This is a genomic window from Kaistia defluvii (assembly GCF_040548815.1).
In the GTDB taxonomy this organism is placed as follows: Bacteria; Pseudomonadota; Alphaproteobacteria; order Rhizobiales; family Kaistiaceae; genus Kaistia; species Kaistia defluvii_A.
Genome location: NZ_JBEPSM010000005.1, coordinates 1 through 52,298, shown reverse-complemented (window position 1 = coordinate 52,298; position 52,298 = coordinate 1). Strand labels below are relative to the sequence as shown.

Sequence of the window (52,298 nt, the reverse complement as noted above, 5' to 3'; positions counted from 1 at the left end):
GCGGGCCCGCGTCAATGTCCGGATCGGACAGATTTCTGTTCACGCTGGCCAGATAAGTGTTCAGCTGTCATTCAGCACTGATAGGCTGCAATAGCGCATGTCGAGGGGATCGAGAGAGAATGAAATGACGCGGGACAAGGCGGATATTGGACGACGACAACTGTTCCGGCTGGGCGCGGCCGGGCTCGGATCGAGCGTCGCGGTATCGCTGGCCTCCCCCGTTCTCGCCGAGACGCCGCTCGCCGCGCCCTCGGTCGCGCGCAGCCCCGAAAGCTTTGTCTGGAAGATGGCGACGGCCTGGCCGAAGGATACGCCGGGTGTCGGCGTCAGCGCCCAGCGCCTGGCCGAGCGGATCGGCACGCTTTCCGACGGCCGGCTCAGGGTCCAGGTGTTCGACGCCGGCGACCTCGTGGCGCCGGGCCAGGTGTTCGATGCGGTTTCGACCGGCAAGGCCGAGATGGGCCATGGCTCGCCCTATTACTGGGCCGCCAAGGACCCGGCCTTCCACTATTTCTCCGGCGTGCCCTTCGGCCTGACGGCGAACGAGCACATTGCCTGGCTGGCCTTTGGCGGCGGGCAGATCCTGTGGGAAAAGGCCTATGAGCCGTTCGGCGTGCTGCCCTTCTATGTCGGCTCGACCGGACCGCAGGCGGCTGGCTGGTTCAAGCGCGAGATCCGGACGCCGGAAGACTTCAAGGGCCTGACCATCCGCATCACCGGCCTCGGCGGCGACGTGCTGAAGCGGCTCGGCGCCAGCCCGGTCCTGCTGCCGCAGGGCGACATCGCCGCAGCGCTCGAATCCGGCACGATCGACGCGGCCGAATGGGTCGGCCCGTGGAACGATCTGGCGCTCAACCTGCCGCGCGCCGCGCCCTTCTGCTACATGCCGGCCTTCCATGAGCTGGCCACCGCGCTGGAGCTGATGGTCGGCAAGACCGCGTTCGAGACGCTGCCAGACGACCTGCGCGCCGTCGTGCGCTCGGCCGCGCTGGCCTCGGCGACGGAAGTCTCGGCCGATTTCTCCGCCAACAACATCGCCGCCTTGCCGATGCTGGTCGAGCGCGGCACGGTGGTGAAGAGCTTCCCGAACCCGGTGATCGACGCACTGGCCAAGACCTCGGCCGAGGTACTCACCGAGGTCGGTGAATCGAGCCCGGTGGCCAAGGAAGTGCACCCGGCCTTCATCGCCTTCCGCAAGAAGGCGGTCGCCTATGCCGCCGTCGCCGAAGGCGCCGCGCTCGCCATGCGCGCCCGGGCGCTGGCGATCTAGGGGGCATAGCCCCTTCGACTTGCCCAGTCCCACCCTCGCCGGCCCCACCCTCGCCGTCATCCCGGGCAGAGACCCGGCATCCATTCAGCCGGGTTGACTGTCGCGTGAAGCGCCCGATGGCACGGCGGCATGGATCCCCTAAGTTCACAAACGAAGTGCAACACCAGCTTAAGGTGTTGCGATGGGACGAGAGTACAGCCAGCTCGGGCTTGAGGAGCGGATCGAGATTGCCCGTCTATCAGACGAAGGCGCCTCGATCCGGAAGATCGCTGCAGCTTTGGGTCGCGCGCCATCGTCCATTGCCAGGGAACTGAAGCGCAACACCGGCAGCCAGGTGGGCTATCAACCGCTCTATGCCGACGCCCAGACGCAGGCGCGGCGCTGGAATGGCAGCCGGCTCGATCGCGATGCCGCCCTGCGCGAGCGGGTGCTCGGCCAGTTGAAGACCGGCTGGTCGCCCGAGCAGATCGCCGGCCGGCTCCGGCGCGACGGCCCGATGCGCCTCAGCCATGAGAGCATCTATCGCTTCGTCTATGCCCAGATCCGCCGTCACAACGACTTCACCTGGCGCAACTACCTGCCCCGGGCCAAGTCGCGGCGCGGCTGGCGCGCCCGCAAGGGCGGCAGTCCGGCCCTGCATATGCGCCATCGGGTGCCGCTGGCCGAGCGGCCTCGCGACGTGCTGGACCGCCAGACGCCCGGCCATTGGGAGGCCGACCTGATGGCCTTTGCTCGCTATGGCCAGAACCTCTTGTTTCTGCACGACCGCATGAGCCGGGTGCTGATCGGCAGCCCGCTGCCGTCGAAGCGGGCCGAGCCGGTCGCCGGTGCGCTGACCGCGGCCTTGCAGACCCTGCCGCCGGCCTGCCGCAAGACCGTCACCTTCGACAACGGCACCGAGTTCGCCCGCCACTATGAACTCGGCGCCATCGGCATCGACACCTATTTCTGTGATCCGCACGCGCCGTGGCAGAAGGGCGGCATCGAGAACGCCATCGGCCGCATGCGTCGCTTCCTGCCGCGCAAGACCGATCTCGCCACCCTCGACAGCGGCACGCTGCTGGGCATGATGGCCGCCTACAACAACACGCCGCGCAAATGCCTCGGCTTCCAAACCCCGGCCGAGGCCTTCTCACAACAAGTGTTGCACTTCAAATGTGAATCCACCTCCTCGCCTGCGCGAGGATGACGGAGTTCTGCCTGTCGACGTCCAGTCCGAGTGTCCCTACGCGCCCTGGCGATTTAATCCAGCGTCTTCTGCAGGAACACCAGGTCGAGATAGCGGCCGAACTTGAAGCCGAGCTCCGGCATGCGCGCCGTCTCGATGAAGCCCTGCTTCGCGTGCAGGCGCAGCGAGACGTCGTTGCCGGCCTCGATGCCGGCGACCATCATGTGCTTGCCCTGCGCCCGCGCCGCGTCGACCAGCGCCGCCAGCAGCGCCGAGCCGGCTCCCTTGCCGCGCGCATCGCCGGCGACGTAGATCGAGTTCTCGACCGTCAAGCGATAGCCCTGGAAAGCGCGAAAGTCGCCATAGCTGGCATAGCCGAGCACACGGTCGCCCTCGACCGCCACCAGCACCGGAAAACCCTGCCCCGTGCGGGTGCGGAACCAGGCGACGCGGTTGTCGAGATCGACGATGTCGTCGTTCCAGATCGCCGCCGTGTTGACCACCGCATCGTTGTAGATGGCGAGGATGGCGGAAAGGTCGGCCTCGGTGGCCGGGCGGATCGTCGTCATGGTCCAACCTGCTTGTAGAAGAATGTCGCCGAGGCAAGCGTGCCGTCCGGTGTGAAGGAATGGCCGGGCATCACGCCATATTCGATCCAGCCATGCGCCCGGTACAGCGCCTCGCCGGCCGAGCCGGTCTGCGTATCGAGATGCGCCAGCGTCCGGCCCGAGGCGCGCACGGCAGCCTCCGCCGCCTGCAGCAGCGCGCTGCCGATGCCCTGCCGGCGGGCGCCCGAATGCACCAGCATCTTACCGATCTCGGCCCGGTGCGGCCCGTTGGGCTGCGGCGCGAAGGTCACCACCACCGTGCCGACGATTTTGCCCCCGGTCTCGGCCACCAGCAGCTCGCGGCCGCCGGCCTCGATCGCCTCCATCTGGACCTGCCAGAATCGCTCGGCCTCGGCCTGCGAAAAGCCGGCCATGAAATTGACCGAGGCGCCATGCGCCACCGCGTCGACGAGGATGTCGGCAAGCTGCGGGATCGCCGCCCGCGCGGCGGCAGCGTCCAGTTTCAGGATCGAGGCCATCATGGCTCCAGGGTTCTTTCTCTCCCCCAAAAACAGGCTTTGGCATCGCTTCTGTCAATGATAAACTACGATAATAGGAAATATTGAAGCATCACATAAAAAATACTTATGGATATCGACCAGCTCCGCAGTTTCGACCGGATCGTGCGCGACGGCAGCTTCACCAAAGCGGCCGCCCGGCTCAACGTCACCCAGGCGACGATCTCGATGCGCATCCGCGCGCTGGAAGCCCATGTCGGCGGCGCGCTGTTCACGCGAGGCCGCAAGGTGGAGCTGACCGAGCGCGGTGCCACCTTCCTGCCCTATGCCCGCCGGGTGCTCGCGACCCTGCTCGAAAGCGAGGACGCGATGCGCAGCGTCGATCGCGGCCGCATCGCCTTCGCCTCGCTGCGCAGCCTGATCGAGCCGCTGGCGACGCCGGCCGTGGTCGAGTTCATGCGCGCCCATCCGCGCGTCGAGTTGCAGTTCGAGGAAGGCCGCCACCGCGACATCGCCGAATGGCTGCATGACCGGCGCATCGACCTCGCCATCATCGGCTGGCCGAATTTCGATCCGCTGCTCGAGGCGCTGGAACCGGTCGCGCTGCTGCGCGAAAAGGCGGTGCTGGCCGCCTCGCCCATGCTGGCCCGAGAGATCGGGCCGCAGCCAACCCTCGACCGCATCTTCGCGGTGGCGCCGCATTTCCTGTCCTTCTTCTGGTGGCAGGTGACGCCGGATGCGATCCAGTCGCTGCGCCACCGGGCCCGCACCAGCTCGCAGGTTCTTTTCTCCTCCGGCCGCGCGCTGATCGAGCATGGCGCGGCGATCGGCCATCTGCTCGAAGCCTCGATCACGGAGGACCTCGCGAGCGGCCGGCTGGTCGACCTGGCGCCGATCGACATGCCCGTCATCTGGCGCGATTCCGCCCTTGTCGCGGGCACGCCGGACGCGCTTTCGCGCCCGCTGGTGGCGGAACTGGCCGACCGGATCGTCGCCCGCGCGGCCACGCTCGGCGTGCTTCATGCGGACCGGCGTTGAAAAGGCCCGTTTCAGCGCTTTGCGGCCAACAACCTTGATGCTATTGAGCGCGCCATGAGCACCGTGCCGCAAGACAACATCCGCAATTTCTCCATCGTCGCCCATATCGATCACGGCAAGTCGACGCTTGCCGACCGATTGATCCAGGCCACCGGCGGCTTGACCGACCGCGAGATGAAGGAGCAGGTGCTCGACTCGATGGATATCGAGCGCGAGCGCGGCATCACCATCAAGGCCCAGACCGTCCGGCTCGACTACAAGGCCAAGGATGGCAAGACCTACATCCTGAACCTGATGGACACGCCCGGCCACGTCGACTTCGCCTATGAAGTGTCGCGATCGCTCGCCGCCTGCGAAGGCGCGCTGCTGGTCGTCGACGCGTCGCAGGGCGTCGAGGCGCAGACGCTGGCGAACGTCTACCAGGCGATCGACAACGATCTCGAGATCGTGCCGATCCTGAACAAGATCGACCTGCCGGCGGCCGAACCCGACCGCATCAAGGCGCAGATCGAGGAAGTGATCGGCATCGACGCGTCCGACGCCGTGCTGATCTCGGCCAAGACCGGCATCGGCATTCCCGATGTGCTCGAAGCCGTCGTCACCCGCCTGCCGCCGCCCAAGGGCGACCCGGACGCGCCGCTGAAGGCGCTGCTGGTCGACAGCTGGTACGACGCCTATCTCGGCGTCATCGTGCTGGTCCGCATCATCGACGGCCGCCTGAAGAAGGGCGCCCGCATCCGCATGATGCGCGCCGATGCCGTCTACGAAGTCGAGCGCGTCGGCTATTTCACGCCGAAGCTCGTTCCCGTCGACGACCTCGGCCCCGGCGAGATCGGCTTCTTCACCGGCTCGATCAAGGAAGTGGCGGATACCCGCGTCGGCGACACCATCACTGACGACAAGAAGCCGACGGCAGAGCCGCTGCCCGGCTTCCGCCCGGCGCAGCCGGTGGTGTTCTGCGGCCTGTTCCCGGCCGATGCCGCCCAGTTCGAGGAACTGCGCGCCGCGATGGGGCGCCTGCGCCTCAACGATGCGTCGTTCTCGTTCGAGATGGAATCCTCGGCCGCGCTCGGCTTCGGCTTCCGCTGCGGCTTCCTCGGCCTGCTGCATCTGGAAATCATCCAGGAGCGGCTGGAGCGCGAGTTCAACCTCGACCTGATCGCGACCGCGCCATCCGTCATCTACAAGATCACCCTGACCGATGGCAGCGAGGTCGAATTGCACAATCCGGCCGATATGCCGGACGTGATGAAGATCCGCGAAATCTCGGAGCCCTGGATCCGCGCGACCATCCTGACGCCGGACGAATATCTCGGCGCGATCCTGAAGCTTTGCCAGGAGCGGCGCGGCATCCAGTCCGACCTCTCCTATGTCGGCTCGCGCGCCATGGTCACCTACGACCTGCCGCTCAATGAAGTCGTGTTCGATTTCTACGACCGGCTGAAGTCGATCTCGAAGGGCTATGCCTCGTTCGATTACCACCTGACCGACCACAAGCCGGGCGACCTGGTGAAGCTGCAGATCCTGGTCAATGCCGAGCCGGTCGACGCGCTGTCGATGCTGGTTCACCGCACCCAGGCCGAGCGCCGTGGCCGCGCCATGTGCGAGAAGCTGAAGGACCTGATCCCGCAGCATCTGTTCGTGATCCCGATCCAGGCCGCCATCGGCGGCAAGATCATCGCCCGCGAGACCGTGCGCGCCATGCGCAAGGACGTGACGGCGAAGTGCTATGGCGGCGACATCACGCGCAAGCGCAAGCTTCTGGACAAGCAGAAGGAAGGCAAGCGCAAGATGCGCCAGTTCGGCAAGGTCGACATCCCGCAGGAAGCCTTCATCGCCGCCCTGAAGATGGACGATTGAGCCGCCCAGCCCTTTTTGCAGGTTCCACGGCCGTTCCGATCCCCTCGGGACGGCCGTTTTTCTTTGAGGATTCCTCCTCTCTGGGAGAAACCACCCTCATCCTGCTGAGGTTGCCCGGAGGACCGGCTCGAAGCACGCAGAGCGGCGCCATCAGGATTTGCTGTCAGGCGGTGCGTCCTTCGAGGCTTCGCTGCGCGAAGCGCCTCAGGATCTTGGAGAGCGGAGCGCTGCAGAACGGCATCCTGGATTGCCCTCACCTCTCGCCGAGCCGCCCTTCACCTCTCCCCTGGGGAGAGGTCGGACCGCAGGTCCGGGTGAGGGGTTGAGGCCATTCCGGAAAATTCCCTACGCCCTCACCCGCCGGTTCCGCCGTCGAGCTCTGCCCACGGGAGAGGTGAAGGAGAGTGCACTCCGACGATCACGCGTGGGCTGCACCCGTGGCGTCTATCACCCTGGCTCCCATGCATCCCCACCCTCCGGCGTCATCTCGGGCGAAGACCCGGGATCCATGCAGCCGGGTTCTGGGGCGGTGTTCGCAACAGGAAAAGGCAGGCATGCCAAGCCCCATCGCAGCGAAGCGCCACGCATCCCGACCAGACATGCCTCGGATGAATGGATCCCGGGTCAAGCCCGGGATGACGGCGAGGGTGGGGCTGACGCAGAGCGACAGCCTGCCAAGAGAGTCGCAATTGTATCAGCCGAGCCACCCCTCACCTCTCCCATGGGGAGAGGTCGGACCGCAGGTCCGGGTGAGGGGTTGAGGCCTTTCCGGGGGGGTCCCTACGCCCTCGCCCGCCGGCTTCGCCGTCGACCTCTCCCGACGGGAGAGGTGAAGTGAAGTGAACTCCGACGACTACGCGTCGGCTGCACTCGCGGCGTCTATCACCCTGGCTCCCATGCATCCCACCCTCCGGCGTCATCCCGGGCGAAGACCCGGGATCCATGCAGCCGGGTTCTGGGGAGGTGTTTGCAACAAGGGAGAGGCAGCCATGCGAAGCCTCATCGCAGCGAAGCGCGAAGCGCCATGCATCCTGACGAAACACGCCTCGGCTGGATGGATCCCGGGTCAAGCCCGGGATGACGGCGAGAGTGGGGCTAACGCCGAGCCACAGCCTGCCAAGGGGAGTAGCAATCGCTTCAACCGAGTCACCCCTAACCTCTCCCTGGGGAGAGGTCGGACCGCAGGTCCGGGTGAGGGGTTGAGGCCTCTCCGGAGAATTCCCTACGCCCTCGCCCGCCGGCTTCGCCGTCCACCTTTCCCCACTGGAGAGGCGGAGCCCAAAAACCTACCCGCGCAGCATGTCGAGAACGGCCTTCAGCGCCGCAGCCGGCTCGATCGACTTCATGTCGCGTCGGCCGTCGATCTCGGGAGCCTGGACGATGGTGTTGCGGACCGCCTGCGGCGCCCAGCGTTCCGGCTGTCCGGGGCCGAACAGGCTCACCATCGGCACCAGCGAGATGCCCATCAGATGGCCGAGCCCGGTATCCGGCGCGACGCCGATTTCCATACGTCGCGCGCTCGCCGCCGTCAGTTCCAGCCGATAGACGCTCTCGGCCTCGCCGTCATAGCGCGCCGGCGTGAACAGCGCCTCCGGCACGCCGGCGCGGATCGCCGCGATCTCCTCGCGCTCGGACGGGCCGGAGAAGAAGACCGGCGTCAGCCCCTCGGCGAGCAGCAGCTTCGCGAAGGCGATGTTGTGCGGCACCGGCCAGCCCTTGCCGCCCTTGGTCGTCACGGCAATGCCGACATGGCGGCGGCCTGCCGGAAACAATTCCGCCGCCAGCGCCAGCGCCTGTGGCGGCAGATGGAAGCCGTCGCGCGCGGACACCGTCCAGTCGAGCTTCTGGCCGGCGTCCGCCTCGATCGTCGACCAGCTGCGATCGACGATCAGCGAGGGCCGGTGGAATTTGCCGATCGGAATGCTGCTCTGGAACCCGCCGGATTTCAGAAACAGCCGCGCCAGCAGCACGTCGCCGACGCGCGAGCGCACGTCGAACACCCGGTGGAAGCGCGGCAGCTTCAGCAGCGCCGAGATGACCGGCACCGGCCAGTAGCGCGCCCGCGGAAAGTGCACGAAATTCGGCGCGATGTCGGCGACCAGTTCATGCACCGGCCGGGTCAGCCGGTCCGGGCAGGACGAGATCCACCAGATCGGGTGGCCGGGATAGCGCTGCGCCACGGCCCAGATCAGCGGACAGACCATGAGCGCGTCGCCAAGACCGGCGCGGTCGCTGAGGACGGCGATCGGCGCGAACGCGCCAGCAGGGGTGGATGTCATGAGGCAGGCCGGTTGATCTGACGGAGGGGCTGCTTCCCTTAGCGGTTTTTTGCGCGCCGCCATAGCCACGCCGGATTGCACCTGGAGCGAAATTTTTCGGCGGAGGCCCGCCCGCGAGGGCCTTCTTCGAGCCACCCGCCAGAACGGATGTGGACGGAGCGGACCCCGCGCCCTACCATCGCGGCATGAGCAGAGCTTTCGTCAAGGAAGATGACGCCGACCATGGCGATGACGGCTTGCCGGAACGCCCGGTCTCGCCGCACCCCAATCTGGTGACCTGGGAAGGGCTGGCGGCGATCGAGGCGGAACTGGCCCGCCTGGCCGAGGCGATTGCCGTCGCCCGGGCCGAGGACGACCGGATGGCCCTGGCCGCCCTGGGTCGCGACCAGCGCTATTGGGAGCAACGCCGGATCAGCGCGGAACCAATCCCGCCTCCGGACGACCCGGACACGGTCCAGTTCGGCGCCACGGTGACGATCCTGCGCGAGGACGGACGGCGGCAGACCTACCGCATCGTCGGCGAGGACGAGGCCGATCCCAACCAGGGAACCGTGTCGCATGTCTCGCCCCTGGCGCAGGCGGTGCTTGGAAAAGGCGTCGGCGACGAGGTCGTCATCGCCGGCCAGGACGCCGAGATCGAGGCGATTTCCTGAGGACTGGCGTGGCGGACCTTCGTTCGGCCTGTCGAGTATTTTGAGAGCATGGCAGGCCACCCTCTCCCATCATCCTGAGGCGCCCGGCGAAGCCGGGCCTCGAAGGAGGGTCCAGGGAATGCCAGGACAGGACGGCTGGACTCCCCTCGACTTCGTATTCAGTCTCGGTGCCACACTGAACCCTCCTTCGAGGCTTCGCTGACGCGAAGCACCTCAGGATGATGGCCCGTATTCCCTGATCGAAGAGGGGAGGCAGTTTTGAACCTCCTCACTAACCTGGTCTGAAATGCCCTTCCTTCACCTCTCTCTGAGGGAGAGGTCGATGGCCGCAGGCCGGCGGGTGAGGGTTTACGGGCTCTCGGACAAGTTTCCTAAACCCTCACCCGGAGCTTCGCTCCGACCTCTCCCTCAGGGAGAGGTAAGGGCAACGCGGCTCGAATGGAGAAATCGGCATCGCTTGTCGAATTACGGGCCAGACACTCAGGATGATGGTGGAGGATGTCGATCGGACAGCACGGCTCGGACAGGGGGCGGCCCGAAACCGCCGCAAACAAAAAGGGCGCCGGCCGGAGCCGACGCCCTTTCGAAACAGACCCGGTGATCAGACGGATTCGCCGACCTTGGGCTGTGGCACGACGCGCAGATAGGGCTTCAGCGTCTTCCAGCCGCCCGGGAACTTCTCCTTGGCCGCTTCGTCGGAGACCGAGGGGACGATGATCACGTCCTCGCCCTGCTTCCAGTCGACCGGCGTCGCCACCGAGAACTTCGAGGTCAGCTGCAGGCTGTCGATGACGCGCAGGATCTCGTCAAAATTCCGCCCGGTCGATGCCGGATAGGTCAGCGTCAGCTTGAGCTTCTTGTCGGGACCGATGACGAAGACCGAGCGGACCGTCGTGGTGTCGGAGGCGTTCGGATGGATCATGCCGTAGAGGTTGGCGACGTTCTTGTCGTGGTCGGCGATCAGCGGAAAGTTGAGCGTCGCGCCGGTGGCGTCGCGGATGTCGTCGATCCACTGGCCGTGATTGGAAAGCTGGTCGACGGAAAGGCCGATGACCTTGACGCCGCGCCGTTCGAAACCCGGCTTCAGCTTGGCGACCGCGCCGAGCTCGGTGGTACAGACCGGGGTGAAGTTCTTCGGATGCGAGAACAGAACGCCCCAGTCATTGCCGAGCCACTCGTGGAACGAGATCTTGCCCTCGGTCGTGTCGGCGGTGAAATCGGGGACCACGTCCCCCAGATTGAGTGCCATTTTGGTTGCGCCCTCGATGCATGGGGCCGACCGCGGAGGGGCCGGCTCTTTTATCCAGCGCGAGTATCGCATGGCCGCGCAACCGGTCAATCGCGGAATCCGGCGGGTTCGGAGAACGAAGTCGCTCCATTCGCGCCATTCCCGCCATATCATTCCGCTATTGTCCTCCCTCCCCTGCCAAACTGGAATATTCGTCCAAAGCGAGCCGCTGGCGTCCGACCTGGAATGGTTGACGGATCGTCAAGATTGATCGGCGATACTGCGCCCCGGGGAGCGCTGACCAGGAAGGTGTCATCATGCTGAAAAAGCCGATCCGCGCGCTGGCGCTTTCGATCCTGCTGCCGGTTTTCGCCGTCGCGCCCGCCATGGCGGAATCGATCGACACGACACCGGCCAAGATCCTGTTCAGCGACGTCAAGACGCCGATCCCGCTCGAGGCGCGCGCCATCGGCTCCTATGCCAAGGGCTGCCTCGCGGGCGCCGTCGCCCTGCCTGTCAACGGCAAGGACTGGCAGGCCATGCGCCTGTCGCGCAACCGCAACTGGGGCACGCCGGAGCTGATCGCCTTCACGGAAAAGCTCGCCCATGACGCCAAGCGCCAGGATGGCTGGCCGGGTCTTCTGGTCGGTGACATGGGCCAGCCGCGCGGCGGCCCGGCGCTGACAGGCCATGCCAGCCACCAGATCGGCCTCGATGTCGACCTCTGGCTGACGCCGATGCCCAACCGCCTGCTTTCGCGCGAGGAGCGCGAGAAGATGTCGGCGACCTCAATGGTCAACGAGAAGGCCCGTGTGATCGACCGCTCGGTCTGGACGCAGGGCCAGGTCAAGCTGATCCGCCGCGCCGCGCTCGATCCCAGGGTGGCGCGCATCTTCGTCAACGCGGCGATCAAGAAGGCGCTTTGCGAGGATACACGCGGTGATCGCGGCTGGCTCAACAAGGTCCGCCCCTGGTGGGGCCACACCTACCACTTCCACGTCCGGCTGGATTGCCCGCCCGGCATGGCGAGCTGCGTGCCGCAGAAGGCGCCGCCTCCGGGCGATGGCTGCGGACCGGAGCTCGACGCCTGGCTGCAGCCGCCCAAGCCGCCGAAGACCCCGACCAAGCCGACCAAGCCCGCCGTCAAGCCGCGGCCGATGCTGCTGGCCGACCTGCCGGCAGCATGCCGCCAGGTGCTGATCGGCGCGCCTCCCGGCATGACGCCGGAGCCGGCCACCGTGCCCATGGCCTATGACGCCGCCCCGCCGGCCGACATCGAGAACCCCGCCGACGCGCCGGTGACCGGAACGCTGCACTAGGGTTAACGGGGTGCTAACAGGAAACGGCCGCTTCGATCCCCTCGAAGCGGCCGTTTTCGTCTTGGCGCCCTACGCGTCGTCCGGCTCGGCGACCCAGTGCTTCATGGTCGTCAGGCTGCGCTGATATTGCGGCGGGGCATAGGCCTCCGCGCCCAGCTCATAGGCGGCGCGCCAGGGCCAGCGCGGATCGGCGAGGATGGCGCGGGCGAGCGCCACCATGTCGGCCCGGCCGTCGCGCAGAAGCCCTTCCGCCTCGGCCGGGGTGGTGATCAGCCCGACGGCGCGGGTGACGATATCGGCGCCAGCGCGGATTTTTTCCGCGAATTCAACCTGATAGAGCGGCCCGATCGGGATCTTCGCGTCATGGGCGTTGCCGCCGGTCGAGGCGCAGATATAGACGACGCCCACCGCCTTCAGCGCCTTGGCGACCTCGACCGCCTCGTCGACATGGAAGCTGTCGCGCTCGACCCATTCCGAGGCCGAAAGGCGCACGCCGACGAACATCCGCTGCGGCAGCGCCGCGCGCACCGCCTTCGCCACCGTCACGATCAACCGCATCCGGTTTTCCAGGCTGCCGCCCCAGCGATCGCTGCGCTGGTTGGAGATCGGCGACAGGAATTCATGCAGCAGATAGCCATGCGCGCCATGCAGTTCGACGAAGTCGAGCCCTGCCCGCTCCGCCCGCTTGGCCGCGTCGACGAAAGCCGTGACGATCTGCTCGATGCCGGCCTCGTCCAGGGCGATGGGCGTCGGCCAGCCGGGGCCGAAGGGAATGGCGGAAGGGCCAACCGTCTGCCAGGCATCCTGCTGGGGGGTCAGCGCCCCGCCACCCAGCCAGGGAAGCTGCGACGACGCCTTGCGACCGGCGTGGCCAAGCTGCACGCCAAAGACGGCGCCAGGGACCGCCACCCGCCGGGCCGCCGCCAGCGCCCGCGCCATCGCCGCCTCGTTGTGATCGGAATAGAGCCCGAGGCAACCATGCGAGATACGCCCGCGCCGCTCGACGCCGGTCGCCTCGAAGGTGATCATGCCGGCCCCGGAAATGGCCAGATTCATCCAGTGCTGGATATGCCAGTCGCTGGCCGAGCCGTCATCGGCGGAATACATGCACATCGGCGCGACGGCGATGCGGTTTGGCAGGGTGAATTCGCCGAGCGTGATGGGGGAGAAGAGCGCACTGGTCATCGATCGATCCATTCGAAATGCGAAGGCATGGGGCAGACCGGAAGCATACGAGCGCTCGCGCGCCCGAAACGCCGTCCTGCGGATTGGCTTGGGAGAAGGATGGCGGTCGGGCGTCGGTCCGACCGCCTTGGCAATTCAGCGCGACGTGTCGAGCCGCTGTCCGGAGGAAGCATTGACGCGCCACCAACCGGCTATGGCATGGCGCGGCCGATGCGAAGGCAGAACCTCATGCGGGATTTCTTCCGACATCATCAGCACGACCCGGCCGGCCTGCGGCACCACCTCGACCGTCGCCGCGTCCGCTTCCGTCGATTTCCAGAGCCGCAGCGTGCCGCCATAATCGGCCTGCCAGCCGGCATCGAGATAGACGATCATCGAGACGACGCGGTTGCGAGCACCGGTCAGGCTGTCGAGATGCCGGCCATAGAAGCCGCCGCTCGGATAGGCGATGAAATTGCACTCGAAATCGAACAGGCCGAGAAAGAGACGGCGGTTGATCGCGATGCGCAGCCGCTCGGCCATATCGAGAAAGCGGCGCTCCGCACCCGTGCCGCCATCGAACCAGCGGATCGCGGCGCGCCGGATCTCGGCTGCCTGCCGGCGTCCCGCCTCACGGCCGACTCCCGCATGGGTCAGGGCGCCGGAGGCCTCCATCGCCGCCAGTTCGTCGGCCAGCGCCTCGACCAGTCCGTTGTTGAAGAACGCGTCGACGACGACATAACCATCCTGGGCCAAAGCCTCGATGGCTGCGTCGCCGACCAACGTGTCGAAGTCATCCGTCTCCGCTTCGATGACCTCGCTCACAGGGCTGCCACGCCCGTGCCGATCGGGCAGGAAACGCCCGTGCCACCCAGGCCGCAATAGCCGTTCGGGTTCTTCGCCAGATATTGCTGGTGGTCTTCCTCGGCGAAGTAGAAGGGCGGCCGGTCGAGGATTTCCGTGGTGATCGTGCCGTGCCCTCGGGCGGAAAGCGCCGCCTGGTAGGCATCGCGCGCCGCCTCGGCGCGGTTGCGCTCGGCCGCATTGGCGACATAGATGCCGGAGCGGTACTGCGTGCCGACATCATTGCCCTGGCGCATGCCCTGCGTCGGGTCGTGGCTCTCGAAGAATAGCTTCAGCAGCGCGTCATAAGAGATCACGGCGGGGTCGTAGGCGACGAGCACGACCTCGTTATGGCCGGTCATGCCGCTGCAGACCTCGCCATAGGTCGGGTTCGGTGTCAGGCCGCCCGCATAGCCGACCGCCGTCGCATAGACGCCGTCCGTCTGCCAGAACTTGCGCTCCGCGCCCCAGAAACAGCCGAGGCCGAACAGCGCCGTCTCGATGCCGGCGGGATAGGGTCCGGCGATCGGATGGCCATTGACGAAATGCGCGCCCGGGGTGGTGATCGGTTGCGCGCGGCCAGGCAGGGCCTCGCCCAGCGCCGGCATGCGTGCCTTGCGCTGGAACATGTCGAGGAGATTCATGCGTAGTCTCCTTGTGTAGGATGAAGTCAGGCGACGATGGAGCGATAGCGCCGGCGCCGGCCTGCGAGAACGAGAAATGCGCCAAGCGCGCCGAGGACCAGCCAGGTCGGCAAGGTCAGCAGAAACTGGATCACCGGCGACCAGACCCAGGGACCGACATAGGCCTCGATATGGGTGGCGACCGCCGTCTGGAACGAAGTCAGGCTGGCTGGATCAAAAGCGAACCAGGCCTGGCCGAGCGGGGTTACGGTCAGCGTCGAGGCCGCGATCGACTTGGTACCGTCGATCACCAGCCCCACCACCGCGCCGGCGATGGCAAAAAGGCCGAGAAGACGGACAAAAAGGGTGAACATGGCTTGATCCCTCGTCGCGGCCCGACTGACGCGAGCGGTCAGCGGCGACTGGTCCAGAGATAGTGTGGCGGTACGATTTCGGCAACATTTGCCGACCCCGCGACCATTAATACACGGCCATCCCCGGCTGTTTTCACCGGAAGCCTTGCGGCTTGCCCTGGCTTCGTGATACCGCACGGCCTGTCTTGCCAAGAGCAGGACCTGCCGAGAGCAAGAGGCGTCCGCCGCCTCGAAATATTGCGCCGGCAGACTTCCACGCCGCAAGGCGTTTGGTACGGAGGGGTGGCCGAGTGGTTGAAGGCGCACGCCTGGAAAGTGTGTATACGGGAAACCGTATCGCGGGTTCGAATCCCGCTCCCTCCGCCATCCACTTGAACTAAGCATCTGAAATGTCCCACTATATTGAGACCGACCGGCTTTCCTTCCCCCATCATTTCCCCCTTTAGATTTTGGGTGGCGTTGAATATGGCTGGATCGCGTGGGACTTCCGCGCCCATCTTATCGATCATGACCGCGCGGCCTTCCTGCGCAAGCCAACTATTCTGAGGCCGGGCAAATCGGAAATGATTTCCGTTTCGCCGCGCTCCAGATCCGAGCCGGCCTCCAGGTCGGCGTCACCGTCCAATGCGTCGAGCAGAGCGATGGCCCGCTCTATCCACAGTTCGAGTTGCTGGCGCCGATAGGCGTGGATGACAGGATGCGTCATTGCCGCCACCTTTCGGGCCGCTTCATGGGCGCCAGTCCCAGGGCGCGTTCTTCAGCGTCGAGCAGCTTGAAAGCGGCCTTGAACAGCAGCCGCAGCAGGATCAGGCGGATAAGGCTCATTTCACCAGCCCCCGGCGGATCAATTCCGCCTTCAGCGCTCGTGCGTCGCTTTTACGGTCGTGGCGCCAGGCCCGCGCCAGTTTCAGCTTGTCGGGGCTCAGTGCGTAGGGCTCGGCCACGTCCAAGCTCGTGACGGTGGCATCCCGGCCGTCTTTCCAGCCGCCCACCATCAGAACGATGGAATGACCTTCGGCGAAGACTTCGTCGATGTGCGCCGCGGCGCGTTGATGCGCGGTGCTCATGCTGCCTCTCCTGCGATGGGCAGGAAGGTGTTTGCCAAGGCCCTGAGGGTGGCGGCGAAATCCGGCGGGATCACCAACACTTTTGCCCGCAGCGCGTCGTCGACGCAGGAATTGGACACGTAGTAGGCGAACGGGCAGTCGGGGTCGTTCTGCACGACGGGCGTGAACCGCTCCGGCATGTGCTCCACGAAATCGAGCAACTGCTGGACGTCGATGCTAGCCAAGGGCGAGGGGGCGTTCTGGGCAGGCGTCATCATGCCGGCACCCGTGAGAGTTCATAGAGCTGGTCGCATAGCGTGCTCATCTTCCGGGATGCCTGGACCAGCTCACAGGCGATGAAACCCAATCCCTCGACGCGTTCCCGATCCAGCGGGCCAACTTCCATCAAGGCGTCGTAGATTATCGCCGCGAAGCCGCGGAGATTGCGCATATCCGTTTCGTAATCGGAGGCCAGCTCGAAAAGCGCTCGATGCGCGACCGGCTTATCTGCGAGGCGCTTCATGCTGCACCTCGCGCGGCCTGCAGCCGCAGCTCCAGCTCATTCTGGATCTCGCCCAGCTTGTACTCGGCGAAGTGAAGAACCGTCTGGATTGCGCCTTGGTCGTCCTTGTCCAGCAGCGCCTCGGCAGCCATGAAGGCAGCACGGATCAGGCGGCCTAGGTCGTTGGCCGTGTCGGCCAGATTAAGGTCTGTCTGGCGAGCCGACGTCCGCCGATCAGATTGGGTTGGCTTGACGCTCATGGGGTTTTCCTCGTGTTTGCGGGAGGTCAGGCGGCGCAGCGGATCTCGTCGATCCGGTCGTAATCGACGGGTGTGGGGCGTTCCTTCGCCTCGATAGCCATGGCGGCGTCGATGCGCTGGCGCTGGGCCTCTGTCTGGGCTGCCCAGACGGCCCGGAAGCCGGCGAGCTTTTTCGCGCCGTGCCAAGCATTGCGGAGCGCCCAGGCGAACGTCTTGCGATACTCGCCGGGCTTGGCGACGCGGCGGGCCGTGGCGTGGGCTTCTCTCATGATGGCGGCGCGGTCGAAGGCAGACATAGCTTCTCCGTTCGCGGCAAAGGTGTTGCCGTCGCTTGCATGGATTGGGTCTAGGAAAAGTTAGGCGGCGAGAATCTCGGCGGCCCAAGCAGCCTTGGCGCGGTCGATGCGTGAGCGCTTGGAAGTGCGGGCGGGCCGAGCCTGCGGCACATAAGCCCGGTATCGCTCAAGATGAGCCTCGACCTCGGCGTCGGTCATGAAGCCGGTGATGGTCAGAATATCGATCGGCACGCCAGCCAGAGCGATGCGGTTCTGCTCGGTGACGAGGGCTTGGATCACGTCGCGGCGGGCTGGGGTCATGTGTGTCTCAAATCCCGTTAACTGTGTCTGGTAACCATATCCCATCTCTGTATGTTGTCAACCGCTTTGTGTGTGTGGTACCTATTTTGTTATAGGAGAAGCAGATGCTGACAACCGGAAACCAATTGAAAGCTGCTCGTGCGCTCATGGGCGCTGAGCAAAAGGACTTAGCTGAAGCAGCGGGCGTCCACGTCAACACGATCAGAAGTATGGAAGCCGCAGGCGCCGCGCCGATTTCCGGCCGTGCGAGCACCGTCCAAATGATCCAACGAGTGATCGAATACCAAGGGATCGAGTTCTTGAACCACGGTCAGCCAGGCGTCAGGTTGAGGAACGACCCGCCTTCGTTTCGTGAGTATCTGTTTCGGGTCGAATTTGCGGACGACCCCCGCGGCGACTTTATTTCCGACGCGCGGACGATGATCCGGGCGGGAAACATGCCTGAAATTGCGTCCCTGGACAGTCTGTTGTCCCACCTCCGCATGCGAGGCGCTGACCGGGCCGTCGCCCCCATTGCTGAGAGGGTTTGGGCGGAATACCAACATTCTATAGGCTTATCTGATCGGCGCGCATCGCCAGACCAGGGCAAAACCCCTGACGAGTTGACTAGCGAGAACGACGGATGATCCGCGCGGCTGCGGTGCTCGCTCTAGTAATCACGGCTGGATGGCCGGCGGTCGCCCAGGCCGAGGTCATAGACGGCAACCGGATAGTCATCATCGACGGCGACACGGTAGCCCTACCGTGCGCCGTGCCGGCTCCTGGTTGCGCCGAGAAGATCCGCTTTATCGATATCGATGCGCCGGAGAGCTTCCGGCCTCATTGTGACATTAGGGGGCAGTGGGGCTGCAGGCGAAAGCACGCGTCGCCGAGCTGCTTCGTGGGTCAAAATGCGCAGCTGGTGACGGGCCTCATTGAGCCAAGCCCACTTGATCGGATCTGCTTCACGGCCTTCTCCCGTCCCTCCGAAAATCGCCATCGGCCCTCTAGCACAAGGCGAGTAGACTAGAGCCCAACCGAGGCGGAGCTGTTGCCCTGCCTTGGCGCTAGCGGCTCGTCGGCGGGAATGACCGCCCCGGTTTAGCAGCGCAGCGACTTAGAGACCGATTTTGTGTGTTGTATCAACACGATGTCGGCTGCACTATCCTCCAGCAAGTGCGATGAGGCAGTGCGCGGGGAGCAGATCGAAATGCAAGTCGGGACCAATGCCGTGTGTGGCAGCGTTCGAGCAAGCGCAACAGATGCTGGCGAGATGTCCCGACTCGCACGCAACTACGATTGGTCCCAATCGCGCCTCGGGCCTAGATCGTCTTGGCCGACCAGCCTTAGTGCAGCCTTTGAGCTCATTCTGCCCGCGCAAGCCGAGATTGTGATTTTTGCGGGACCGGAATACGTCGCCCTCTACAACGACGCGTATGCCCCTACGATAGGCGACAAGCATCCCCATGCATTTGGGCGTCCAGGCCAGGAATATTGGACTGAGCTATGGACCGACCTGAGACCTCTGCTAGATCACGTCCTTTCCACGGGTGAGACCATTTCTGCCAAGGACAGGCCTTTCCAGATCGAGCGTCACGGCTATCCAGAGCAGGTCTTCTTCGACATTTCTTACTCCCCCATCCGCGAACCATCGGGCGAGGTCGTGGGTGTCTTATGCATCGTGAATGAAACGACGGAACGGATCCGCGCGACTGCAGACGAGCGCCGACTTGCAGCAATCATTGCTTCGACCGACGACGCAATTCTCGGCACTGATCTCAATATGATTGTGACGAGTTGGAACCGAGGTGCCGAAGAGCTTTATGGCTATTCTGCCGACGAAATAGTCGGGACGCCCGTCACAAGGTTGGTGCCAGCGGATCGCCCTGAGGAAGAAGCGGCCATCATGGAGCAGATTCGAGCCGGCGAACGCGTGCCACCGCACGACACGAAGCGCGTGCATAAAAATGGAACGCTTCTCGACGTCTCCCTAACCGTATCGCCGATTGTCGACGATCAGGGCCGTACCGTTGGAGCATCAAAAATTGCGAGGGATATCTCGGCGAGAAAGGAGGCCGAGCACCTCCAGCAGGTTCTGACGGGCGAACTGCAACATCGGGTCAAGAACACCTTGGCCACGGTACAAGCAATTGCGCGACAGACGTTCCGGGGCGAGGAGCATGAATCGGCTTCGGTCTTCTACAGGCGACTGACTTCGCTAGCCAACGCCCACGATCTGCTGACGCGCGGAAGCTGGAACAGTGCCGATCTGGAGGCTGTCGTTTCTGGGGTTGTTGCTCCGTACAGTTCGGCGCAGTTCGAGATTGCCGGAGGCTCAGTGCGGCTGACATCGCGTTCCGTTCTTGCGACCTCGCTGGCCCTGCACGAGTTGGTGACCAACGCGGTCAAATATGGCGCCTTGTCTGTCCCGGAAGGTCTTGTCAAAGTGACTTGGCACGTCTGCCAGCACGCACACGGTCCCGGCTTTGAGCTAGTCTGGCGGGAGCGGGGTGGACCCAGAGTGGCGCAACCGGAAAGCCAGGGGTTCGGTTCCGTCCTCATCCAACAGGTTTTACCGCAGGAGCTCCAAGGCGAGGTTGGCGTTTCCTATGATCCCGAAGGACTAGTTTGCACCATTCGCGCGCCGCTAATGGCGACATGGGAACAAACGGTCCAGCGCTAGCGCTCGTGGTTGTCGAGGCAATCCTCGCTTGGAACAAAAACCCGCGCTCTACGCTTTCGTATCCGCTCTACCCATCTGTCGGTCAGCGTGTCAACAGCTTGGCGGGTCATGCCCGCGGCGACAGGTGCGCTCCATCGCCGCCGCAATGCAGGTGTGGGGCGTTCCATATTGCGCCCCCTGATCGCCGATGTCGGCGCATTGTTGGTCCAGGAAAGGCTGGCCTTGCCATATTGGCCTGGCAAAGCTGCGACGGCCGGTTGGCGCCAGCATGCTTTAGGCGTGACGGGCGCAAAAAAACTGCATCGGCAAAAAAGAAGCTCGCCGAAGCGAGCTTCTCCTTGTCGATTGTACTTATCGGCTTCCACCACGGCCGGATGAACCACCCTTGTCGTCGTTCTTGTGGCTCTGCCGGCCGGCTTCGGCATGCTGCTCCGGCGTGCCGCCACGGGTGGACGATCCGCCTTCGCCGCCAGACTTGCCGCTGCCGCTGCCCTTATCGTCGTTCTTGTGGCTCTGCCGGCCCGCTTCGGCATGCTGCTCCGGCGTCCCGCCACGGGTATTCTGCTGATTGGCCATCACGTTTCCTCCTATGATGCTGCTCAATGCAACGACGGAATAAACGTTGGCGCGAAGCCAAGTTCCACGACTGTCTGCTATCGTACGAACTTTCAGTCAGAGGTTGGCTCAGTTACGTCCTGCTTGTCGAAGTTGCTACGGAAGCGGCTCCTGCCGCAGGTCCTGCAAGCGCCGTCCATACCCTGGACGCATCAGCTTTACTCTTGGCTTGCCTTGTCATCCGGGGGCTTTGACACGAAAATAAGTCAGCGTGCGCGCGCCAATATTATACCTGCGCCCCGGTGCATGGCAGCATTGATGAGGGCTGTCCGAACTTGCTCATCGTTGACACCGTCTTTTCGGCAAAGCGGACAAATCTTCTGGACTGCCATTTCCACGTCCAGAAGGCTGTTCGAGTCCATCGCCAACAAAACTTCGTTCTCTATCAGCCCAGAAGTATAGTGTGTCATCACGCCCTCCCAGCGCCGGGCAAGTTCCAAATATTTTGGACATCGCGCCGCGAGGATCAAGCGTAAACTCGGTTCGAATATATACGCTGAGACAGAATCGTTCGAAACCGTACCAATGTTGATCGAGCTAAAACGGCTATATCTTTCCATGACATTGGGAATATTATGAAGGCCAGATGCAATTCAGGGTAGCCGGCTGACGACCGCTGTGCATGCGCGCCGAGAAAGGGCCAAGATGGCTGGATCCGAACGCACGGTGACGCGCAATCGCCTCCTGACTGCACTCGATATTGAGGACAGGGCGGCCCTATGGCCGAAAGCCACGCGAATATCCCTCGATATGCGGATGATCCTGCAGAGACCAGGGAAGGCAATTGAAGCGGTATATTTCCCAGAGAATGCCATAGCTTCGGTAGTGGCGCTTGGTGGCCATGACAGCCGAGCGGAAATCGGGTTGGTGGGCAACGAGGGACTCGCGGGCGTCCCGGTGGTGCTCGGGACAGACCGATCCCCCCATGAGGTTTTTGTCCAAGTCCCTGGATCCGGACTTCGGATCGAAGCGGACGTTTTCCGGCAATTGATGGATGACCGCCCGGGGATAAGAACATCCATGCTGCACTTCGCCCAAGCGTTTTTGACCCAGGTCTCCTACACAGCGCTCGCGAATGTGAGGCAGAAACTGGAGAGCCGTCTGGCCCGGTGGTTGCTTATGTCGCTGGATCGGGTCGAAGGCGACGAGTTACCCCTCACGCACGAGTTTATTGCTATCATGCTCGGCGTACGCAGGCCTGGCGTTACCCTCGCCATGCATATTCTTGAGGGCCGAGGATACATTCGCACTAGCCGGAGTCGCATCACGGTTATTGATCGCGAGGGGCTGGAGGAAAGTGCTGAAGGCTTTTACGGTGTGCCGGAAACGGAATACCGGCGCCTTATCGGATAACCTATGCCCCCTCGCTTGAGTAGGCCTCCTTGAAGCCGAGGATGAATACCATCTGATCGTTTTCGTCAGCCACTTCAAAAGAGCGTGCTGAAATATCCCATCCATCCAATATGGACTCGCTCATCAGTTCGCGTGCGCTCTCGATGGCCTCTGCGCGGGCGGCGTCGACCCCAGTGAGGTCCGATCCCTCTGGGTCGACAAGGAGACCGAGAGGGCGCCGTTGATGAAAAAAATATCTCGGCATGTGCCTCTCCGCCACTCGCCCGACGTAAAGGAACCGCCAAGGTGGTATAGACGTTCCTTTCTACGGAACCGTACAAACCTATGGCGACCTCGGAATGTGCCGGCGGCCAGCGAGGCTCAGCAATGTCCACGGAATCCTTTATCCTCACTTCTACCGAGTGGCAGTTTCTGCGAACTCTGGAGCTAGGCCATTTGGATCTCTCGGGCGCCAAGGCGGCCTTGCAGAGGCTTGAAACATTGGGGTTGGTGATAAGAGCGGGGGCCGGCTGGGAGGCCACCGACTATGGCCGATTGCTGGCCGCGTCGAGACGAAGGCTTTGACGCTATTTCGGTACGGTTGAGAACGGTTCCGGATTATGACTGAACTCCTCCGCGCAGAGCGAGTTAGTCCAAGGCTCGGTGAATGTCCGGGCATTCAAAATCCGATGGAGGAACCACACCATGGCTAATAACCAGGACTCGTCCAATCGTGGCTTTGCGTCGATGGACGAAGACAAACAGCGAGATATCGCAAGCAAGGGCGGCCAGAGCGTCCCAGACGAGAAGCGCAGCTTTTCGCAGGACCGAGAACTGGCCTCTGAGGCCGGTCGCAAGGGCGGGGAGGCCTCGCATGGCGGTTCTCGCGCCGAGGAAGACGAGGACGGCCAGTCCGGCGGCCAGCAGGACGGCAACTTCGCTGAAAACCCTGAACGTGCTTCCGAGGCCGGTCAAAAAGGCGGTCAGCGCTAACCAAGTGGGCGGAGGTGGCGGCCAAGGCCGCGGCCTCTGCCTTCTAGCATCTCATAGAGATTAGTCTTTGCAGCAGTAGCGTTGGAAGCAGACTTGCGCCTGTGCGAAGCTTAATAACTTGGTCATTCAATATAAAAGTCTTCCCCTATTCAAGGGTAGAGGAATCAAGCAATGTTCATGCATAACAAGCGCTTGCAGTATACGGTCCGGGTATCAGAGCCTAACCCCAGATTAGCCTGTATGATAATGGAACAATTCGGGGGAGCGGATGGCGAACTCGCTGCCGCGATGCGATATTTCACGCAGGGCCTGGGGGAGGATGACCCAGGTCGCAAGGATATGCTCCTAGATATCGCAACCGAAGAGCTGAGCCATCTTGAGGTCGTCGGCTCAATTGTCACCATGCTTAACAAGGGACTTAAGGCTCAGCTGGCCGAGGGCCAGTTGAAAGAAGCAGAGCTTTATTTAATGGTAGGCAGTAGCGGCGCCTCGGCCAAAGAGTCGATTTTGTTTGGCGGCGCTCCCGCTCTGTGTGACTCAGCCGGGGTTCCTTGGACAGCCGCATATGTCGATTCCCGTGGCGAGCCAACCGTTGATCTTAGGTCCAATATTGCGGCGGAAGCCCGCGCCAAGATTGTGTACGAACGATTGATCAACATCACCGATGACCCGGGGGTAAAGGACGCGCTCGCGTTCCTAATGACCCGCGAAATCGCTCACCAGAAATCGTTCGAAAAAGCGCTGTACGCCATCGAAAACAACTTCCCGAGCGGCAAGCTACCGGGCGTTGAACGATACGCCAGTATGTATGTCAACGCTTCGCAGGGTGACGGCGACGTTTTCGGCCCCTGGAATTCTGGCGATGAGTGGGATCGAGTAGACGATCTGGCCGCGGTTATGCCCGTGGATGGCGGCGAGGGCGTTGCGACCGTCGAGCTCAGTGCAAGTGACAAGAAAGCGGCTTCGCAGTTGGCAGGCCGAACCCAGTCAGACACCGACACCAATCCCACGACCGGTGCCGATCTAGGGGCTGGTCCCGGGGCTGGTCGCACCAAGAATGGCGATATGGGAGGTGTTGATCGGATTTCCCCCGGGCCTTCCAAGAAGAGGGGTTGATCTCGCCCTCTCCAAGTGCAGCTTTCATTTTTAAAGGAAACACCGATGGCAGCCGAGACGCACGATATCTTCATTACGGGGTTGCGTAACGCACATGCTATGGAAAATCAGGCTCTGGCCATGCTTCAGCCTCAAGCCAACCGCATCCGGAATTATCCGAAGGTGGCATCTCGAATTTTGCAGCACATTGCCGAGACTGAGGGACAGATCCAACGGTTGGAACGGCTTCTCGGCGACCGCAATGAAACGCATTCCAGCTTCAAAGACATGGTTATGTCCGTCGTCGGTGGCATGGGAGCCATAGGCCACGCTGTTGCCGACGACGAGATTTTGAAGAACAGCCTGGCAAATTTCGCTTTCGAGAATTACGAAATCGCGGCCTACAATTCTTTGCTCGCCCTTGCGCGTGAACTGAATCTCCAAGAGGCCATTCCGTTGCTGGAGCAGAATCTTGACGAGGAACAGGCAATGGCGCAGTGGCTCCAGGAAAATTTAGCAGATGTTACGCTCCAATATGCTGGATTGCGGAAGGCGGGATTAACTGCGAAACGCTGACCGCGCGGCCCTTCGCCATTAAATCCTGCAAAAATGCTGTATCGCAGTCCACTGGGCCAAGAAGGACGCTGCGATAAGCACCTCGTAGACGAGCGCTCTGCCCTGCGATTCATCTATCAGAGTCGGCAGAGTAGACCTATGGTTGCGAGGTGTTGGGACGCGTTACATCCTTAGGCAGGGACCGTAACGGTTTTCTCCGCGAAAGGGCAAGCCGTCCACGGCACCGGTGCGGCTTGCTCTCGGATGCGGAATAATCTGCCTCTAAGCGCGTGACTTCGGCCGAGAAGCTTGGTCAACTAAATCGAGGCTAAAGATACGCGTTTCTAGCTGACACACGCGCTCGACCCAGCTACTGGGCGGCGTTTCGTCCGTCGCAGCCGCCTCTTCGATCAGTGCTAGTTGCTCCCGCCGGGCGGTCTCAATAGCGGTCCGCGCCGCGTGTTTCGGATGCTTCATGGGCCATCCCCCTGGTGTATTAGCACCGCGAATTTCCCTCAGACTGAGCGGAAAGCCAAGATGCTGCCCGCATCCAGTAGCTCTTGACTCCCCCCGCCATGAGAACGAAAGAAGAACGCTGAAACAGAGGATGCCATGGTCGAGCCCGCCGTCGAGACGCTCCGCGACGCATACAGAGCGGGTTGGACCGCGAAGGCGCGATGTCTAGGGCGTGATGCCAGCACGAAGAAGGGCACTCGGCCGTGTCTTCAGACGGTCGAGCTGGATCTGGGAACGCTCGTCTGGACCCGGGGGCGAGATTTCCCGCTGGCTCGGCTTCCGGAACGGCTCATGTGCCCGGCGTGCGGTTGCCGGCGCGTGATGGTAACCTTCGACATGCCGGGGAAGGGCTTCCGGGCGCTGCTGACGGGCTAGGGATGGCCGTTGAGTGCCTAAGCCGGGTAATGGGCCAAGGCGGGCGGATTGCGCATTGGTGTCGTGGTTAGCGCGGTCTCACTTTGGCGTCGGGGTTTAGGGCCTTCCTTTTCGAGGCACCGGACTTCAACTCTTCCACTCCAGCAGCCCAGCGTCGCCGCCGTGAGCCTTCACGTTCAGCACCGCTTGGGCCTCATCATCTCTTTTCGGCATTGGAAGTGCTTCCCAGCTTCGCCAACCACTCCTCGGCTGTAGGCCGTGGATCCTTCAGGCTATCGATCCACTTGTCGAGGTCTGCGACATCGTATCGAATCCCGCCGCGGCCGCTGTAGATTGCCAGGGGTCGGACATGGCAGGCCGCAGTCCACTTCGCCAGAGATGGCGCTCCGCAATAAGCCGCCGCTTCCATCGGCGTTAGTAACCGCCGCGTCGGCCTCGAAAGGGTATTGCGGTGAGAAGGCATGGCGGAGCCTCTGAGCTACAGCCGCTAACGAGCGACGGGAATCTGCGAAGTTTTTTGCAACGGGTTGCACGGGCGCCGGGCTCAGCGTTGTCGAGCCCGCTTTGCCAGTTCCTGCTTTTGGCGCTTCTCGGCTTGGTACTGCTCACGCATCGCCGTAAAGCCTAGTAGGATTGGACCCGCCGTGCTGGAGACACGTCGCGTCTTCACGCCGACAGGTGGACATGCGACCCGGCTCATTTTTTCGAGAAATTCCAATACATCGGAGAGGCGGAAAGCTCGGCGGATGCTCTTGGTGCCAAGGCCCATCTGCACGAACCGGATGTTCCCGGCGAGAGCGTGCTCACGAAGGGTGGACTCGTCCATGTTCAGCAGGCGAGCCGTATCTCTGAGTGGGAGCGTGACCCTGGTGGAAAACGCTGCCAGCAGTGGAACCGGGATATCAGGTTGGTTGAGCATCTTGCCTTAAGCTTTCAACGAGTTGCCGCGCTACTCAATCCGCACGATTGCATCCGCCTCGTGGTAGCGGCTCGAATTCATGGCGGGCGTCACCTTCCACATCTGCAAATGATCCTCTGGCGCCGGCTGCAATAGCTCCCCGCTGGGGAAGTCGAGCCAGGTCTGGCGGTCGTGCGGCTGGATCACCGCCGGCATGCGGTCGTGGACCTCGCCCATGAACTGGTTAGCGCCCAGCACAATCATCGTGCAGCTATCCATTACCTCGCCCGTCGCGCGGTCTTTCCATGTCTCCCAGAGGCCCGCGAACGTCATGGGCTGCCCTTCCTTCGCCGAGATGAACCACGGCTGCTTGCTGCCCTTGTCGCCCGTCCACTCGAAGAAACCGGATGCCGGTATCAGGCAGCGGCGCTGTTTGAAGGCGGATCGGAACATGGGCTTTTCGGCGACAGTCTCGGCGCGGGCGTTGAACGTCGCAGGGACGTCCTTGAGCGGCTTCGACCACCAAGACGGCACCACAACCCCCAACGCATGTCGGAATAGCTCCAGGCGCCACTCTCCGTCGAGCGGATCACGCCAACCTGCTGCGTAGGGGAGATGGTCCACCGCGGCTCAAGGTTCGAAGGCGGTGCGGCCGGTAGCAGCGATGAAAAGGCGTGTATCTCCGCCCAGGTGAAATACTGGCTGAAGCGTCCGCACATGGTCCCTCCGAGGCGCGCCGCGTTACTCGGACTTTTCCTCAAAGGTGAGAGAAAGCCAAGCGCACCGAAACAGGTGGATCGTCCACTGGTGCGGCGCCAAGGAATGACGATACATCTTAGCGGGGCGCCGACTGGCGCTAATCAAGACGATGGGGCGGGTATGGCAGAACTCAAGGACTTCATTGCCGAGGCGATAATTCAGGTGAGCGAGGGCATAACGGACGCCATTGCCCGCCTTGAAGTGAGCGGCAGCAAAATGAAACTCAATCCTATCCCCAATGAGCCGGGGCTATGGAGTGAATATAAGGGTGCGCTTTCTTTCGACATGGCTGTCACCACTTCTGTTGGTGCGGGAGGCGGAGCAAAGCTGAAAATAGCTATTCTTGAGTTAGGGGCAGATGCAAAAGCGGATCGAGCGGCCGTGAACCGGGTTGCTTTCAGTATTCCCGTCCTCTTCCCCGGCCAAACGATCGAGGGCGCGTTTGGTTCTCGAAAGCCGGGCTGAAGTGCAGTCCCTCATTCCAAGCGAATGACGGAATCAGCGTGGTGGTGTCGGCTCGAATTCATGCCGGCCGTTGCCCCGCCCCCATTGTTGCCCTCATCCCCCATGCCGCAAGGACCTGCTGTCACGGCGGCGGCGTGCAAGAGCATTGACGTAACGACACCCGCCGTCATCCTAGATGCAATACAAGAAGGTGATTCGAGGGGGCATTTTGACGATAGCTATTGCGCTACAAGTTCATGATGGGGTTGTGCTTGCATCCGACAGCGCCCTCACGCTTTCGGACCCGAGCAAAGCAACGGACAACACGCTGAACGTCTACAACAACGGAAATAAGATATTCAATTTGCGCAAGGGGTTGCCGATTGGGGCGGTTTTTTATGGCGCAGGCAGCATTGGCAATTCGTCGACTTCGCCCCTCATCAAAGACCTCAGGAAGATTTTCACCGATGGTGATAGCGGCGGTGCGCACAAGGGATGGAAGTTGGATCCAACGAAGTACACCATCGAACAGATTTGCTCCCGCGCTCAGACATTCATTTTTGATGAGAATTTTGCGAAGCTCGGCATCACGACCCCCGGGACGCAGTTTGGCATGATTATCGCGGGGTACTCAGCCGGCGCTCAATTGAGTGAAACTTGGTCGTTCGTAATTGAAAATGGACAAAGTCCACCCCCGACAGTTGTCATTCCCCAAGGCGCAGCAACGGTGTTCGCGGGCGGGGACCCCGAATTGATTAGTCGGATATGAAATGGTACTGGAACCGCCATCGGCCCAGCCCTAGCTAAAGCCGGGGTAGCGCCCGCTGACATCGCTCGGATTGTCGCTGTTGTGCAGGCGGAGTTGTCGGTTGCTTTGGTCGAGGCACCAATGCCGATCAAAGATGCGGTAGACTTAGCCGAGTTTTTTGTTGATACGACCGCTGGCTACACCCGCTTCAAGCGAGGCGCGGGCATCGTGGGTGGACCGACGGAAAGTGCGGCCATCACGAAGCACGAAGGCTTCAAGTGGGTCCGCAGGAAGCACTATTTTGACGAAGCTCTGAACCCAGGGAGATGACAATGAGCCAAGACCGCGTACTGAGAACTGTCGAAATTGACAGCACACAGAGATTTCAGTCGCCTGTCATCTCGTCCCTTGTAGCTATCGCCGCGGGATTGAACCCTCCGCGACAGACGCATGGCGCCGTGACGGCTATTTTGCCCGCCGAATTGCGCTCTGCCCCAGATTCCGCTCGGGCGGGAACTCGATAGGCGGCAGCTTTCGTATCTCCGCGTATCTTCGCGTATCTCCCTGTACTCTCTCGTATCTCATTGTTTCTATTACGTAATTTCTTGCAATAGCACTCGCATCGGCTCAGAATCTGTGAACTGAAATCCAGTTCATAGGAGGCCGAGATGCCGCTGACATTCTCCATCTACCTGCCGCCGGATCTGTCCGAGGCAGTGCGTGCCGAGGCCGACCGAAGGGGCTCTTCCGTAGCCCGCGTGTTCCGCGATTCCATCGTCTCGACGCTCGGCATAGAGAGCTACCGCGAGATTGATCGGCGCCGCCGCCCCCACGCAGGGAGGGCTCACTGATGTCGCTTTTGGATCTCTTCTCCGACAAGAACGAGAAGGCGGCGGCCGACGCGCTGAAAGCCGGCTATCAGACCGGGAAGACCGACGCATATGGCGCAATCGACAAGGGCGTTTCCGGTGCCAATGAAGACTACGCCGCCGCGCTCGGCCTCTACCAGCCGCTTGCCCAGACGTTCAGCAAGGGCTCGCAGACATACGCCGACGCCCTCGGCCTGAACGGCGCTGATGGCAACGCCAGGGCCACGAGCGCCTATCAGACAGGCCCCGGCTACCAGTTCGCCCTTGATCAGGCGCTGCAAGCCGTGAACCGCGGCGCGTCGGCTCAGGGGCAGCTCGGCTCCGGCCAGACGAGCCTCGACACCATGAAGGCAGCCTACGGCCTCGCCGACCAGGATTATGGCAACTGGCTGGAGCGCCTAAGCGGGTACGACGGCAAGGCCCTCGGCACCGCCAATAGCCAGGCCAACATCTACGGCGGTATGGCGGGCATGGACTACAACGCCGGCACCGCGAAGGCCGGCTACGGCTGGAACGCGGCCACAGGCGCCGCCGGGGCCGAGGCTGACTTCCAGAAGGGCAAAGACGCAACCGGCGCGAACATCATCGGCGCCGCTCTGGGTGCCGGCAAAAGCCTCGCCGGTATGTTCACAGGCGGATTCACTCAGCCAACGGGGTTGATGTACTGATGGCCGATTACAGCAGATTCCTATTCGATGCCTTCTCAGCACCTGGCGAAGCCGTCCAGGAAAAGCGGGACTATGCCGCGAAAATGCAGCAGATGGCGGAAGGCACCCGGCGGTACGAGGAATCCGCCGCCCGTCAGATGTTCAACGACCAGTACAATCGCGAACGCGACGCGGTGAAGGACAAGCAGTGGGCCGACGAGTTTACGGCCAACCGCTCCTACCGGGATTCGATGCTCGGCATCCAGCGGGGCACTGCAGAACGGCTTAATCGCCCGAACATCGAGACTTTCTACGATGACCAGGGCCGCGAAACGAAGGGCATTTACGACCCGGAATCTCCGACTGGCTTCCGTCCGGTCGGCGGTGCGAAGTCGCCCACGGGCAATATCCCGAACGCATATCAGCCGCGGCCCGAGGGTGGCCTGACGTTCATCCCTGGCGGCCCCGCCGATCCGGAGGTCGTCGCCCAACTGGCTGGTGTCAGAGGCGAAGCCAGGCCCGGCCGACCTCTCCCGGCGATGACCATCAAGGATCTGGGCGCCAAGGGCCAAGCGGTGGATGACATGGGGCGCCTGACGGAGGGCTTCCAGGACGGCTATGGCGGCTACAAGACCAGCTGGGCCGGCGATGTCAGCAACAGTGTAGGCCGCAACTTGGGCCTCGGTTTCGGTGATCAGGGCGACTGGTGGTCAGACTACCAGACCCGCAAAAACCTGATCCGCAACCAGCTTTTCGGTGCAGCCCTCACAGCTCAGGAAAAGGGCGAGTTCGACAAGGCCGATATCAACCCCGGCATGACGCCCGCTGCGATCCGAAAGAACCTCTCTCGTCAGCAAGAGCTGGCGACGAACGCCGCTCGCAAGATGGCAACCGCCTATGCGCAGCAGGGCTATTCGCGGGAGGCCATCGAGGCAGCGCTCGGGATGTCTCTCGACGACATCGGCGGTGGCCCCAGCAGAAACAGCCGTCAGCAGCAGACGCCCAGCTACCAGCCTCAGGACATTGAAGCGGAAATGCGCCGCCGGGGGATCATGTAATGACGGATCTGCAGTCGCTTTCCGACGACGAGCTTCGCGACCTCTACGCCCGCAGCCAGGGTGGCGGCGGCAGTGGTGGCGGGTATGCGCCGCCTGATACCTCGTGGGCTGACCATCTCCCGATTGCCGGCAGCGGCAAGGATCAGTCGCACCTTGAGCCGATGCAGGCCCGCCCGCTCGCCAGCCCCGGCAGCCAGGGGGTGGTTCTCAGCGCTGGCGGCCAAGGCCAGTCTGTGGCCGCCGCGCCCATCGACAACCGCGATATGTTGGCCAGAGGCCGCAATCGCGTGTCAGGCGTGTTTGATGTCATCGAAGCCCAGCCCCAGCCGCCACAGCTGCAGGCAGGCCTTGAGGCGAAAGCCGGCGCTGCTTCGCTGCAGGACATGAGCGACGACGACCTAAAGGCGCTCTATCAGCAGACGAAGGGGCCAGGCGCCGGCATCACGCGCAACGTTGCCGCCGGCATGAACAACGCCCTCTATGCCACGGCGGGCGCTCCCGTGGATCTGGTTACCTGGGGGCTCAACAAGGGCATTCAGGGCGTCAACGCGGCAACAGGCGCGAACCTCTCCGAAATCCAAAACCCCATCGGCGGCAGCCAGTCGATTGCCAACGCCTTCGGAACCATCGGGGTCGACGACCCGGCCAAGGTCCAGGCCAACACGACCGGCGAACGCATAGCCCGCGGCGTCGGTGAAGGCATCGGCTACACAGTCGGTCCGCAGGCGGCAGTCGGCGGCCTCGCCAAGGCCAGTGCACTCTCCCCTGAAGCGACGGCCGCGGCCTTCAACCTTCTCGGCTGGCCGAACAGCACCGCAGCAGTGGCCGGGAACGCCGTAGCAGGCGGCGCAGCGGGCGCAGGCTCCGTCGCGGCTATGGAGGCCACCCCCGACCGCTACGACCCCCTTTCCGGGCTCGCAGGCGGCATGGCAGGCGGCGCAGTCGGGACACTCGCCAGCGGCCTCCCCAGGCTTGCCAATGAGGGGGCCCGGATCGTTGGCGATATGGTCGCACCTATAACCCGAGGCGGACAGGAACGACTGGCCGCCCAGACCCTACGGGATGCGGCGACAGACCCGCGCGCAGTAACAGAGACGCTGTCCAATCCCGGTGAGCTGGTTCCCGGTTCGAAGCTCACGACCTTCCAGCAGACCGGCGATATGGGCCTCGGCGCCCTCGAACGCCGTTATGCAACGCAGGATCCGGTCCCCTTCAATCAGCGCCGCGCTGATCAGAATGCGGCCCGGCTCGACGCTCTCGGCACGATCCAGCCCGAGGGCGATCCGCAGGCCATCACGCAGGTATTCCGCGCCCGCCTCGCCGACATCGATAAGCAGACCGACGCGACGCTCCAGGCAGCTCTGCAAAATGCCCGCGGCAAGGCCCAATCCCTCGGGGGCAACGGCTCGGCCGAGACCTATGGCGATACCCTGCGCACCTTCCTGCGTGATGCCGAGACGGCGGCGCGGGAGAGCGAGCGGTCACTGTGGAAGGCCGTCGATCCGGAGGGCAAGCTCGCCCTGCAGAGCGACAACGTCAAATCCACCGCGGCCGACATCCGGAAGGAAATGCCGGAAACCGCCAAGCCAATGGATGGTGAGGAGGCCGCCATCTTTAAGGTCGCGGGCGAACTCAAGCCGGTCATCAGCTTCAACGCTATGTCGGCCCTCCGGGCGCGGGTCTCGACGCTCATGCGTCAGGAGATGATGACAAACGGCCAGACGCCGATTTATGCTCGCTTGTCGCGACTTCGAAGCGCTGTCGAGCAGGATGTCGAGGGCGTCCTAACTCAGAAAGCTGCGCGGGAAGCTGATGCCGTCGCCAGCGGGGCGATGCACGAAGAAGATACGATGCTGGCCCGCTTGAAGGGGAAGACGGATGAGTGGCTTGCCCGCCGGGCAGAAGAGAGCGCCGGGCGAAACGGTCAAGGAAGTGTTGCTGTCGGTGGTGCCGGCGGATCGACCTCATTTGCTGCTACATCTCGAACAGGAGGCCCGAGCAGAGGGAGACTTGGCAGCGCTCCGCGAGATCAAGGCGTACCGAGCGATGTCCCTCTCACCCCCAACTTCGACGACGCCGCCCGAGGCCGGCTGATCACTGCCTCTACCGGCACGAAGCAGCGTGCCCGCGATTTCAACGACGGCGCGAACGGTTCCATTCTCAGACGCTCCGGCGGAGAAGGCCCTTACCGCCTCCAGAACGCGGCCGTCCCCGAAAAGCTATTCTTTCCCGGCGGTCGATCGGCCGAGAACATCAAGCGCTTCCGCAAGGCGGTTGGCGATGACCGTGCGATGGGTCATCTGCAGGACTATGCCGTCAGTTCGATGCGGCGCGCGGCGGAGACGCCGGAAGGCATCATCGACCCTAAAAAGTTGGAAGGGTGGAAGCGTCGCCATGGCGAGGCCCTGAAGGCCTTCCCTGCCCTCGACGCCAAGTTCGCTGACGCTGCCAAAGCCTCCCAGGCTGCAATTGATGCGGGCGCCAGCCGTGCCGCGCAGCTCGACGAGGCGCAGAAGGGCGTATTCGGCAAGCTGATAGGAGCCGAGCACCCCGACGACATTACTCGCATGGTCGGAAGCGTCTTCGGGCGCCAGGATGCCAGTGCAATGATGGGTCAGCTCGCCCGCACGGTCAGCGGCAACCCGGAAGCAATCCAAGGCCTGCGGAAATCGGTTGTCGACCACATGCTGGGCCGGCTGGTCTCGAATACCGAGGCAGCGACGAGCGGGCGGGCGCTGCTGAAGGCGGATCAGTTCCAAAGCTTCATCAAGCAGAACCGGGCGGCGCTAAAGCGGGTCTTTGGCGAACACGAGCTGGATCAGATGCAGGCGATTGCCGACGACCTGCAGCGTGCCAACCGCTCCATCTCGGCGGTGAAATTGCCCGGTGGGTCCAATACCACCCAGGACATGCTCGCCGCGGCTAAGGGCGATAGCCGCAAGACGATCCTGTCAAAACTCCTGATCGGTGCCCTCGGATCATCGGCCGGAGGTCTGGGAGGTGGCGCAATTGCCATCCTCGGGGCGAATGCGGTCACCGCGGCGCGCAAGGCGGGGCTCAATACCATCGACGATCTGGTGCGGGATGCGCTGTTGCACCCGGATCGGGCTGCCCTGCTGCTGTCCACGCGGCCGTTCAAGCCCGATACCGGCCCCGCTGTTGCACTGATGAAGCGGTATAGCCAGGCATCCATCACGGGGGCCGCGACGACGCGCGACAATCCGGGCGGGGCCAAGCAGATCGATCCGCTGCAAGTGACGGTGACAAAGCCGGCGAACTGGTCCGAAGCCATGCCGGGCCAAGCCGGGAACGATCAAGCCGACAGCACGGACTATGCACGCGCCTTGGGATTGAGCCGATGAGCATGGACCCGACACATTCCGCCGCCATCGACCATCTTCGCCAACCTGAGGAGGATCAGGGCGACCCTTTCATTGTCGCCTATGACGAGTTCCTGGTGGCTCGCGACTACGAGGCGGCGCTGGCGCAGGAATGCGAAGGCGTCGCCGCCACCATGCCGGACAGCGTGAAGCGCAATCCGCGCGCGCTCCTCGGAGCGGAACGCGTTGGCGAGCAGACGGTGGCAGTGTTCGCCAACAGCCACGAAGAGATTGACGAGGCGATGAACCGGATGCAGCTGGCGCCTGACCTCGGAGAGACGACCGATTTGACGGTGATCCAGTCATTCCGAGCGGCGGCACACGCAGCGTTTGACCTGGACGCGATATTGCTGGAGAGCGCCCGGCAACGGTTCGGACTGGATGACGCCCTGGGCCGGCATAGGGATGCCCTTGAGGAGAAGCTGGCAGCGCTCGACTACATGCTTTCTCTGACGCCTGTCACTCCGGAAGGCTGCGCCTGGCTGGCTCGTTTCATCCACGCCGAGACGAACGCCTTTGGTCCGCCCGACATCCTCGCCAGGGCCGCGCACAATCTGGCCCGGGGGCTCAGCAGCATGGTCTTCGGCGACCGCTTTTGGCCGAAACCACACTAGGAGGCGTCTTATGAGCAAATCGAAATCCAAGGTCGTGCCGCTCCGCCCGGCTGACGTGGCGCCCATCTCTTCACGGCCAGAGCCGGGGCAGCGGATACAAAAGGCCATCCAGGAGGCCGCGGCGCGGCAGATAGACCGGACTCAGCCGATAAAAGTGACCATGGAGATCCAGCCGGACGGGCCGCCTGTCATCGGTTGCCCTCACAACGACGCGGATGGTTTCATGGTCCATCTGCGCGAGACGTTCGGCGGAGGCTCAAACGATTTCGCGTGGCGGCAGCTCGGGCTCGTCCGGACGGCCGTCAACGCGACCGATGCAGAAGAGATGAACGCGGCGCTGGCCTTCATTGGCGGCATACAGCCCAACGACCAAATCGAGGCGGCGCTAGCGGTGCAGATGCTGGGGACGCATGAGGCCTCCGTGCGTCTCCTGGCCACTGCTATGAAGGCTGGGCACATCGACAGCATCGAGCGTTATGTGAACATGGCGACGAAGATGCAGCGGACCTTCACGGCCCAGGTCGAGGCGATGAAGCGCTATCGCTCCAGCGGCGTGCAGACGATCCGGGTGCAGCACCAGAACGTGACTGTCGAGAATGGTGGCCAGGCCATCGTCGGAGATGTCCACCGAGGGGGAGGCCCGCAGGGATGAAGGCCGAAACAGGAGCCAACCCCATAGACCGTCTATCAGCTGCCCGGATTGCACCCCGTTGCACCGCCAGGGCGAAGTCGACCGGCATGCGGTGCGAGGCGCCGGCAGTGCGCGGGCGGGCGGTCTGTCGCTGCCACGGTGCCCGCGGCGGGGCACCTAAAGGTGCGGGGAACGGCGCGTTCCGGCATGGGCTCTATACCAGCGAGGCTATCGAAATACGGCGCGAGGTTCGTGCCCTCTTCGCGGCGGCGCGGGAGTTGCTGGCTGGTCTTTAAAGTAGGGCGGAGTGGACCGTTGGGGCAGTAAATAGTCGGATTTACTGGCGCCCCGCTTAGCGCATATTCGAAATGCCGGCATGCCCGGCCGCTCTGGGAAGTTGATGTAAAGGCCGCCACCAGTATCTCCGCCGGGGCGGAGGAGCCCCCTGTAGTCCCGGGGCGCCTCCATCCGGGCGAGACCGGGGTAGAGGGAGCGAAGTGGAGCGCCAAACGACCCTTGACCATGCACCCCGGATTGCCACTAAATATCTCTTCGGTAGTACACAGTTTGCATGCCGGAAGAGTGGGAATGATCCGGTATTCCATTGGAGAACTCGCTTCCGAGTTCAGCTTGACAAATCGAACACTACGATTTTGGGAAGAAGCTGACCTAGTTTCCCCGATCAGGAGAGGACAAAGCCGCATCTATACCGAAGCCGACCGCAATTGGGTCAGGGCGATTGCAGCGTGGTCGGCAGCCGGCCTCACGTTGCGAGAGATAAAGGCGATGCGGGACATGCCTGTAGCGGAACGCTAGGCATTTCTTCTGAAGTGCCTGCCGGCGATTCAATCCAACATCGACGAGCAGTATGCCAGGCGCTGCCGTGCCATCGAGCAAGTCATGGCCATGATAAGCGAACGCCCCACCACCCGCTTGAAGGACTTCTGCACAGACGGCAGTGACGCCGCAGAATCGCAGGTGACTGAGGCTTCTCGTCCAGTGGCCAAAGGGTCAGCGCTTCCTGCACAGCGTTGATGGCGCCGGATTGTACTTTCTGTACCGGGAACATCATAGCGAAGTGTCCGTTTCCTTCGGATGCAGCAACATGTTGAAAGACGCTGGATGTCCTTCTCTGTCGTTTCCGCCGCTCTCCCCTATCGAATCGACGTCGGCGGGTTCCAAGTCCTCCTAGTCCGCTCGTCGGCAGGCCGGTGGCTGATACCGAAAGGTCATATGGAACATGGAGAGAGCCCCATTCAGGCTGCAGCTCGGGAGGCTTGGGAGGAAGCGGGAGTACGCGGCGAGATATCCGACGCACCGTGCGGCACGTTCGATCATCGTGGGGTCGAGAAGACTCAGCGTGTAGTTGTATATCCGTTGCTCGTTCAAGCCAGCGAATCATGGTGGCCCGAAAAAGATCGGCGACAGCAGATGTGGTGCTGGGCCGGCTCGCTACCGAACGACATTGTTCCGCTTTTGGCGGGGATCATTACTGCCTTCGCGGCGGAGACCCAAGCCATCGGGCTGGGCCACTAGAGTCCTGGTGCGGCTCTTCAATCCAGTCCCGCTCTGCCTCCAGTCAGCAAGGGGCGCGCCATCGCACGCCCATTGACGCCAGCTTGCGTCGGCAGGCAGTGCCGAATGCCCTTTTGGTAGGCGACCATCGGGACCGCTGAGGCGGGCTACTGCAGCAGCCAAACTTGATCCTCGCGCGTTGTGTTGGCGACGGGGAAGACCATTGAAAGGATCGGAAAGCTAAAGTGACTGACCATATCCGGTCGAGCATCGACCAATATCGAACGACCATTTCCACCCTACGCCAGAGCCAACACCTAATGCGTGTCGGAGCCTCTCAGTGCTGGGAATTAAAGGATGACGCGTGGATCGACATTACCGAGCGGTATCTGTCCGAAAACGAGCTGCGCTTGCGTCATCTGTCCAAATTTCTAGCGCTGTATGAGCGATCCCAGTTCCAGGCTGCTCAGGTCGTCTAGGCAGCTTTTGCTGCACTGCTGCCGTGTTGGACAATGACGTCTGTCAACGAGAGATCCAGGGTTCCATCCATCCTGAACAACCCGTGGGACCAAAATTCTCCCTTCCGCCCATTCCAGGCGGGGCTGTCGATTGCCGGGTACCAACATACACCAAGCACAGGATAGCCCCCCCTTTCTGCTTGTTCGCACTGGTCCAGAACATACCTCAGCCAGGCTCCCTTATTTTCGTGATGATGGGCCGGATGGCCGTCGTGATGGCTTGTCTCGCTGAGGACGACGGGGCGGGATAAGTGCTGCGCCACGTCAGCTATGCAGCGAGCTATCTGTGGTCCTTTAAAGTGCGGGTAGTGGTTGATTCCGACGACGTCGAGAAACTCTGCGCTGCCGCCGACCGAGCCAGCCGAGGCGCGGCCGGCGAGGAGATCAACCGCTTCAAACTGCCAGCGGCCGCCCTCAAACGGGTCGCAATATAAAAATCGGGCATCCGGATCCACTCTTCGAACGGCTCTTATGGTGGCTATTTGGGCGCGCGCCAGTTTGCGTTTGAGCTCGTAGCCACGGCGCCTGACGCCGGGCGCCCATTGCCCGACCTGACCGCAGAAATGCGCCGTGATGCTTGGCTCGTTAACAGGGCAAACCCACAGCCGCTGCCCGTACTGCTTCGAGATCAACGCCACTCGCCGACCGAATTCTGCCAAGAGCTCGGGGAAGAACGGGTCGAAGGGACTCACGCCGATCGGAAATCCAAAATGGACGAGATCCCAGATCACTTCCATTTCCGACTCAGCTGCGACGCGAAAAGCGCGATGGATTGGTTCCTCTTCCCATCGACCAGGTAATAGAACCTTGTGCCAGGGCAGTCCGGACCGAACGGTATGAATGCCTAGGGATTTCAGCATTTCATAGTGGCCCCGGACAGCCGCCCCGATGTGCCCGGTACCTTCGTGCATATCCTGTCGGCGCCCCTTCAACGGACCCTTGGGCCAGACTATCGACGCGCATTCGAACCCGGCTTGAAGGAAAGACCGAAACATTCGGAATCGCTCCGTGGCCCACAATAAGTCAGAAGATGCAAATCTATTGACAGCCCAAGCGTCATGTCACCGGCCCCCTTTGCCGCAGCACGGGGACGAGACCTTTACTCGACAACCGATCACGGTCGGCGCGGGTTCGTGGAGCGCCTTTCCACGAAGGCCCAAGTAGCCTTGTGCACGAATCGCCTGCGGACTCCATTGGTTGGCGACGGCATGCGTCGGCTACCAACGGCGGCGATGCCGCAAATAGACCCGGGGACCATTGCTGACGCGGAAAACGGCCTAGGTAACGCAGGCACCTCTCTAGCCGATCGGTACGACCGCCTCACGCCCCCGCGTATGTCACTGCAGTTGTTCGGGAAACGAGCCGTCCTTACCAGACTATTTGTCAGCATCCTCAGCGAAACAGGTCGTATTGAAGGGGGGCATCCATATTTCTCGGCGGCTTGCCCAAACTTCAACGGACGGCTGAATATCGTTCGGTGCTTCGTCGAACGCCCCAAGGTAGATTTCCACTTTGGCTACGTGCAGCGAAAAGAGCCGGCCGCCGCAGTTAGGGCAGAACGAGCGGCCGGCATAAGTGGCCACCTGCCCGGTATAGCTGAACTGGCTCACCTGCCAATCTGCCGATGCCAGGAAGAGCGAGCCTGTCGCTTTCCGGCAATCCGAACAGTGACAAACCCCGGCATTGCAGGGCTCCCCCTTGACCTGAAACCTAACCCCCCTGCACAGGCATCCACCGGTTCTATGTAACTGTCTCATCAGGGTATCCTTCGAGCCTGAAAAGGGGGCCCGTATCGGCTGACACCGCATGGGCAAAGCCAATGTCCGCAGCACTGCTAGGTATTGACCCAAGTCATCTCGCGAACAGCTTCCGTGTAACCAATCGCCGTTGGGAAATATCTTAGGCTATGGGTAGCGGGAGCAGCAGGTTTTAACCCCCGCCACTCCGCTCCGGTTCACAGGTTCGCTAAGCGGCCTGAGTGTTTACTCTGCCTTCGCCTAGCTCGGTCAAAGCCTTATCCGTATTTATCTCTTCCTGAAGCGTTTGATCGAGCAGCTCAGCAACATCCGTCATTCCCAAGGTCGTGGCCCAACTCTTCAGCGTGCCATAACGGGCAATCTCGTAGTGCTCCACAGCTTGAGCTGCCGCAGTGAGGCCGGCATCGAGAGCGACCGTTCCATCATATTCCTCCAGGATCTCTTTGCCCTCCTCAATGATGCCGAGGATCGCGTCGCAGGTCTTGCCGCGTGCCGGCTTGTCCAGAATCTCGAATATTTGCTGGAGGCGTTCGACGTGAACCTCCGTCTCATCGCGGTGCTTCTTGAATGCCGCGGCTAATTCAGGGGAATCGGCTCCACGAGCCATTTTGGGCAGTGCCTTCAGGATCTGCTTCTCAGCGTAGAAAATGTCCTTCAAGGTATCGAGGAATAGATCGTTCAGAGTCTTTTCAGCAGCCATGACGTCCTCCTACGTGAATTGGCGCTGGCTCAACGAGCGCTTTTCATCATCGTTCCACACATCGCGGTCCTGGCGACCGGTTTGGAACCTGCGGCACCGGCCAGGGTTGGCAACAGGTGGTTTCCCCAACTCGAAGCGACATCGATGTCCAAATTTCTCCGCGACAACGGCCTCACCATAGCGCTCGCTGCGCTGTTTCTGTTTTCCCTGGGTGGAATGATCCTGGTCGGAAAGATCACCTACAACTACGATCTAGCAGCTCATGGCCTGCCGGGGGTGTCCGCTTTTGCTTATCTGACTACGGGCGAATTCCTCTCGGCCCTGTTCGAGAATTGGGAGAGCGAATTCCTCCAGATGGCCGCGTACGTCGTGCTAACGGCGATGCTGTTCCAACGGGGATCTTCGGAATCGCGAGATCCTGACCAGCCATATCGCCCCGATGACCGGCTTTCCTGGCGAAGAACATATCCCGCTTTGGCGTGGCTCTACGCTCACTCATTGGGACTAACGCTAGCGGCGCTTTTCTTGGCCAGCTTCGCTTTGCACTGGTGGTTCAGCATGGTGGCGGCCCGCGAAGAGGCGCTTCGCCACGGAAGCGAGTTACCATCGGCGGGCGCCTATCTGCTGGATGCGCAGCTTTGGTTCGAGTCGTTCCAAAACTGGCAATCGGAGTTTCTCTCGACCGCTGTTTTGGTCGTGCTCTCCATCTTCCTGAGGCATAAAGGCTCTCCGGAATCAAAACCCGTCGCAGCGCCAAACGGTCAAACTGGAGAAGAGTAATTTTAAGCGCAGGTGAGATTAGACTCGGGAGCTTTGACTGACATGGCGGAGCTAAAGTCTGCCGACTTTCCTTGGTCTCCCACTCGGCAGACAGTCCATCTCTGCTTGGACATGCAAGGATTGTTCGCGCCCGGCGGCGCTTGGCCGACGCCCTGGATGCTCCAGGTGCTGCCAAATATCTTACAGATCGCCGCGCATGGCGCGGAGCGCACCATCTTCACTCGCTTTGTGCCGCCGCAGGTTTCTTCCGACGCGCGGGGAACTTGGCGGCACTACTATGATCTTCATGAGGAAACGACGCGCGAGAAACTCGATCCGGCCGCGCTCGACCTTCTGAAGCCACTGGCGGAGTTCGTGCCGCCGGCAGTGGTAATCGACAAGCCTGTCTATTCGGCCTTCCTGGGTTCGTCTCTCCGGCAAACGCTGATGCAGCGCGGCGCGGACGGCCTAATCATCACAGGGGCCGAAACCGACGTATGTGTGCTGGCGACCGTGCTCGACGCCGTCGACCTCGGCTATCCCGTCTATGTCGTGACCGACGCCGTCTGCGGGTCGACCGACCTGTCGCATGACGCGGTGCTGACGCTCTACCGGACGCGCTTTTATCAGCAGGTGCAGACGCTCACGACGGATGCACTGCTGGCTCTGTGGCCGGCCAACTGAGAAGGATACAGGCTCGCAAGAGGCAGGAATAGCTCGGGCCGACGAACTGCGAGCCGCGAAGATTGCTTCGCTGCGTCGGAAAATATGCTGAAAGCCATCAAACAGTGGCGTCGATGATGGAAAAAAGCCCGCCATCTCGAGGAGCGATGGCGGGCTTGGTGACATGCCACGAGCAGATAGCGGCTCGGCTGCAGTTTCGTTGGCGAAGTCGGGAAACCATAAAACCGACGTGTTCCGCGTTGCTGCCGCGCCGGTTGACGCGTGGCGTGTCCTAGATAACCAACTCAGGTCAAGCCGCGGCGCGGATGTAGACAAATGTGAACATTGGCAGGGCCAGCGCATGTTGAAGAATGTTGAAGTCGCCGCCGCCTCAGCGATTTGAATTCAATCAAGGGAAATCAAGATGGCCCATGGCAGCCTCGGCTCTGACCTGAAGAAACCTGAAGCGCGCCCGGCCTGTTGGTGAATGTTGGCCTCGTCGCCGCCAGCCGCCCCCTTCGGTCGGTGCAGCAGGGGCCACGCCTGTTGTTAAATGATGTGGTTGCCGCAGCCATTGCCGAACGTCAGATTCGGAGGAACTTCAGTTTGCCAGGCGGGCCGCCGAACCCACGGACCTGACAAAACCTGACATGCGGCCGCCATCCCGACTTGTCAAAACCTGTTGTCGACGCCCCTGAAGATTTTTTTCCAGTCACATCGCGAAGGTTTTGGGGGAGTGAGAGGGAAGTCACCCGCTGCACTAGTCAGTTCCCAATCCTCTCCCCGGCTCAGGGCGTTAGGCCGGATTTCCGGGGCGCCGCTCAGGTCAAACTGTCAGTTTCTGTCAGATTCTGACACGCGCTGTCGCGCTGAAGCTTCAGCGCGTCGATGGCTTGGCACAGTTCCCACCGCGCGCCGCGCACCCATAGACCCGCCAGGATCAAGGAAGGGACCACCTGCAGCGTTGCTCGCGGCGGCGCCTTGCGGATCTCGTCTTCCAGCCTGCCGCGTTCTCGGCCAGTGAGAAAGACGCGGTAGGGGGACCAGCCGCGCGCATCGAGCGGCAATTCGCGGGACTTCCAATCCTGCTACTCCTAGCCCGCGCCACTTTGGCAGGCTTGTTGGGAACACTTGTTCGTTTACTTCCGTTCCGTCTACGTTGCTCAGGAGGATCGAATGGAGCGCTATTTCGAGAAATTCGCCAATGCCACCGCCAAGGCCACGGGCAGTTCTCCCGCATTCCTGCTTTGCGTCGCCGCGGTGGTCATCTGGGCGGTCTCCGGGCCGTTCTTCGGCTTCTCGGAAACGTGGCAGCTGGTCATCAACACCGGCACGACCATCGTGACCTTCCTGATGGTGTTCCTGATCCAGAATACGCAAAACCGCGACAGCGAGGCTCTGCAGACCAAGCTGGACGAATTGATCCGGTCTTCGGCTGCCGAGAACGAGTTCATTGGCATTGAAAGGCTAACTGACAAGGAGCTGGATGCTCTGCAGGAAAAGTGTCGCGCATCGGCTGGCAAGGTTGATGCGTCTCTCCGCAAAATCGAGAAAGAGCGCAGTTCGCGTGCTCAATGACAAAAAAAAGCCCGCCATCGGGGGGCGGATGGCGGGCTTTGTGACATGCCACGGGTAGAGTGCAGCAACGGTGAACAAGACGGTTTTCCCCGGCGTGTTCCACATAACCAATTCGGCTCACGCCGCCTGGTTCCTGCGTGCCGTCCCAGGCTAGGCGTTCCCTTCGGGCTCGATGTCTTCCAACAGGACCTCGGCCTTGATGCCGACAAGGGTGCGCAGGGTCTCGATGACGGTAATTGCCTCCCGCAGCAGGGCTTCCATCTCTGCCGGCTCGACACTTTCCGGATCCAGCCCCGCGACGGCTAGGCGGACTGTGATGTCGTCTTCGTGGTCTGCCGGCATATGCGCCCCCTTATTGCTCAGGTAGCGACGCTGCAATGCCGCGCGCTCTGCGCTCGGCTTCGGCCATAGCCTCAATTAGCAGGCTGGCGAGCTGATGCTCATTCATCTCCGTGGCTTCCCTCGCAAAGTCCGCCAGCGCCTTCGCCATCGTCTCCAATTTCGCAATCCTGTGTGCCATGTGATGCCCTCCCCATTCCCAGCCTCGGCGGCACCAGTTACCTAGCCACCGCCAAGCGCCCTATGTTGAGCAACATGGCGCACGATTTCAAACCCGTCTTCGTCTGGGTAACCGCCGGCACCCTGCAGGCGGTGGGTGATGTCGTGCGCGCGGCCGAGATCCTGTTGAAGCATTGGCCCGAGGAATTTGCCGATACCGACCAGCACCACGCCGCACGCCTGGCGTGTCTGGAGGCATGGCAGGATGACGGCGACGTGCTGGAGGCCCGCGAGGCCTTCGCAGCGGCAGCACAGGAGGCGGGCATCCTGGCGCCCGATGAGTGCGCCCTACTCGTAGAACAGATCAGCTCTGACGCCTAGGACGAAGGCGAGCTTGACCTGATCCTCGGGCGATAGTTCTCGGCCGCCTTCTGCTCCGCTGATGATGGCGACACTTACGCTGGAGAGGCGCGCCAGCTGGTCAACGGTCATCCCCTTCCAGGTGCGGACAGCGGCAAGGGGCGTCGCACCGTCCGCTATCGCAGCCAGCACTTCCTCCGGCAGATCCTCGTCAGCGTCTGGGCCGAATTCCATTACAGGCTCGTCGGGCATGTGGGGCGTCTCCAGCCGGCTCAACGCGGCCGGCCGGATCACGATCCGCTCCGCCGGGAATGTCAACAAATGTGAACATTATCGTCGCTCGTCGAGAGAGGTAGGAGCGCCGTCCTCATGCCTAACATGTAGGGCGGGCCGCTTCTCGCACAGCATGTGTCGCCGCGGCCTGGTCCGGGAACGTGCCCAGACGCTTCCCTTCGAGCGACTTCGCCACGAAGGTGTGAGGCCCGTTCCTCCGTGTTGTTCCGATCATTTCGCGGCCGTCATAGACGGCGAGTTCGTCAGTCATGGTCCGGTCCTCGTGATGTCAACAAATGTGAACATTTCGGGGGGGGCGCTGTGCTTGTGGCGGCCACTAGTCTGCCGCACCTCCGGGCCACCCTTGCCGCACTGCCGCACCCACCACCCCCTACGGGGGTAGGGGTGGTGGTGCGGCAAATTCCGCCTCACCTGCCGCACCTTGCCTAATCTCATGGTGCGGCAGTGCGGCGCCCTTATTTATACGTCTCGGTCACAGCCCATTCGCCGACCTCTACGAAGCGCTTGGGCATCCGCTTTGCATCCTGGCCTTCGACCAGGACGAGGGCGCCGGACCCGAGCCAGACGCGGATCAAAGTCTTAATCTTGGCCTTCGCGGCCTTCTGCGTGCGGGTTAGCTCGCTCGTGCGTCCTGACCCGATATCGAGGTCGAGGGCACGGGCAATCGGCTTGCCGACCCAATCCCCTGCTTGGTCGTTTTCCCGCCACTGGCTACCGTCGATAGCCTTCTGCGCCTTGAGCAGGTCAGCGGTTTCGATGCCGGCGAGGGCGTCGGGCCACTCCCATGTTGTGACGACGCCGATGCTGTCACCACCCATGCCGAGGCGGCCGTTCCCCAGGTCCACGGATTCCATCTTGTGCCAGTCGCTTTTCTCGGCCGGCGGGCTCATGTTGCCTTTGCCGTCCGAAACTCGGAAGTAGAGCCGGCGGTTCTCGACGTTCGCCTTCGTGGCTTCTTCCTCGCTCATGACATTGAGCACACGAGCAGAGCGCGCAGCGGCCAGAAGCGCGACGGCGCCGCGGCCATCCTCGACCGAGATTTCGGCGCCGTTGGTCTTTCGAACGTGGTGCACGAGCTGGATAGCGCAATTCGTCTCGTCGGCGATCCGGCCCCATGTCTTGGCCACTCGGTCAATCGCGTTGTTGTCGTTCTCCGTAACGCGATGGCTCGAAACGAATGGGTCGATGACCACGACATCAATCCGGTTGGTGCGAATGGTCCGGATCATGTCGGCCACGACCGGCTCGGCTATGGCCGTGCCTTCCCGCGTCTGCGTCGCCAGCACGATTTCCATCTCGCGCCCGCTGTCTACGAATAGCCGGCCGGCGATGTCGTCGGCGGAGAGTTCGTAGTGGAGCGCGGTCGCGGCAATGCGGCGCTCCATCTCGTCGACAGGATCTTCCCCGTTCCATAGCCAGACCCGCAGGCCGGGGGCAGACCACTGACCGAGGAGCTTCTGGCCACTGGCCATCGCAAGCGCCTCTGTGATGACGAGGGAGCTTTTACCGACGCCGCCAGGCGCAACCGTGGTCGACAGAAACTTGCGGGCAAGATGGCGCCCATAGAGCCAATCACGCTGCGGGATTAGGGAAGGGTCTCGCAGAACGAAGGGCGTGGCGCTGATGCCCCGTGCTTCCTTTGCCTTCGTGAACGTCTGCCGGCGACCGACAGCGTGCTCGAACTTCAAAACGCGGTTGCCGCTCTCTGGATGGTAGATGAAGCGACCTTCGTCGATGGTCTCAGCGGTTCCGGTCATGTTTCGCCTTTCATGGTGTCGTTCCAATCGCCATGGGTCGGGAATGTCGCCTCGACCTTTCGCCCAGCGTCGGCCCATCGCTGACCGCATTCGGAAGCCGCGCCTTCGCCTGCTTTCCCGGCGTCAGCCAGGATGTGCAACGCTTCGACGCCAGGCAGGACCGGGAGCAATTGAACGTTCAGCGCCGTCCCAGCTGCCCAGGCGCCACCGACGCCGCCGCAGATGCCCGCTAGCGCGTTTTCAATTCCCTCGGCGATGGTAAGGGCGGGTTTAGCTTCATCGTCTGGGCAGAGGCGGATTACGGCGCCACGCATCCGCCCGAGCATCTTTTTCGGGTTGCCGATTTCTAGGTCGACGAGCTTCCCGCTGCCGTCCGGTTTGAGCGCGGTCCTGTGAACCGCGCGGGCTTCGCCGGTCAGCGGATCGGTCATCAGCGCCAGCATGGCGGGCACGCGTTTTGTGGTCCCGTCCTTCACCTTGAAAGCGCAGGACGGGTGGAACCGCAGTTGGCCGGCCACCTCAACGTTTTTGGGGAGCCACAGGCCGCGCGCCTGCAGATAGGTTTCCGCCAGCGAGCCCTTCACCGGCTTTGCCTCGTCCCACATGCGCAACGCAATTCCGAAAAGCCCATCGCTGTCGCCGGCCTCGTTCGAATTGCTGGCAGGCTGCGACGCTGCATCACTGCTTTTCCGCAGACGTGCTTCCATCCGGGCCACCCAATCGGTTTCGGGCGCGTCGGAGCGCGGTGCCGGCTTCCACTCTTCCACGCCCAGCTGCTGCCGGACGTAGTCCTTGCAATCTAGAGCGTCATCGCCCGCGAATGACGTGACGACGAAGCCGCCAGGGGCCCGCGGGTCGATCCTAATTGACAGCGACCGGTCGGCCCGGGAATGCCCCGGGCCTGGTGCTGACACGCTGTTGCGTCCGGTGACATCCCCTCCAAGAGCCGCCGCTACTTCACGCGCATTGAGGGGGAAGCCCGCTTGCATAAGCGCCTCCTCTTTTCGCGGCCAAGAAGGCATCAGCGCTGGCTTTGGAGGTGAATTCCCACTGGTCGTGCACGACGCCATCGCTGTCGGTGTAATCGACGTACCAGAGGGGCTTGCCGTCCATGTCGCAGCTACCCCATAGCGAGTAGCCTCGGGGTGGCGGGAACTTGTAGATGATGGCGCTCATGGCCTGCCCTCCGTCGCTGTGCCGAGGCGCAGGAAGATGGGGCAACCCAGATAAGCGGCTTTAGCAATCGCATCGGCGAAGTGTTCGCCGGTCCATATGTCCCGGTGCCGGCCCTGGTCATCGACCAGTTCAACGGAATATGCCAGGCGGCCGACAGCGGCCCGCGAGGGGCCGCCTTCGACAACTGCATGCGGCTTTCGCCTGAAGCGATGGATAGTCGCCGTCATGCTTCACCGCCTTCCGGCTTTGCGGCGATGGCGCGCTGGATGATTTCGCCTTCAATTGTTCGTTCGGCCTGAAGCCACCAAGCCTCATCCCGGGCCAAGTCGAAGCGCGCCCAAGCCTCACTGATCACCCCGGTAGGCACGGCGGGATAAACCCGCCGAGCCTCTGCGTATCCGTCCAGGCCGCTCTCTTCAGCGAGCCGGACGGTAGTCATGATTTCGTTCATGACCTGGGCGCGAACGTCCTGATTGGGGGTGTTCATGCCGCGCCCCCAATCACCATGTCGGCAATAGGCAGCTCCCAAAGGTGGGCCGCATCGAGCGCGTCTTTATGCGTCGTGCCATCCCAAACGCAGGTTGTGCCGCCGTCCTGCTCGACTACGCTGACGAAATACTTGCGGATGCCAATGCCTGCGCCCTGCTGACTTTCTACCCACCCGGTTTCAATCAGGATGTGACGCGGCGGGCTGTCGTTCCGGGGGAAGTTCACCACGTTGCTCATGCCGCCACCTCGACGCTCAGGACTTCCACCTTCGAGCGCAAAAAGTACCGGCCGTGATGGCCGCTGAACGCGCCCGAATGCGGCTCGTCAACTGTGACGATATCGAGCCCGGCTTGCCTGGCCTTGAACACGTAGTGGCTAACCCGTGGCGCGGGGCTCTCTATGCTGGTGGTGCCACGCGGCCCGGCTTTGATCAGCCGGTCGACCATCCAGGCAACACGCCCTTTCAGGATCAGGATACGACCGTCGTGCCCGCCGACGCGGATTTCGAGTTTGGTGACATTGGTCATGACTGCACCTCACGCATGGCGAGGCCGGCACTGACCGCCGTTACCTTCGCGGTTGATTCCGAAAGCCCGAAACGCGCCTGAAGGCGACGGGCAGCTTGTAGAAGGGGGGAGGGTTGCCTATCTTCCGAAGTGATCAGCCCGCCAAGGTGATCGATTTTGCAAAGGCCGCGCGCTGTGCACCCAGCCGCGGCCTTTCGCGTGTCTGGGGGAGCGGCAGCCCGCGCTGGCGGGAGCTTGGTCTGTACCGTGACTGGCATGACTGAACCTCAATGGCTTTGCGCCAGAGGACGGTCGAGGCTATGCTGGATAAGCGAAACTGATAGCCTTCGGCCCCGTCCATTGCGGCGGGGCTTTTTCTTAGGCGGCGCGCTGGGTGCGACTGGACAGCCACTGGCCGATGATGCTTTCCGGCCAAGCAATCGCACGCTTCGACAAGTTCACCGGGCGCGGGAACGTGCCATCCTTCATCTTGTCGTAGATGGTGCTGCGGCTAAGGCCAGTCACGTCAATGACGGCGGGCAGTCTCATATGCTTTTCAACCATGTCGGTTCCTTTCGGCAGGCGTTGGACACTGCCGAGAAATTGCCGAACTACATGGGGGCTAAATAGTCTGCAGGATTAAAAAACCGTATCGATACGGCGTCAGGATTTCGAGGAGCGTCTGCCCGGCCTCTTGATGCCAGGGTCCATCTCGGCCGCTAGACGCCAATGAATATCGAACTGACGCCAAGACATTTCTGGATGGAGCAGTTCTTTGACTTCCTCCTTTGTTAGGCTCGGATCCTTCGCTTTAAGCGCAAGAATTGCCTCTTTGGGAGGCACCGGCGACCTAGCAGATGACGGCGACTCTTCTTTTCCATCTATCTCCAAGTAAAATTTAGAAACCCAGCTATTTGGCATAAGAATTGGGCATCCATCAAATGGACGGTACATAGCAAGCTGGGCATACATATTCCGGTCTCGACCGTCGTTTCGGCCTACATCAAGCCACCGGGTACCGGTCCTCACCCCAATTTCCGATAAACCCGCGGCAGCTTGCTTGAGAGCCTCGGTTGATCGCGCCAACGATTCCAGAGCTTTGGTTGAAATGCATCCTATCTCCCAATTGATAATTGGCGCAGTATTCAGAGCCTCACGCACGGCATGGAAAACAGGTACTTCTTTCGGGCGAGAAAAAACCTCGGTTGAGACGAAAGCGTCGTGCCAATATGCCGACCTCATCGACTGCAGGCCGAAAACACCTTCAGGTCTAACGAAAATTTCGTCGCTCTTTGATGAAGCAGCCTCCTTCCGAAGAGCCTCCCCTGCGCTCCATGCGCCAACCTGAGTGTTATAGAAAAGGCTAAGGGCAATCGGAGCTAGAGTGCCGTCGTGACGAAGGACCACCAAAGATTGCCCATCCTCGTCGAGGGACAGATAGAATAGGTCATACAAGAGAAACTGAGCTGCAATCTCGATATTGTAGTCGAGGTCTACGCCCTCAATCCGGCCCTTCTCCCTGCGAACTTGGCGGGCTCGCTCGCTAACTCGCTGCCGAATAAGCCCCTTTGCCAAACTATACATGCCTGCAAGTGTTGAATATCCTGGCGCCAAAATCATGCCCCGATCCTCACCACGTTGTCGGCCCGCTTCTCGGCCAAGAAGGCTGCCCAGGCGTCCATCATCTTCCGTCGCTTCTCGAACACGTCAGACCGCGCATAGGCCTGCTCGACGGAATCACCGACCGCATGGGCCAGCGCCGCCTCGGCGACCTCGCGCGGAAAGGTTGTCCGCTCTTGTGCCCAGGTGCGGAACGATGTCCGGAAGCCATGGACATCGACGGGGAAGCCCAATTCCTTGACCAGCTTGGAAAGGGTCATATCGGAGAGGGGTTTTCCGGTTTTCGTGCCGGGGAATACCAGACCGGAGCCATCATCCAGCGCCTTCGCCTCGTCGAGCAGCGTAAGCGCCCGATTGGACAGGGGGACGCGATGCAACTTCTTCATCTTCATGCGCTCGGCGGGCACTTCCCAAACCTTAGCCTTCAGGTCGAACTCGCTCCATTCCGCCAGCCGGATCTCGCCAGACCGTGATGCGGTTAGCACCAGCAATTCCAGGGCGAGCTTCGTTGCTAGCCCCGCGCCCGATGCCTTTACGGCGTCTATGCAACCCGCAACCTCGGCATATGGCAGCGCTTTACGGTTCGCTTTCACCGTCTCTGCCTTCGGCAATGCCTGGGCGATGTTCTCAGCCGGATTGTCCTGGCGCCAGCCTTGAGCAATCGCCCATTTCATGACGGTACCGATGCGCTGGCGAACCCGCCGCGCGGTCTCGGCTTTCTCCACCCAGATCGGGGTGAGTACCGCCAAGACATCGGCCGTCGTCACGTCCGGGACCTTTAACCGGCCCAGTCTCGGGAATGCATAGGTCTCAAGCGTCGAAATGAACTGTGCCGCGTGCTTAGGATTCTTCCATGTTGGCGAGTGCATTTCGTGCACCTTGCGAGCCGCTTCCTCGAACGACAGGACCGCAGCGGCTTCGCGCTTGGCCTGCAAGGGGTCGCCGCCCTCTCGCGCAAGTTTGCGGTTCGCCAGCGCTGCCGCCCGCGCCTCGGCCAATGGCACCAAGGAAGGCGGGCCGAGGCCCAACTCGCAGCGCTTGCCGCGGATAGTGATCCGCTGCACCCAGAACCGAGAACCGTTCGGCTCCACACGCAGATAGAGCCCCTGCCCGTCAAAGTACTTGCCTGGCTCTTGCACGGTTCGGACGAGTTGGGCAGTCAGCGCCTTTTCGGGCCGGCGGTTTATCGAGTGCGACAATGCATTCCCCCTCGGCTTCCCCCAACAGAGACCGGAACGCATAGAACATTACCGGAACATCTTGGACAATGGAAGGGAGGATAACGCAGGGATACCCAGCTAATTCCGGATGTTCCCGGATAATCCCGGATATGGCGGAGGCGGACGCTCCCTCCGCCATATATTATTGATTTTATTGTCTATTTCTCTGAGTCGCCAAAATACCCGCCGATCGGATTGCGCTTTGCTGCGATTGGCCGAGACGGGTTGCGACTGTCAATTGCAGTAAACCGTATGGATAGGTAGCCTCACGAGCTATGAACCGACCAGCGCGTTTCCCATCCTGTATCGCGCTTCCAAATATGTGGCGATCGGCGAATTCTGCTATCAGGGCATCCATACAGTCGCCCTCCAGCAGAACCTGCAACTCGTCCCGCTCTCGATGGATGTCGAGGGCATTCTGCCGGCGGCGTTCGAAGAAACTTGCAGGCGCGTGCCGCTCGGCGCCTTTTACATAACCCCGACCGTCGACAATCCGACAACCGCCAGCCTCTCCGAGGCGCGTCGACAGGAATTGCCCGCAAGCATGCGGTTTCCATTATCGAGGACGATCCTTACGGTGTTTTGCTCGAAGGGCCGCCGACCGCTATCGCCTCCCTCGGTCCCGACATCACCTGGCATATCGCGACCTTGTCGAAATGCCTGACGCCCACCTTGTGCTATGGCTATGTTGCCGCGCCGACGCCGGAGCAGGCTCAGGAGTTGGCAGGGACGCTGCAAGCCATGACGATGATGGCGTCGCCCTTACTGGCAGGGATAGCCTAGCGCTGTATTCAGTTGAGCATCCTGCAAGAAATCGCCTCCGCCATCCGCGTGGAGAACACCGGCCGGCAAGAGCTGGCCGCGTCGATCCTGTCGGACGCGACAATCGCAGCCAATCTGGCCACGCCCCATCTCTGGATGTCGCTGCCCAATCGATGGCGGGCCGTCGCTCTTGTCCTTCAGCTGGAGCATCGCGGCGTACTGATCCTCGCCAGTTCCAGCTTTTCGGTCACGTCGCCAGCCTTGGAAGCCGTCCGCATTTCCCTGGGTGCCGCGCCGGATCGCGGGGTGTTGGAAACAGCCCTGCGGAGCATCAGAAGCGTGCTCTCTCTACCGCACTCCGATACGCGCCGCGCTCTCGTTTGACGTATTCGAAGGCCGGCCCGATAGAAGGCTGAACTCTTGTGGCTCGATCATCTCTGCTGCAGCGCGTGTCCGGAAATTGGGACACGCGCGGCCCATTCTCTCGCCGCACCCAGCAACCTTTGCCGCACATGCGCCAAGCCGGTCGAGACAAGGTCATAGAAAAAACGCCGTGGCCGCCCAAATCCAGGCGGCCACGTAGCCAATCACATGCAGCCAGCGACGTATTCGTACTTGTCGGCAAGTTCCGGTTGGTCGGCGCTGA

Annotated in this window: 67 protein-coding genes and 1 tRNA gene; 30 read left to right on the top strand and 38 right to left on the bottom strand. The window is 62.2% G+C overall.

The annotated features are described in order from the left end of the window. The first annotated feature begins 124 nt into the window (after positions 1–124). Together ABIE08_RS22755 and ABIE08_RS22750 are read left to right on the top strand one after the other, a co-directional pair. The gene (locus ABIE08_RS22755; protein WP_354554326.1) at positions 125–1,270 is read left to right on the top strand and encodes a TRAP transporter substrate-binding protein; all 1,146 of its coding nucleotides are present in this window, start codon (positions 125–127) and stop codon (positions 1,268–1,270) included. 181 nt (positions 1,271–1,451) lie between these two features. After that, positions 1,452–2,459, top strand: coding sequence for an IS30 family transposase (locus tag ABIE08_RS22750; RefSeq protein ID WP_354554324.1), 1,008 nt, complete (start codon positions 1,452–1,454; stop codon positions 2,457–2,459). A 53-nt stretch (positions 2,460–2,512) separates the two neighbouring features. Here ABIE08_RS22750 and ABIE08_RS22745 read toward each other — a convergent pair whose 3' ends face one another. Next, positions 2,513–3,007, bottom strand: a complete 495-nt coding sequence (locus ABIE08_RS22745) for a GNAT family N-acetyltransferase (RefSeq protein WP_354554323.1) — start codon at positions 3,005–3,007, stop codon at positions 2,513–2,515. Beyond that, positions 3,004–3,525 carry a GNAT family N-acetyltransferase gene (locus tag ABIE08_RS22740; protein WP_354554322.1) on the bottom strand — a complete coding sequence of 174 codons (522 nt, stop codon included), beginning with the start codon at positions 3,523–3,525 and terminating at the stop codon, positions 3,004–3,006. Before ABIE08_RS22740 ends, ABIE08_RS22745 begins: the two co-directional genes overlap by 4 nt. A gap of 108 nt (positions 3,526–3,633) precedes the next feature. Here ABIE08_RS22740 and ABIE08_RS22735 point away from each other — a divergent pair, with 108 nt between their 5' ends. Further along, positions 3,634–4,542: a LysR family transcriptional regulator gene (locus ABIE08_RS22735; protein WP_354554320.1), complete on the top strand. Its 909-nt coding sequence runs from the start codon at positions 3,634–3,636 to the stop codon at positions 4,540–4,542. A 54-nt stretch (positions 4,543–4,596) separates the two neighbouring features. Next, a complete protein-coding gene (lepA, locus tag ABIE08_RS22730; protein WP_354554319.1) occupies positions 4,597–6,402 on the top strand; it encodes a translation elongation factor 4 in 1,806 nt (601 codons plus the stop codon). A gap of 1,286 nt (positions 6,403–7,688) precedes the next feature. Here lepA and ABIE08_RS22725 read toward each other — a convergent pair. Next, the gene (locus ABIE08_RS22725; protein WP_354554318.1) at positions 7,689–8,681 is read right to left on the bottom strand and encodes a glycosyltransferase family 9 protein; all 993 of its coding nucleotides are present in this window, start codon (positions 8,679–8,681) and stop codon (positions 7,689–7,691) included. A gap of 185 nt (positions 8,682–8,866) precedes the next feature. Between ABIE08_RS22725 and greA the strand changes: the two genes are divergently transcribed. Beyond that, positions 8,867–9,334: a transcription elongation factor GreA gene (greA, locus tag ABIE08_RS22720; protein ID WP_354554316.1), complete on the top strand. Its 468-nt coding sequence runs from the start codon at positions 8,867–8,869 to the stop codon at positions 9,332–9,334. Between the two features lie 601 nt (positions 9,335–9,935). Here the strand turns inward: greA and ABIE08_RS22715 are convergent. Further along, complete coding sequence (locus tag ABIE08_RS22715; RefSeq protein ID WP_354554315.1) at positions 9,936–10,583, bottom strand: peroxiredoxin; 648 nt, start codon at positions 10,581–10,583, stop codon at positions 9,936–9,938. A gap of 296 nt (positions 10,584–10,879) precedes the next feature. Between ABIE08_RS22715 and mepA the strand changes: the two genes are divergently transcribed. Further along, on the top strand, positions 10,880–11,881 hold the full coding sequence (gene mepA, locus ABIE08_RS22710; protein ID WP_354554314.1) for a penicillin-insensitive murein endopeptidase: 1,002 nt from the start codon (positions 10,880–10,882) through the stop codon (positions 11,879–11,881). A gap of 69 nt (positions 11,882–11,950) precedes the next feature. On the opposite strand, the gene ABIE08_RS22705 is transcribed toward mepA, so the two are convergent. The 4 genes from ABIE08_RS22705 to ABIE08_RS22690 all read right to left on the bottom strand — a co-directional run bounded on the left by ABIE08_RS22705 (position 11,951) and on the right by ABIE08_RS22690 (position 14,885). Beyond that, a complete protein-coding gene (locus ABIE08_RS22705) occupies positions 11,951–13,066 on the bottom strand; it encodes an NADH:flavin oxidoreductase/NADH oxidase (protein WP_354554312.1) in 1,116 nt (371 codons plus the stop codon). Between the two features lie 135 nt (positions 13,067–13,201). Further along, positions 13,202–13,870, bottom strand: coding sequence for a 2OG-Fe(II) oxygenase (locus ABIE08_RS22700; RefSeq protein WP_354554311.1), 669 nt, complete (start codon positions 13,868–13,870; stop codon positions 13,202–13,204). Beyond that, on the bottom strand, positions 13,867–14,532 hold the full coding sequence (gene msrA, locus ABIE08_RS22695) for a peptide-methionine (S)-S-oxide reductase MsrA (protein ID WP_354554310.1): 666 nt from the start codon (positions 14,530–14,532) through the stop codon (positions 13,867–13,869). The genes ABIE08_RS22700 and msrA overlap by 4 nt, the downstream gene beginning before the upstream one ends. A gap of 26 nt (positions 14,533–14,558) precedes the next feature. Beyond that, positions 14,559–14,885, bottom strand: coding sequence for a hypothetical protein (locus tag ABIE08_RS22690; RefSeq protein WP_354554308.1), 327 nt, complete (start codon positions 14,883–14,885; stop codon positions 14,559–14,561). Positions 14,886–15,161: 276 nt separating this feature from the next. Between ABIE08_RS22690 and ABIE08_RS22685 the strand changes: the two genes are divergently transcribed. Next, positions 15,162–15,251 (top strand) — tRNA-Ser (locus ABIE08_RS22685). A gap of 139 nt (positions 15,252–15,390) precedes the next feature. Here the strand turns inward: ABIE08_RS22685 and ABIE08_RS22680 are convergent. The 8 genes from ABIE08_RS22680 to ABIE08_RS22645 are packed head-to-tail and all read right to left on the bottom strand — an operon-like array spanning position 15,391 to position 17,289. After that, the gene (locus ABIE08_RS22680; RefSeq protein ID WP_354554307.1) at positions 15,391–15,591 is read right to left on the bottom strand and encodes a hypothetical protein; all 201 of its coding nucleotides are present in this window, start codon (positions 15,589–15,591) and stop codon (positions 15,391–15,393) included. Beyond that, positions 15,588–15,710 carry a hypothetical protein gene (locus ABIE08_RS22675; RefSeq protein WP_354554306.1) on the bottom strand — a complete coding sequence of 41 codons (123 nt, stop codon included), beginning with the start codon at positions 15,708–15,710 and terminating at the stop codon, positions 15,588–15,590. Before ABIE08_RS22675 ends, ABIE08_RS22680 begins: the two co-directional genes overlap by 4 nt. Continuing rightward, positions 15,707–15,952, bottom strand: coding sequence for a hypothetical protein (locus tag ABIE08_RS22670; protein WP_354554304.1), 246 nt, complete (start codon positions 15,950–15,952; stop codon positions 15,707–15,709). Before ABIE08_RS22670 ends, ABIE08_RS22675 begins: the two co-directional genes overlap by 4 nt. Then, entirely contained in the window at positions 15,949–16,209 is a 261-nt protein-coding gene (locus tag ABIE08_RS22665) for a hypothetical protein (RefSeq protein WP_354554303.1), read from the bottom strand. Before ABIE08_RS22665 ends, ABIE08_RS22670 begins: the two co-directional genes overlap by 4 nt. Next, the gene (locus ABIE08_RS22660) at positions 16,206–16,454 is read right to left on the bottom strand and encodes a hypothetical protein (protein ID WP_354554302.1); all 249 of its coding nucleotides are present in this window, start codon (positions 16,452–16,454) and stop codon (positions 16,206–16,208) included. The genes ABIE08_RS22665 and ABIE08_RS22660 overlap by 4 nt, the downstream gene beginning before the upstream one ends. Next, positions 16,451–16,693 carry a hypothetical protein gene (locus tag ABIE08_RS22655; protein ID WP_354554301.1) on the bottom strand — a complete coding sequence of 81 codons (243 nt, stop codon included), beginning with the start codon at positions 16,691–16,693 and terminating at the stop codon, positions 16,451–16,453. Before ABIE08_RS22655 ends, ABIE08_RS22660 begins: the two co-directional genes overlap by 4 nt. 26 nt (positions 16,694–16,719) lie before the next feature. Further along, on the bottom strand, positions 16,720–16,989 hold the full coding sequence (locus ABIE08_RS22650; protein ID WP_354554299.1) for a hypothetical protein: 270 nt from the start codon (positions 16,987–16,989) through the stop codon (positions 16,720–16,722). 60 nt (positions 16,990–17,049) lie between these two features. Continuing rightward, entirely contained in the window at positions 17,050–17,289 is a 240-nt protein-coding gene (locus ABIE08_RS22645) for a hypothetical protein (RefSeq protein WP_354554298.1), read from the bottom strand. 104 nt (positions 17,290–17,393) lie between these two features. Here ABIE08_RS22645 and ABIE08_RS22640 point away from each other — a divergent pair, with 104 nt between their 5' ends. Then, positions 17,394–17,915: a hypothetical protein gene (locus tag ABIE08_RS22640; RefSeq protein ID WP_354554297.1), complete on the top strand. Its 522-nt coding sequence runs from the start codon at positions 17,394–17,396 to the stop codon at positions 17,913–17,915. Positions 17,916–18,541: 626 nt separating this feature from the next. After that, entirely contained in the window at positions 18,542–19,951 is a 1,410-nt protein-coding gene (locus ABIE08_RS22635) for a sensor histidine kinase (protein WP_436409599.1), read from the top strand. 351 nt (positions 19,952–20,302) lie between these two features. Here ABIE08_RS22635 and ABIE08_RS22630 read toward each other — a convergent pair whose 3' ends face one another. Beyond that, complete coding sequence (locus ABIE08_RS22630; protein WP_354554294.1) at positions 20,303–20,527, bottom strand: hypothetical protein; 225 nt, start codon at positions 20,525–20,527, stop codon at positions 20,303–20,305. 684 nt (positions 20,528–21,211) lie between these two features. Here ABIE08_RS22630 and ABIE08_RS22625 point away from each other — a divergent pair. Continuing rightward, positions 21,212–21,919, top strand: coding sequence for a Crp/Fnr family transcriptional regulator (locus ABIE08_RS22625; RefSeq protein WP_354554293.1), 708 nt, complete (start codon positions 21,212–21,214; stop codon positions 21,917–21,919). A gap of 1 nt (position 21,920) precedes the next feature. On the opposite strand, the gene ABIE08_RS22620 is transcribed toward ABIE08_RS22625, so the two are convergent. Beyond that, the gene (locus tag ABIE08_RS22620) at positions 21,921–22,163 is read right to left on the bottom strand and encodes a DUF6894 family protein (RefSeq protein WP_354554291.1); all 243 of its coding nucleotides are present in this window, start codon (positions 22,161–22,163) and stop codon (positions 21,921–21,923) included. 440 nt (positions 22,164–22,603) lie between these two features. On the opposite strand from ABIE08_RS22620, the gene ABIE08_RS22615 reads away from it, so the two are divergent. From ABIE08_RS22615 to ABIE08_RS22605, 3 genes are all read left to right on the top strand, one after another. Next, entirely contained in the window at positions 22,604–22,891 is a 288-nt protein-coding gene (locus ABIE08_RS22615; protein ID WP_354554290.1) for a general stress protein, read from the top strand. Between the two features lie 171 nt (positions 22,892–23,062). Next, the gene (locus ABIE08_RS22610) at positions 23,063–24,007 is read left to right on the top strand and encodes a manganese catalase family protein (RefSeq protein WP_354554289.1); all 945 of its coding nucleotides are present in this window, start codon (positions 23,063–23,065) and stop codon (positions 24,005–24,007) included. Between the two features lie 45 nt (positions 24,008–24,052). Next, a complete protein-coding gene (locus ABIE08_RS22605) occupies positions 24,053–24,562 on the top strand; it encodes a ferritin-like domain-containing protein (RefSeq protein ID WP_354554288.1) in 510 nt (169 codons plus the stop codon). A 1,414-nt stretch (positions 24,563–25,976) separates the two neighbouring features. Here ABIE08_RS22605 and ABIE08_RS22600 read toward each other — a convergent pair. The 3 genes from ABIE08_RS22600 to ABIE08_RS22590 are packed head-to-tail and all read right to left on the bottom strand — an operon-like array spanning position 25,977 to position 27,049. Continuing rightward, the gene (locus tag ABIE08_RS22600; RefSeq protein WP_354554286.1) at positions 25,977–26,351 is read right to left on the bottom strand and encodes a hypothetical protein; all 375 of its coding nucleotides are present in this window, start codon (positions 26,349–26,351) and stop codon (positions 25,977–25,979) included. A 30-nt stretch (positions 26,352–26,381) separates the two neighbouring features. Next, positions 26,382–26,864, bottom strand: coding sequence for an SOS response-associated peptidase (locus tag ABIE08_RS22595; protein WP_354554285.1), 483 nt, complete (start codon positions 26,862–26,864; stop codon positions 26,382–26,384). Continuing rightward, positions 26,747–27,049, bottom strand: coding sequence for an SOS response-associated peptidase family protein (locus ABIE08_RS22590; protein ID WP_354554284.1), 303 nt, complete (start codon positions 27,047–27,049; stop codon positions 26,747–26,749). Before ABIE08_RS22590 ends, ABIE08_RS22595 begins: the two co-directional genes overlap by 118 nt. A gap of 160 nt (positions 27,050–27,209) precedes the next feature. Between ABIE08_RS22590 and ABIE08_RS22585 the strand changes: the two genes are divergently transcribed. The 11 genes from ABIE08_RS22585 (at position 27,210) to ABIE08_RS22535 (ending at position 37,016) form a co-directional block, all read left to right on the top strand. Then, positions 27,210–27,554 (top strand): trypco2 family protein, encoded by a 345-nt coding sequence (locus tag ABIE08_RS22585; protein WP_354554282.1) that lies wholly within the window; start codon positions 27,210–27,212, stop codon positions 27,552–27,554. Between the two features lie 175 nt (positions 27,555–27,729). Then, positions 27,730–28,302 (top strand): hypothetical protein, encoded by a 573-nt coding sequence (locus ABIE08_RS22580; RefSeq protein ID WP_354554281.1) that lies wholly within the window; start codon positions 27,730–27,732, stop codon positions 28,300–28,302. A gap of 120 nt (positions 28,303–28,422) precedes the next feature. Then, positions 28,423–28,611: a hypothetical protein gene (locus ABIE08_RS22575; RefSeq protein ID WP_354554280.1), complete on the top strand. Its 189-nt coding sequence runs from the start codon at positions 28,423–28,425 to the stop codon at positions 28,609–28,611. A gap of 338 nt (positions 28,612–28,949) precedes the next feature. Further along, a complete protein-coding gene (locus ABIE08_RS22570) occupies positions 28,950–29,132 on the top strand; it encodes a hypothetical protein (protein WP_354554278.1) in 183 nt (60 codons plus the stop codon). Then, positions 29,132–29,818, top strand: a complete 687-nt coding sequence (locus ABIE08_RS22565; protein WP_354554277.1) for a hypothetical protein — start codon at positions 29,132–29,134, stop codon at positions 29,816–29,818. Before ABIE08_RS22570 ends, ABIE08_RS22565 begins: the two co-directional genes overlap by 1 nt. Next, positions 29,818–30,855, top strand: coding sequence for a hypothetical protein (locus ABIE08_RS22560; protein ID WP_354554276.1), 1,038 nt, complete (start codon positions 29,818–29,820; stop codon positions 30,853–30,855). The genes ABIE08_RS22565 and ABIE08_RS22560 overlap by 1 nt, the downstream gene beginning before the upstream one ends. After that, positions 30,855–34,217, top strand: coding sequence for a hypothetical protein (locus tag ABIE08_RS22555; RefSeq protein ID WP_354554274.1), 3,363 nt, complete (start codon positions 30,855–30,857; stop codon positions 34,215–34,217). Before ABIE08_RS22560 ends, ABIE08_RS22555 begins: the two co-directional genes overlap by 1 nt. Beyond that, the gene (locus tag ABIE08_RS22550; RefSeq protein ID WP_354554273.1) at positions 34,214–34,849 is read left to right on the top strand and encodes a hypothetical protein; all 636 of its coding nucleotides are present in this window, start codon (positions 34,214–34,216) and stop codon (positions 34,847–34,849) included. Before ABIE08_RS22555 ends, ABIE08_RS22550 begins: the two co-directional genes overlap by 4 nt. A 10-nt stretch (positions 34,850–34,859) precedes the next feature. Next, positions 34,860–35,501, top strand: coding sequence for a hypothetical protein (locus ABIE08_RS22545; protein WP_354554272.1), 642 nt, complete (start codon positions 34,860–34,862; stop codon positions 35,499–35,501). A 501-nt stretch (positions 35,502–36,002) separates the two neighbouring features. Then, complete coding sequence (locus ABIE08_RS22540) at positions 36,003–36,296, top strand: MerR family transcriptional regulator (protein ID WP_354554388.1); 294 nt, start codon at positions 36,003–36,005, stop codon at positions 36,294–36,296. Positions 36,297–36,575: 279 nt separating this feature from the next. Continuing rightward, the gene (locus ABIE08_RS22535; RefSeq protein ID WP_354554271.1) at positions 36,576–37,016 is read left to right on the top strand and encodes an NUDIX domain-containing protein; all 441 of its coding nucleotides are present in this window, start codon (positions 36,576–36,578) and stop codon (positions 37,014–37,016) included. Positions 37,017–37,470: 454 nt separating this feature from the next. On the opposite strand, the gene ABIE08_RS22530 is transcribed toward ABIE08_RS22535, so the two are convergent. The 3 genes from ABIE08_RS22530 to ABIE08_RS22520 form a co-directional block, all read right to left on the bottom strand. Next, positions 37,471–38,250, bottom strand: a complete 780-nt coding sequence (locus ABIE08_RS22530; protein ID WP_354554269.1) for a hypothetical protein — start codon at positions 38,248–38,250, stop codon at positions 37,471–37,473. A gap of 639 nt (positions 38,251–38,889) precedes the next feature. Beyond that, entirely contained in the window at positions 38,890–39,270 is a 381-nt protein-coding gene (locus ABIE08_RS22525; RefSeq protein ID WP_354554268.1) for a GFA family protein, read from the bottom strand. A 208-nt stretch (positions 39,271–39,478) separates the two neighbouring features. Next, entirely contained in the window at positions 39,479–39,970 is a 492-nt protein-coding gene (locus tag ABIE08_RS22520) for a ferritin-like domain-containing protein (protein ID WP_354554267.1), read from the bottom strand. Between the two features lie 144 nt (positions 39,971–40,114). On the opposite strand from ABIE08_RS22520, the gene ABIE08_RS22515 reads away from it, so the two are divergent. Then, positions 40,115–40,750 (top strand): DUF6766 family protein, encoded by a 636-nt coding sequence (locus ABIE08_RS22515; RefSeq protein ID WP_354554265.1) that lies wholly within the window; start codon positions 40,115–40,117, stop codon positions 40,748–40,750. 42 nt (positions 40,751–40,792) lie between these two features. Next, complete coding sequence (locus ABIE08_RS22510; RefSeq protein ID WP_354554264.1) at positions 40,793–41,413, top strand: cysteine hydrolase family protein; 621 nt, start codon at positions 40,793–40,795, stop codon at positions 41,411–41,413. A gap of 800 nt (positions 41,414–42,213) precedes the next feature. On the opposite strand, the gene ABIE08_RS22505 is transcribed toward ABIE08_RS22510, so the two are convergent. Further along, on the bottom strand, positions 42,214–42,459 hold the full coding sequence (locus ABIE08_RS22505; RefSeq protein WP_354554263.1) for a hypothetical protein: 246 nt from the start codon (positions 42,457–42,459) through the stop codon (positions 42,214–42,216). Between the two features lie 109 nt (positions 42,460–42,568). On the opposite strand from ABIE08_RS22505, the gene ABIE08_RS22500 reads away from it, so the two are divergent. Next, positions 42,569–42,970, top strand: a complete 402-nt coding sequence (locus ABIE08_RS22500) for a low affinity iron permease family protein (protein WP_354554261.1) — start codon at positions 42,569–42,571, stop codon at positions 42,968–42,970. 150 nt (positions 42,971–43,120) lie between these two features. Here ABIE08_RS22500 and ABIE08_RS22495 read toward each other — a convergent pair whose 3' ends face one another. After that, positions 43,121–43,312, bottom strand: coding sequence for a hypothetical protein (locus ABIE08_RS22495; protein WP_354554260.1), 192 nt, complete (start codon positions 43,310–43,312; stop codon positions 43,121–43,123). A 10-nt stretch (positions 43,313–43,322) separates the two neighbouring features. After that, positions 43,323–43,490: a hypothetical protein gene (locus tag ABIE08_RS22490; protein ID WP_354554258.1), complete on the bottom strand. Its 168-nt coding sequence runs from the start codon at positions 43,488–43,490 to the stop codon at positions 43,323–43,325. Between the two features lie 62 nt (positions 43,491–43,552). On the opposite strand from ABIE08_RS22490, the gene ABIE08_RS22485 reads away from it, so the two are divergent. Beyond that, on the top strand, positions 43,553–43,849 hold the full coding sequence (locus ABIE08_RS22485) for a DUF982 domain-containing protein (RefSeq protein ID WP_354554257.1): 297 nt from the start codon (positions 43,553–43,555) through the stop codon (positions 43,847–43,849). Here ABIE08_RS22485 and ABIE08_RS22480 read toward each other — a convergent pair. The 11 genes from ABIE08_RS22480 to ABIE08_RS22430 all read right to left on the bottom strand — a co-directional run bounded on the left by ABIE08_RS22480 (position 43,817) and on the right by ABIE08_RS22430 (position 50,869). Further along, a complete protein-coding gene (locus ABIE08_RS22480; RefSeq protein ID WP_354554256.1) occupies positions 43,817–44,080 on the bottom strand; it encodes a helix-turn-helix domain-containing protein in 264 nt (87 codons plus the stop codon). The two genes, ABIE08_RS22485 and ABIE08_RS22480, sit on opposite strands and share 33 nt — an antisense overlap. Before the next feature lie 497 nt (positions 44,081–44,577). Continuing rightward, on the bottom strand, positions 44,578–45,879 hold the full coding sequence (locus ABIE08_RS22475) for an AAA family ATPase (RefSeq protein WP_354554254.1): 1,302 nt from the start codon (positions 45,877–45,879) through the stop codon (positions 44,578–44,580). Continuing rightward, on the bottom strand, positions 45,876–46,646 hold the full coding sequence (locus ABIE08_RS22470; RefSeq protein WP_354554253.1) for a DUF7146 domain-containing protein: 771 nt from the start codon (positions 46,644–46,646) through the stop codon (positions 45,876–45,878). The genes ABIE08_RS22475 and ABIE08_RS22470 overlap by 4 nt, the downstream gene beginning before the upstream one ends. A 190-nt stretch (positions 46,647–46,836) precedes the next feature. Continuing rightward, complete coding sequence (locus tag ABIE08_RS22465; protein ID WP_354554252.1) at positions 46,837–47,055, bottom strand: hypothetical protein; 219 nt, start codon at positions 47,053–47,055, stop codon at positions 46,837–46,839. After that, positions 47,052–47,282 carry a hypothetical protein gene (locus ABIE08_RS22460; protein ID WP_354554250.1) on the bottom strand — a complete coding sequence of 77 codons (231 nt, stop codon included), beginning with the start codon at positions 47,280–47,282 and terminating at the stop codon, positions 47,052–47,054. Before ABIE08_RS22460 ends, ABIE08_RS22465 begins: the two co-directional genes overlap by 4 nt. Continuing rightward, a complete protein-coding gene (locus ABIE08_RS22455) occupies positions 47,279–47,542 on the bottom strand; it encodes a hypothetical protein (RefSeq protein WP_354554249.1) in 264 nt (87 codons plus the stop codon). The genes ABIE08_RS22460 and ABIE08_RS22455 overlap by 4 nt, the downstream gene beginning before the upstream one ends. Next, on the bottom strand, positions 47,539–47,781 hold the full coding sequence (locus ABIE08_RS22450) for a hypothetical protein (protein WP_354554248.1): 243 nt from the start codon (positions 47,779–47,781) through the stop codon (positions 47,539–47,541). The genes ABIE08_RS22455 and ABIE08_RS22450 overlap by 4 nt, the downstream gene beginning before the upstream one ends. Then, entirely contained in the window at positions 47,778–48,071 is a 294-nt protein-coding gene (locus tag ABIE08_RS22445; protein WP_354554247.1) for a winged helix domain-containing protein, read from the bottom strand. The genes ABIE08_RS22450 and ABIE08_RS22445 overlap by 4 nt, the downstream gene beginning before the upstream one ends. A gap of 357 nt (positions 48,072–48,428) precedes the next feature. Further along, the gene (locus ABIE08_RS22440) at positions 48,429–48,614 is read right to left on the bottom strand and encodes a helix-turn-helix transcriptional regulator (protein ID WP_354554245.1); all 186 of its coding nucleotides are present in this window, start codon (positions 48,612–48,614) and stop codon (positions 48,429–48,431) included. A 99-nt stretch (positions 48,615–48,713) separates the two neighbouring features. Beyond that, positions 48,714–49,670, bottom strand: a complete 957-nt coding sequence (locus ABIE08_RS22435) for a hypothetical protein (protein ID WP_354554243.1) — start codon at positions 49,668–49,670, stop codon at positions 48,714–48,716. Further along, complete coding sequence (locus tag ABIE08_RS22430; protein ID WP_354554242.1) at positions 49,667–50,869, bottom strand: tyrosine-type recombinase/integrase; 1,203 nt, start codon at positions 50,867–50,869, stop codon at positions 49,667–49,669. The genes ABIE08_RS22435 and ABIE08_RS22430 overlap by 4 nt, the downstream gene beginning before the upstream one ends. Before the next feature lie 462 nt (positions 50,870–51,331). Here ABIE08_RS22430 and ABIE08_RS22425 point away from each other — a divergent pair, with 462 nt between their 5' ends. Together ABIE08_RS22425 and ABIE08_RS22420 are read left to right on the top strand one after the other, a co-directional pair. After that, on the top strand, positions 51,332–51,673 hold the full coding sequence (locus ABIE08_RS22425; protein WP_354554240.1) for a hypothetical protein: 342 nt from the start codon (positions 51,332–51,334) through the stop codon (positions 51,671–51,673). A gap of 12 nt (positions 51,674–51,685) precedes the next feature. Next, positions 51,686–52,036 (top strand): hypothetical protein, encoded by a 351-nt coding sequence (locus ABIE08_RS22420; RefSeq protein ID WP_354554238.1) that lies wholly within the window; start codon positions 51,686–51,688, stop codon positions 52,034–52,036. Positions 52,037–52,298 lie beyond the last annotated feature (262 nt).

Bases quoted from the DNA above. Each gene is read 5' to 3' on its own strand.
- ABIE08_RS22755 (WP_354554326.1), top strand. From the start codon at position 125: ATGACGCGGGACAAGGCGGATATTGGACGACGACAACTGTTCCGGCTG.
- ABIE08_RS22750 (WP_354554324.1), top strand. From the start codon at position 1,452: ATGGGACGAGAGTACAGCCAGCTCGGGCTTGAGGAGCGGATCGAGATT.
- ABIE08_RS22745 (WP_354554323.1), bottom strand. From the start codon at position 3,007: ATGACGACGATCCGCCCGGCCACCGAGGCCGACCTTTCCGCCATCCTC.
- ABIE08_RS22740 (WP_354554322.1), bottom strand. From the start codon at position 3,525: ATGGCCTCGATCCTGAAACTGGACGCTGCCGCCGCGCGGGCGGCGATC.
- ABIE08_RS22735 (WP_354554320.1), top strand. From the start codon at position 3,634: ATGGATATCGACCAGCTCCGCAGTTTCGACCGGATCGTGCGCGACGGC.
- lepA (WP_354554319.1), top strand. From the start codon at position 4,597: ATGAGCACCGTGCCGCAAGACAACATCCGCAATTTCTCCATCGTCGCC.
- ABIE08_RS22725 (WP_354554318.1), bottom strand. From the start codon at position 8,681: ATGACATCCACCCCTGCTGGCGCGTTCGCGCCGATCGCCGTCCTCAGC.
- greA (WP_354554316.1), top strand. From the start codon at position 8,867: ATGAGCAGAGCTTTCGTCAAGGAAGATGACGCCGACCATGGCGATGAC.
- ABIE08_RS22715 (WP_354554315.1), bottom strand. From the start codon at position 10,583: ATGGCACTCAATCTGGGGGACGTGGTCCCCGATTTCACCGCCGACACG.
- mepA (WP_354554314.1), top strand. From the start codon at position 10,880: ATGCTGAAAAAGCCGATCCGCGCGCTGGCGCTTTCGATCCTGCTGCCG.
- ABIE08_RS22705 (WP_354554312.1), bottom strand. From the start codon at position 13,066: ATGACCAGTGCGCTCTTCTCCCCCATCACGCTCGGCGAATTCACCCTG.
- msrA (WP_354554310.1), bottom strand. From the start codon at position 14,532: ATGAATCTCCTCGACATGTTCCAGCGCAAGGCACGCATGCCGGCGCTG.
- ABIE08_RS22690 (WP_354554308.1), bottom strand. From the start codon at position 14,885: ATGTTCACCCTTTTTGTCCGTCTTCTCGGCCTTTTTGCCATCGCCGGC.
- ABIE08_RS22680 (WP_354554307.1), bottom strand. From the start codon at position 15,591: ATGACGCATCCTGTCATCCACGCCTATCGGCGCCAGCAACTCGAACTG.
- ABIE08_RS22675 (WP_354554306.1), bottom strand. From the start codon at position 15,710: ATGAGCCTTATCCGCCTGATCCTGCTGCGGCTGCTGTTCAAGGCCGCT.
- ABIE08_RS22670 (WP_354554304.1), bottom strand. From the start codon at position 15,952: ATGAGCACCGCGCATCAACGCGCCGCGGCGCACATCGACGAAGTCTTC.
- ABIE08_RS22665 (WP_354554303.1), bottom strand. From the start codon at position 16,209: ATGATGACGCCTGCCCAGAACGCCCCCTCGCCCTTGGCTAGCATCGAC.
- ABIE08_RS22660 (WP_354554302.1), bottom strand. From the start codon at position 16,454: ATGAAGCGCCTCGCAGATAAGCCGGTCGCGCATCGAGCGCTTTTCGAG.
- ABIE08_RS22655 (WP_354554301.1), bottom strand. From the start codon at position 16,693: ATGAGCGTCAAGCCAACCCAATCTGATCGGCGGACGTCGGCTCGCCAG.
- ABIE08_RS22650 (WP_354554299.1), bottom strand. From the start codon at position 16,989: ATGTCTGCCTTCGACCGCGCCGCCATCATGAGAGAAGCCCACGCCACG.
- ABIE08_RS22645 (WP_354554298.1), bottom strand. From the start codon at position 17,289: ATGACCCCAGCCCGCCGCGACGTGATCCAAGCCCTCGTCACCGAGCAG.
- ABIE08_RS22640 (WP_354554297.1), top strand. From the start codon at position 17,394: ATGCTGACAACCGGAAACCAATTGAAAGCTGCTCGTGCGCTCATGGGC.
- ABIE08_RS22635 (WP_436409599.1), top strand. From the start codon at position 18,542: ATGTCCCGACTCGCACGCAACTACGATTGGTCCCAATCGCGCCTCGGG.
- ABIE08_RS22630 (WP_354554294.1), bottom strand. From the start codon at position 20,527: ATGGCCAATCAGCAGAATACCCGTGGCGGGACGCCGGAGCAGCATGCC.
- ABIE08_RS22625 (WP_354554293.1), top strand. From the start codon at position 21,212: ATGGCTGGATCCGAACGCACGGTGACGCGCAATCGCCTCCTGACTGCA.
- ABIE08_RS22620 (WP_354554291.1), bottom strand. From the start codon at position 22,163: ATGCCGAGATATTTTTTTCATCAACGGCGCCCTCTCGGTCTCCTTGTC.
- ABIE08_RS22615 (WP_354554290.1), top strand. From the start codon at position 22,604: ATGGCTAATAACCAGGACTCGTCCAATCGTGGCTTTGCGTCGATGGAC.
- ABIE08_RS22610 (WP_354554289.1), top strand. From the start codon at position 23,063: ATGTTCATGCATAACAAGCGCTTGCAGTATACGGTCCGGGTATCAGAG.
- ABIE08_RS22605 (WP_354554288.1), top strand. From the start codon at position 24,053: ATGGCAGCCGAGACGCACGATATCTTCATTACGGGGTTGCGTAACGCA.
- ABIE08_RS22600 (WP_354554286.1), bottom strand. From the start codon at position 26,351: ATGCTCAACCAACCTGATATCCCGGTTCCACTGCTGGCAGCGTTTTCC.
- ABIE08_RS22590 (WP_354554284.1), bottom strand. From the start codon at position 27,049: ATGTGCGGACGCTTCAGCCAGTATTTCACCTGGGCGGAGATACACGCC.
- ABIE08_RS22585 (WP_354554282.1), top strand. From the start codon at position 27,210: ATGGCAGAACTCAAGGACTTCATTGCCGAGGCGATAATTCAGGTGAGC.
- ABIE08_RS22580 (WP_354554281.1), top strand. From the start codon at position 27,730: ATGCAATACAAGAAGGTGATTCGAGGGGGCATTTTGACGATAGCTATT.
- ABIE08_RS22575 (WP_354554280.1), top strand. From the start codon at position 28,423: ATGCCGATCAAAGATGCGGTAGACTTAGCCGAGTTTTTTGTTGATACG.
- ABIE08_RS22570 (WP_354554278.1), top strand. From the start codon at position 28,950: ATGCCGCTGACATTCTCCATCTACCTGCCGCCGGATCTGTCCGAGGCA.
- ABIE08_RS22565 (WP_354554277.1), top strand. From the start codon at position 29,132: ATGTCGCTTTTGGATCTCTTCTCCGACAAGAACGAGAAGGCGGCGGCC.
- ABIE08_RS22560 (WP_354554276.1), top strand. From the start codon at position 29,818: ATGGCCGATTACAGCAGATTCCTATTCGATGCCTTCTCAGCACCTGGC.
- ABIE08_RS22555 (WP_354554274.1), top strand. From the start codon at position 30,855: ATGACGGATCTGCAGTCGCTTTCCGACGACGAGCTTCGCGACCTCTAC.
- ABIE08_RS22550 (WP_354554273.1), top strand. From the start codon at position 34,214: ATGAGCATGGACCCGACACATTCCGCCGCCATCGACCATCTTCGCCAA.
- ABIE08_RS22545 (WP_354554272.1), top strand. From the start codon at position 34,860: ATGAGCAAATCGAAATCCAAGGTCGTGCCGCTCCGCCCGGCTGACGTG.
- ABIE08_RS22540 (WP_354554388.1), top strand. From the start codon at position 36,003: ATGCACCCCGGATTGCCACTAAATATCTCTTCGGTAGTACACAGTTTG.
- ABIE08_RS22535 (WP_354554271.1), top strand. From the start codon at position 36,576: ATGCAGCAACATGTTGAAAGACGCTGGATGTCCTTCTCTGTCGTTTCC.
- ABIE08_RS22530 (WP_354554269.1), bottom strand. From the start codon at position 38,250: ATGGAAGTGATCTGGGATCTCGTCCATTTTGGATTTCCGATCGGCGTG.
- ABIE08_RS22525 (WP_354554268.1), bottom strand. From the start codon at position 39,270: ATGAGACAGTTACATAGAACCGGTGGATGCCTGTGCAGGGGGGTTAGG.
- ABIE08_RS22520 (WP_354554267.1), bottom strand. From the start codon at position 39,970: ATGGCTGCTGAAAAGACTCTGAACGATCTATTCCTCGATACCTTGAAG.
- ABIE08_RS22515 (WP_354554265.1), top strand. From the start codon at position 40,115: ATGTCCAAATTTCTCCGCGACAACGGCCTCACCATAGCGCTCGCTGCG.
- ABIE08_RS22510 (WP_354554264.1), top strand. From the start codon at position 40,793: ATGGCGGAGCTAAAGTCTGCCGACTTTCCTTGGTCTCCCACTCGGCAG.
- ABIE08_RS22500 (WP_354554261.1), top strand. From the start codon at position 42,569: ATGGAGCGCTATTTCGAGAAATTCGCCAATGCCACCGCCAAGGCCACG.
- ABIE08_RS22495 (WP_354554260.1), bottom strand. From the start codon at position 43,312: ATGCCGGCAGACCACGAAGACGACATCACAGTCCGCCTAGCCGTCGCG.
- ABIE08_RS22490 (WP_354554258.1), bottom strand. From the start codon at position 43,490: ATGGCACACAGGATTGCGAAATTGGAGACGATGGCGAAGGCGCTGGCG.
- ABIE08_RS22485 (WP_354554257.1), top strand. From the start codon at position 43,553: ATGTTGAGCAACATGGCGCACGATTTCAAACCCGTCTTCGTCTGGGTA.
- ABIE08_RS22480 (WP_354554256.1), bottom strand. From the start codon at position 44,080: ATGCCCGACGAGCCTGTAATGGAATTCGGCCCAGACGCTGACGAGGAT.
- ABIE08_RS22475 (WP_354554254.1), bottom strand. From the start codon at position 45,879: ATGACCGGAACCGCTGAGACCATCGACGAAGGTCGCTTCATCTACCAT.
- ABIE08_RS22465 (WP_354554252.1), bottom strand. From the start codon at position 47,055: ATGAGCGCCATCATCTACAAGTTCCCGCCACCCCGAGGCTACTCGCTA.
- ABIE08_RS22460 (WP_354554250.1), bottom strand. From the start codon at position 47,282: ATGACGGCGACTATCCATCGCTTCAGGCGAAAGCCGCATGCAGTTGTC.
- ABIE08_RS22455 (WP_354554249.1), bottom strand. From the start codon at position 47,542: ATGAACACCCCCAATCAGGACGTTCGCGCCCAGGTCATGAACGAAATC.
- ABIE08_RS22450 (WP_354554248.1), bottom strand. From the start codon at position 47,781: ATGAGCAACGTGGTGAACTTCCCCCGGAACGACAGCCCGCCGCGTCAC.
- ABIE08_RS22445 (WP_354554247.1), bottom strand. From the start codon at position 48,071: ATGACCAATGTCACCAAACTCGAAATCCGCGTCGGCGGGCACGACGGT.
- ABIE08_RS22440 (WP_354554245.1), bottom strand. From the start codon at position 48,614: ATGGTTGAAAAGCATATGAGACTGCCCGCCGTCATTGACGTGACTGGC.
- ABIE08_RS22435 (WP_354554243.1), bottom strand. From the start codon at position 49,670: ATGATTTTGGCGCCAGGATATTCAACACTTGCAGGCATGTATAGTTTG.